At 67.9% G+C, this 55,943-nt stretch carries 58 protein-coding genes, 1 tRNA gene and 1 pseudogene (2 of these 60 running past the window's edge); 7 read left to right on the top strand and 53 right to left on the bottom strand.

Annotated features, from left to right (window positions below; all coding sequences use genetic code 11):
* From rpsI to ACIQCZ_RS02640, 4 genes are all read right to left on the bottom strand, one after another.
* Nucleotides 1-495, bottom strand: the 5' portion of a protein-coding gene (gene rpsI, locus ACIQCZ_RS02655; protein ID WP_351078005.1) for a 30S ribosomal protein S9. 33 nt of this gene lie to the left of the window's left edge; 495 of the gene's 528 nt are visible here — the first part of the coding sequence; its start codon is at nt 493-495; the stop codon falls past the left edge of the window.
* 44 nt (nt 496-539) lie between these two features.
* Nucleotides 540-983, bottom strand: a complete 444-nt coding sequence (gene rplM, locus ACIQCZ_RS02650; RefSeq protein ID WP_351078008.1) for a 50S ribosomal protein L13 — start codon at nt 981-983, stop codon at nt 540-542.
* A gap of 278 nt (nt 984-1,261) precedes the next feature.
* Complete coding sequence (locus tag ACIQCZ_RS02645; RefSeq protein ID WP_402278937.1) at nt 1,262-2,152, bottom strand: hypothetical protein; 891 nt, start codon at nt 2,150-2,152, stop codon at nt 1,262-1,264.
* An 89-nt stretch (nt 2,153-2,241) separates the two neighbouring features.
* Nucleotides 2,242-3,870, bottom strand: a complete 1,629-nt coding sequence (locus ACIQCZ_RS02640) for an ABC-F family ATP-binding cassette domain-containing protein (RefSeq protein WP_402280193.1) — start codon at nt 3,868-3,870, stop codon at nt 2,242-2,244.
* 58 nt (nt 3,871-3,928) lie between these two features.
* Between ACIQCZ_RS02640 and ACIQCZ_RS02635 the strand changes: the two genes are divergently transcribed.
* Both ACIQCZ_RS02635 and ACIQCZ_RS02630 read left to right on the top strand, forming a co-directional pair.
* Complete coding sequence (locus tag ACIQCZ_RS02635; protein WP_402278935.1) at nt 3,929-4,780, top strand: hypothetical protein; 852 nt, start codon at nt 3,929-3,931, stop codon at nt 4,778-4,780.
* A 17-nt stretch (nt 4,781-4,797) separates the two neighbouring features.
* Nucleotides 4,798-6,699 (top strand): hypothetical protein, encoded by a 1,902-nt coding sequence (locus ACIQCZ_RS02630; RefSeq protein WP_402278933.1) that lies wholly within the window; start codon nt 4,798-4,800, stop codon nt 6,697-6,699.
* 24 nt (nt 6,700-6,723) lie between these two features.
* On the opposite strand, the gene truA is transcribed toward ACIQCZ_RS02630, so the two are convergent.
* From truA to rpsJ, 32 genes are all read right to left on the bottom strand, one after another.
* Nucleotides 6,724-7,578, bottom strand: a complete 855-nt coding sequence (gene truA / locus ACIQCZ_RS02625) for a tRNA pseudouridine(38-40) synthase TruA (protein ID WP_376324873.1) — start codon at nt 7,576-7,578, stop codon at nt 6,724-6,726.
* An 86-nt stretch (nt 7,579-7,664) separates the two neighbouring features.
* Nucleotides 7,665-8,168: a 50S ribosomal protein L17 gene (gene rplQ, locus ACIQCZ_RS02620; protein WP_402278931.1), complete on the bottom strand. Its 504-nt coding sequence runs from the start codon at nt 8,166-8,168 to the stop codon at nt 7,665-7,667.
* A 238-nt stretch (nt 8,169-8,406) separates the two neighbouring features.
* Nucleotides 8,407-9,429, bottom strand: a complete 1,023-nt coding sequence (locus ACIQCZ_RS02615) for a DNA-directed RNA polymerase subunit alpha (protein ID WP_024755423.1) — start codon at nt 9,427-9,429, stop codon at nt 8,407-8,409.
* Between the two features lie 107 nt (nt 9,430-9,536).
* Nucleotides 9,537-10,163, bottom strand: coding sequence for a 30S ribosomal protein S4 (gene rpsD / locus ACIQCZ_RS02610; protein WP_093897256.1), 627 nt, complete (start codon nt 10,161-10,163; stop codon nt 9,537-9,539).
* 31 nt (nt 10,164-10,194) lie between these two features.
* Nucleotides 10,195-10,599: a 30S ribosomal protein S11 gene (rpsK, locus tag ACIQCZ_RS02605; protein ID WP_003956432.1), complete on the bottom strand. Its 405-nt coding sequence runs from the start codon at nt 10,597-10,599 to the stop codon at nt 10,195-10,197.
* Nucleotides 10,600-10,704: 105 nt separating this feature from the next.
* Nucleotides 10,705-11,085: a 30S ribosomal protein S13 gene (gene rpsM / locus ACIQCZ_RS02600; RefSeq protein WP_018519286.1), complete on the bottom strand. Its 381-nt coding sequence runs from the start codon at nt 11,083-11,085 to the stop codon at nt 10,705-10,707.
* 194 nt (nt 11,086-11,279) lie between these two features.
* A complete protein-coding gene (rpmJ, locus tag ACIQCZ_RS02595) occupies nt 11,280-11,393 on the bottom strand; it encodes a 50S ribosomal protein L36 (RefSeq protein WP_003956441.1) in 114 nt (37 codons plus the stop codon).
* Between the two features lie 60 nt (nt 11,394-11,453).
* On the bottom strand, nt 11,454-11,675 hold the full coding sequence (infA, locus tag ACIQCZ_RS02590) for a translation initiation factor IF-1 (protein WP_003956442.1): 222 nt from the start codon (nt 11,673-11,675) through the stop codon (nt 11,454-11,456).
* 233 nt (nt 11,676-11,908) lie between these two features.
* Nucleotides 11,909-12,751, bottom strand: a complete 843-nt coding sequence (gene map / locus ACIQCZ_RS02585; RefSeq protein ID WP_376221180.1) for a type I methionyl aminopeptidase — start codon at nt 12,749-12,751, stop codon at nt 11,909-11,911.
* A 135-nt stretch (nt 12,752-12,886) separates the two neighbouring features.
* Nucleotides 12,887-13,543 (bottom strand): adenylate kinase, encoded by a 657-nt coding sequence (locus tag ACIQCZ_RS02580; RefSeq protein ID WP_402278926.1) that lies wholly within the window; start codon nt 13,541-13,543, stop codon nt 12,887-12,889.
* Nucleotides 13,543-14,862 carry a preprotein translocase subunit SecY gene (secY, locus tag ACIQCZ_RS02575; RefSeq protein WP_351078026.1) on the bottom strand — a complete coding sequence of 440 codons (1,320 nt, stop codon included), beginning with the start codon at nt 14,860-14,862 and terminating at the stop codon, nt 13,543-13,545. Before secY ends, ACIQCZ_RS02580 begins: the two co-directional genes overlap by 1 nt.
* A 215-nt stretch (nt 14,863-15,077) precedes the next feature.
* A complete protein-coding gene (gene rplO, locus ACIQCZ_RS02570; protein ID WP_018550610.1) occupies nt 15,078-15,533 on the bottom strand; it encodes a 50S ribosomal protein L15 in 456 nt (151 codons plus the stop codon).
* 1 nt (nt 15,534) lies between these two features.
* Entirely contained in the window at nt 15,535-15,717 is a 183-nt protein-coding gene (gene rpmD, locus ACIQCZ_RS02565) for a 50S ribosomal protein L30 (protein ID WP_030914154.1), read from the bottom strand.
* Nucleotides 15,717-16,322 (bottom strand): 30S ribosomal protein S5, encoded by a 606-nt coding sequence (gene rpsE, locus ACIQCZ_RS02560; protein WP_072485533.1) that lies wholly within the window; start codon nt 16,320-16,322, stop codon nt 15,717-15,719. Before rpsE ends, rpmD begins: the two co-directional genes overlap by 1 nt.
* Before the next feature lie 47 nt (nt 16,323-16,369).
* Nucleotides 16,370-16,753, bottom strand: a complete 384-nt coding sequence (gene rplR, locus ACIQCZ_RS02555) for a 50S ribosomal protein L18 (RefSeq protein ID WP_093540756.1) — start codon at nt 16,751-16,753, stop codon at nt 16,370-16,372.
* Nucleotides 16,754-16,755: 2 nt separating this feature from the next.
* The gene (gene rplF / locus ACIQCZ_RS02550) at nt 16,756-17,295 is read right to left on the bottom strand and encodes a 50S ribosomal protein L6 (RefSeq protein ID WP_266747962.1); all 540 of its coding nucleotides are present in this window, start codon (nt 17,293-17,295) and stop codon (nt 16,756-16,758) included.
* A 21-nt stretch (nt 17,296-17,316) separates the two neighbouring features.
* Nucleotides 17,317-17,715 carry a 30S ribosomal protein S8 gene (rpsH, locus tag ACIQCZ_RS02545; RefSeq protein WP_005313538.1) on the bottom strand — a complete coding sequence of 133 codons (399 nt, stop codon included), beginning with the start codon at nt 17,713-17,715 and terminating at the stop codon, nt 17,317-17,319.
* A 225-nt stretch (nt 17,716-17,940) separates the two neighbouring features.
* Complete coding sequence (locus ACIQCZ_RS02540; protein WP_003948630.1) at nt 17,941-18,126, bottom strand: type Z 30S ribosomal protein S14; 186 nt, start codon at nt 18,124-18,126, stop codon at nt 17,941-17,943.
* 2 nt (nt 18,127-18,128) lie between these two features.
* Complete coding sequence (gene rplE, locus ACIQCZ_RS02535) at nt 18,129-18,686, bottom strand: 50S ribosomal protein L5 (RefSeq protein ID WP_189544134.1); 558 nt, start codon at nt 18,684-18,686, stop codon at nt 18,129-18,131.
* Nucleotides 18,686-19,009 (bottom strand): 50S ribosomal protein L24, encoded by a 324-nt coding sequence (gene rplX / locus ACIQCZ_RS02530; RefSeq protein WP_003966949.1) that lies wholly within the window; start codon nt 19,007-19,009, stop codon nt 18,686-18,688. The genes rplE and rplX overlap by 1 nt, the downstream gene beginning before the upstream one ends.
* 2 nt (nt 19,010-19,011) lie before the next feature.
* Nucleotides 19,012-19,380, bottom strand: coding sequence for a 50S ribosomal protein L14 (gene rplN / locus ACIQCZ_RS02525; protein WP_003966950.1), 369 nt, complete (start codon nt 19,378-19,380; stop codon nt 19,012-19,014).
* A 106-nt stretch (nt 19,381-19,486) separates the two neighbouring features.
* Nucleotides 19,487-19,771: a 30S ribosomal protein S17 gene (gene rpsQ, locus ACIQCZ_RS02520; protein WP_030977953.1), complete on the bottom strand. Its 285-nt coding sequence runs from the start codon at nt 19,769-19,771 to the stop codon at nt 19,487-19,489.
* Nucleotides 19,771-19,995 carry a 50S ribosomal protein L29 gene (gene rpmC / locus ACIQCZ_RS02515; RefSeq protein WP_015035581.1) on the bottom strand — a complete coding sequence of 75 codons (225 nt, stop codon included), beginning with the start codon at nt 19,993-19,995 and terminating at the stop codon, nt 19,771-19,773. Before rpmC ends, rpsQ begins: the two co-directional genes overlap by 1 nt.
* A complete protein-coding gene (rplP, locus tag ACIQCZ_RS02510; RefSeq protein WP_072485538.1) occupies nt 19,995-20,414 on the bottom strand; it encodes a 50S ribosomal protein L16 in 420 nt (139 codons plus the stop codon). The genes rpmC and rplP overlap by 1 nt, the downstream gene beginning before the upstream one ends.
* Nucleotides 20,415-20,419: 5 nt before the next feature.
* On the bottom strand, nt 20,420-21,262 hold the full coding sequence (rpsC, locus tag ACIQCZ_RS02505) for a 30S ribosomal protein S3 (RefSeq protein WP_093540760.1): 843 nt from the start codon (nt 21,260-21,262) through the stop codon (nt 20,420-20,422).
* Nucleotides 21,262-21,609 (bottom strand): 50S ribosomal protein L22, encoded by a 348-nt coding sequence (gene rplV / locus ACIQCZ_RS02500; RefSeq protein WP_004571827.1) that lies wholly within the window; start codon nt 21,607-21,609, stop codon nt 21,262-21,264. The genes rpsC and rplV overlap by 1 nt, the downstream gene beginning before the upstream one ends.
* A gap of 43 nt (nt 21,610-21,652) precedes the next feature.
* On the bottom strand, nt 21,653-21,934 hold the full coding sequence (rpsS, locus tag ACIQCZ_RS02495; protein WP_003966956.1) for a 30S ribosomal protein S19: 282 nt from the start codon (nt 21,932-21,934) through the stop codon (nt 21,653-21,655).
* A 12-nt stretch (nt 21,935-21,946) separates the two neighbouring features.
* The gene (gene rplB, locus ACIQCZ_RS02490) at nt 21,947-22,783 is read right to left on the bottom strand and encodes a 50S ribosomal protein L2 (protein ID WP_093773282.1); all 837 of its coding nucleotides are present in this window, start codon (nt 22,781-22,783) and stop codon (nt 21,947-21,949) included.
* 40 nt (nt 22,784-22,823) lie between these two features.
* Complete coding sequence (gene rplW / locus ACIQCZ_RS02485; protein ID WP_189544130.1) at nt 22,824-23,147, bottom strand: 50S ribosomal protein L23; 324 nt, start codon at nt 23,145-23,147, stop codon at nt 22,824-22,826.
* Nucleotides 23,147-23,797 carry a 50S ribosomal protein L4 gene (gene rplD, locus ACIQCZ_RS02480; protein WP_327369309.1) on the bottom strand — a complete coding sequence of 217 codons (651 nt, stop codon included), beginning with the start codon at nt 23,795-23,797 and terminating at the stop codon, nt 23,147-23,149. Before rplD ends, rplW begins: the two co-directional genes overlap by 1 nt.
* Before the next feature lie 4 nt (nt 23,798-23,801).
* Entirely contained in the window at nt 23,802-24,446 is a 645-nt protein-coding gene (rplC, locus tag ACIQCZ_RS02475; protein ID WP_351078032.1) for a 50S ribosomal protein L3, read from the bottom strand.
* A 13-nt stretch (nt 24,447-24,459) separates the two neighbouring features.
* Nucleotides 24,460-24,768, bottom strand: coding sequence for a 30S ribosomal protein S10 (gene rpsJ / locus ACIQCZ_RS02470; protein WP_003948644.1), 309 nt, complete (start codon nt 24,766-24,768; stop codon nt 24,460-24,462).
* Between the two features lie 509 nt (nt 24,769-25,277).
* Here rpsJ and ACIQCZ_RS02465 point away from each other — a divergent pair.
* Nucleotides 25,278-26,948, top strand: a complete 1,671-nt coding sequence (locus tag ACIQCZ_RS02465) for an RNA ligase family protein (RefSeq protein WP_402278918.1) — start codon at nt 25,278-25,280, stop codon at nt 26,946-26,948.
* Nucleotides 26,949-27,149: 201 nt separating this feature from the next.
* Nucleotides 27,150-29,363 carry a poly(A) polymerase gene (locus ACIQCZ_RS02460; protein WP_402278916.1) on the top strand — a complete coding sequence of 738 codons (2,214 nt, stop codon included), beginning with the start codon at nt 27,150-27,152 and terminating at the stop codon, nt 29,361-29,363.
* A gap of 184 nt (nt 29,364-29,547) precedes the next feature.
* On the opposite strand, the gene ACIQCZ_RS02455 is transcribed toward ACIQCZ_RS02460, so the two are convergent.
* Nucleotides 29,548-31,998, bottom strand: a complete 2,451-nt coding sequence (locus ACIQCZ_RS02455; protein WP_402278914.1) for a hypothetical protein — start codon at nt 31,996-31,998, stop codon at nt 29,548-29,550.
* A gap of 524 nt (nt 31,999-32,522) precedes the next feature.
* On the opposite strand from ACIQCZ_RS02455, the pseudogene ACIQCZ_RS02450 reads away from it, so the two are divergent.
* Both ACIQCZ_RS02450 and ACIQCZ_RS02445 read left to right on the top strand, forming a co-directional pair.
* Nucleotides 32,523-32,718: pseudogene (locus ACIQCZ_RS02450) on the top strand (GNAT family N-acetyltransferase); the annotation flags it as partial.
* A gap of 268 nt (nt 32,719-32,986) precedes the next feature.
* The gene (locus tag ACIQCZ_RS02445; protein WP_402280191.1) at nt 32,987-35,026 is read left to right on the top strand and encodes a PIG-L family deacetylase; all 2,040 of its coding nucleotides are present in this window, start codon (nt 32,987-32,989) and stop codon (nt 35,024-35,026) included.
* A 107-nt stretch (nt 35,027-35,133) separates the two neighbouring features.
* On the opposite strand, the gene tuf is transcribed toward ACIQCZ_RS02445, so the two are convergent.
* From tuf to ACIQCZ_RS02365, 16 genes are all read right to left on the bottom strand, one after another.
* Entirely contained in the window at nt 35,134-36,327 is a 1,194-nt protein-coding gene (tuf, locus tag ACIQCZ_RS02440) for an elongation factor Tu (RefSeq protein ID WP_351078042.1), read from the bottom strand.
* Nucleotides 36,328-36,486: 159 nt separating this feature from the next.
* A complete protein-coding gene (gene fusA / locus ACIQCZ_RS02435; protein ID WP_402278912.1) occupies nt 36,487-38,613 on the bottom strand; it encodes an elongation factor G in 2,127 nt (708 codons plus the stop codon).
* A gap of 38 nt (nt 38,614-38,651) precedes the next feature.
* On the bottom strand, nt 38,652-39,122 hold the full coding sequence (gene rpsG, locus ACIQCZ_RS02430) for a 30S ribosomal protein S7 (RefSeq protein ID WP_402278910.1): 471 nt from the start codon (nt 39,120-39,122) through the stop codon (nt 38,652-38,654).
* A 2-nt stretch (nt 39,123-39,124) separates the two neighbouring features.
* Nucleotides 39,125-39,496 (bottom strand): 30S ribosomal protein S12, encoded by a 372-nt coding sequence (gene rpsL / locus ACIQCZ_RS02425; RefSeq protein WP_003948652.1) that lies wholly within the window; start codon nt 39,494-39,496, stop codon nt 39,125-39,127.
* A 264-nt stretch (nt 39,497-39,760) separates the two neighbouring features.
* Nucleotides 39,761-40,294 (bottom strand): DUF1707 and DUF4190 domain-containing protein, encoded by a 534-nt coding sequence (locus tag ACIQCZ_RS02420; protein WP_402278908.1) that lies wholly within the window; start codon nt 40,292-40,294, stop codon nt 39,761-39,763.
* Between the two features lie 139 nt (nt 40,295-40,433).
* Nucleotides 40,434-44,348 carry a DNA-directed RNA polymerase subunit beta' gene (locus ACIQCZ_RS02415; protein ID WP_402278906.1) on the bottom strand — a complete coding sequence of 1,305 codons (3,915 nt, stop codon included), beginning with the start codon at nt 44,346-44,348 and terminating at the stop codon, nt 40,434-40,436.
* A 129-nt stretch (nt 44,349-44,477) separates the two neighbouring features.
* Nucleotides 44,478-47,963 carry a DNA-directed RNA polymerase subunit beta gene (gene rpoB, locus ACIQCZ_RS02410; protein WP_351078051.1) on the bottom strand — a complete coding sequence of 1,162 codons (3,486 nt, stop codon included), beginning with the start codon at nt 47,961-47,963 and terminating at the stop codon, nt 44,478-44,480.
* A gap of 599 nt (nt 47,964-48,562) precedes the next feature.
* Nucleotides 48,563-48,949 (bottom strand): 50S ribosomal protein L7/L12, encoded by a 387-nt coding sequence (rplL, locus tag ACIQCZ_RS02405; protein WP_351078053.1) that lies wholly within the window; start codon nt 48,947-48,949, stop codon nt 48,563-48,565.
* A 111-nt stretch (nt 48,950-49,060) separates the two neighbouring features.
* Nucleotides 49,061-49,591, bottom strand: coding sequence for a 50S ribosomal protein L10 (rplJ, locus tag ACIQCZ_RS02400; RefSeq protein WP_266415516.1), 531 nt, complete (start codon nt 49,589-49,591; stop codon nt 49,061-49,063).
* Between the two features lie 287 nt (nt 49,592-49,878).
* Nucleotides 49,879-50,763, bottom strand: a complete 885-nt coding sequence (locus tag ACIQCZ_RS02395) for a DUF1396 domain-containing protein (RefSeq protein ID WP_402278903.1) — start codon at nt 50,761-50,763, stop codon at nt 49,879-49,881.
* Between the two features lie 198 nt (nt 50,764-50,961).
* Nucleotides 50,962-51,864 carry a hypothetical protein gene (locus ACIQCZ_RS02390; protein WP_402278901.1) on the bottom strand — a complete coding sequence of 301 codons (903 nt, stop codon included), beginning with the start codon at nt 51,862-51,864 and terminating at the stop codon, nt 50,962-50,964.
* Nucleotides 51,865-52,028: 164 nt separating this feature from the next.
* Nucleotides 52,029-52,751 carry a 50S ribosomal protein L1 gene (gene rplA, locus ACIQCZ_RS02385; RefSeq protein WP_093897228.1) on the bottom strand — a complete coding sequence of 241 codons (723 nt, stop codon included), beginning with the start codon at nt 52,749-52,751 and terminating at the stop codon, nt 52,029-52,031.
* Nucleotides 52,752-52,832: 81 nt separating this feature from the next.
* Complete coding sequence (gene rplK, locus ACIQCZ_RS02380; protein WP_006126872.1) at nt 52,833-53,267, bottom strand: 50S ribosomal protein L11; 435 nt, start codon at nt 53,265-53,267, stop codon at nt 52,833-52,835.
* A 176-nt stretch (nt 53,268-53,443) separates the two neighbouring features.
* Nucleotides 53,444-54,331 carry a transcription termination/antitermination protein NusG gene (gene nusG / locus ACIQCZ_RS02375; RefSeq protein ID WP_402278898.1) on the bottom strand — a complete coding sequence of 296 codons (888 nt, stop codon included), beginning with the start codon at nt 54,329-54,331 and terminating at the stop codon, nt 53,444-53,446.
* Between the two features lie 73 nt (nt 54,332-54,404).
* The gene (gene secE, locus ACIQCZ_RS02370; RefSeq protein ID WP_351078063.1) at nt 54,405-54,692 is read right to left on the bottom strand and encodes a preprotein translocase subunit SecE; all 288 of its coding nucleotides are present in this window, start codon (nt 54,690-54,692) and stop codon (nt 54,405-54,407) included.
* A 106-nt stretch (nt 54,693-54,798) separates the two neighbouring features.
* Nucleotides 54,799-54,871, bottom strand: a tRNA-Trp gene (locus ACIQCZ_RS02365).
* Nucleotides 54,872-55,095: 224 nt separating this feature from the next.
* On the opposite strand from ACIQCZ_RS02365, the gene ACIQCZ_RS02360 reads away from it, so the two are divergent.
* Nucleotides 55,096-55,943: the 5' portion of a pyridoxal phosphate-dependent aminotransferase gene (locus ACIQCZ_RS02360; RefSeq protein ID WP_351078066.1), read on the top strand. 379 nt of this gene lie beyond the right edge of the window; only the first 848 of its 1,227 coding nucleotides appear in the window; its start codon is at nt 55,096-55,098; the stop codon falls past the right edge of the window.

Below are 55,943 nucleotides of genomic sequence, written 5' to 3'. Positions count from 1 at the left end.
CTTCTTGAGACCGGCCTTCTTGCGCTCGACCGCACGGTCGTCGCGGGAGAGGAAGCCGGCCTTCTTCAGCGTCGGGCGGTTGTTGTCGACGTCCGCCTCGTTCAGCGCACGGGCCACGCCGAGGCGCAGGGCACCGGCCTGACCCGAGACGCCGCCGCCCGAGATGCGGGCGATGACGTCGTAGCGGTTGTCGAGCTCGAGCACCTTGAAGGGCTCGTTGACTTCCTGCTGGTGCACCTTGTTGGGGAAGTAGTCCTCAAGGGTGCGACCGTTGATCTTCCACTTGCCGGTGCCCGGAACGATCCGGACGCGGGCGATGGCGTTCTTCCGACGGCCAAGGCCGGCGGCGGGCTGCGGGTCGCCGAAGCGGGACGCCAGCGACTCGCTGGTGTACTCGCCCTCGACGGGAACCTCGGACTCGAAGGTGGTCACCTCGGCGAAAACCTCTTCGCCCTCGACGCCCTCGACGGGGTTCTCAACAGTGGTCTCGGCCACGATTCTCCTCAGATCTTTCTTTTGGTCTTAGGGGGAGGCCGGAACTACTGCGCGACCTGGGTGATCTCGAACGGGACCGGCTGCTGAGCAGCGTGCGGGTGCTGGTCGCCCGCGTAGACCTTGAGCTTCGAGAGCATCTGACGGCCCAGGCTGTTCTTGGGGATCATGCCCTTGATGGCCTTCTCGACAGCCTTCTCGGGGTTCTTGTCGAGCAGCTCGTCGTAGCGGACGGAGCGGAGACCACCCGGGAACCCGGAGTGGCGGTACGCCATCTTCTGGGTCTTCTTGTTGCCGGAGAGGTGAACCTTCTCGGCGTTGATGATGATGACGAAGTCGCCCATGTCCATGTGGGGGGCGTAAATCGCCTTGTGCTTGCCGCGGAGGAGGTTCGCAGCCGTGGTGGCCAGACGGCCCAGGACGATGTCCTGCGCGTCGATGATGTGCCACTGGCGCGTCACATCGCCGGGCTTGGGGCTGTACGTACGCACGGTCGTAGCCTTCGCTTCTTCAGTGAGTGAGTCCTGACAAGGCCACCCGGACGATCACACCAGCCTTGGCGGCGCTGCGGGGACGCAACCCGAGTACCTGCCGCTGGTCATCGGCCCGGTGGACCGGCGTAAGGGCCCCTCGCGTGAGAACGACCAAGCCAATACGCATAACAAACCAGAAGAATACCGTCGCTCCCCCGCGCGGGTCAAAACAGCCCCCGAACCCCGGCCCTGCCGGGGTTTCGGGAGCCGGGAGCCCGGGTTCAGGCGCCCCGGGATCAGGCCTTCGTCGCCACGAACAGGTCCTCGCCGACCTCGGCCGTCAACGACCGGTCCAGCCACTCGCCCAGCACATCCAGATCGGAACACGAGACAACCCGCTCACGCACCTGCTCCGACACCGCGATCCCCCGCTTGGAAAGAATCCGCAGAATGTCCTCGGCACGCCCCTCGGCACGCCCCTCGGCACGCCCCTCGGAACGCAGACGCTGGGACGTCTCCGAGCGGAAGAAAGAGAGGTCGACAGACATCAGATCCCTCCAGATCTGTGAGGCCGGAGCGGAGCCCAGGCCGAGTTCGGTGAGTTCGGCGAAAATCATCGCCGTGTCTTCGTCAACGGTCTGCAGAGCGGCAGCCAGCGCCTTCAGTATGGCACCGGCATTCGGATCCTTACCATGTGTGATGGCCGAGAGCGTGGCGAGGGGAATGTCCCTGGCGGCGGCGTCCACGTCGGTGAAGACGGGGACGTTGTGCGGCCCGAGCACCAACGGGCGCAGCGACAGCGTCGGCCATGCCGTGGGACCGATGACCACCGTCTCCGCCGCCCACTCCGCCGTCGACCTGTCCTGGCACGTCACCAGGAGCAGCGGCGGAAGCCGGTACTTCGCGTAGAGGTGGGCCACGTAGTAGGCCCAGCTGCCGGGTTTGCCCCGGTCCTTCTTGCCCTGCGCCTCCACGGCCAGCAGGTAGCTGTCGCCCCCGGCCGCGTCGATCCGCAGCAAGGTGTCCACCCGTCTTTCGAGCGGCTGGATCTCGGTGAGATCGGTGGGCATGAGGGACACCGCGACAGGTTCCGGAAAGGGGAGCCCCAGCGTGCGGAAGGTCCGTGCGAAGACTCCGGGATCCTCCTGGAAGATCCGGTGCATCGCCTCGTGTGATGAGCTGACCATGCGGCCACGCTAGGGACGCGACGTCGGACGTGCGGGCCCTTCACGGAGCGCTCACCCGGACGGGTGAGCGCCGACTCGGGTGCCCCGCCCTACCGCACCCGCTCCACCCTCCGCTCGTCCCACACCGGCTCCGTCGTCTCGCGCACGACACCGTCCGAGCCGAACACGAGGTACCGGTCGAAGGACTTCGCGAACCACCGGTCGTGCGTGACGGCCATCACCGTCCCCTCGTACGCCTCCAGCCCGTCCTGCAGGGCCTCCGCCGACTCCAGGTCCAGGTTGTCCGTCGGCTCGTCCAGCAGCAGCGCGGTCGTGCCGGCCAGTTCCAGGAGCAGGATCTGGAACCGCGCCTGCTGCCCGCCGGACAGCTTCTCGAACGGCTGGTCGCCCTGCCGCTCCAGCTCGTAGCGCCGCAGCACGGACATCGCACCGCCCCGGTCCTTGGCGTGCTCGGTCCACAGGATCTCGACGAGTGTGTGGCCCAGCAGCTCGGGATGGGCGTGCGTCTGGGCGAAGTGACCCGGTACGACGCGCGCCCCGAGCTTCCACTCCCCCGTGTGCGCCACCGGCTCGCCCGCGAGCAGCCGCAGGAAGTGCGACTTCCCCGAACCGTTCGAGCCGAGGACGGCCACCCGCTCCCCGTAGAAGATCTCCAGGTCGAAGGGTTTCATCAGCCCGGTGAGCTCCAGGCCCTTGCAGGTCACCGCCCGCACACCGGTCCGCCCGCCGCGCAGCCGCATCCTGATGTCCTGCTCGCGCGGCGGCTCCGGCGGGGGCCCGGCGTCCTCGAACTTCTTGAAGCGGGTCTGCATCGCGCGATAGCGGGACGCCATGTCGGGGCTGATCGCCGCCTGCTGCCGCAGCCGGTGGACCAGCGCCTTCAGCCGGGCGTGCTCCTCCTCCCAGCGCCGCAGCAGCTCCTCGAACCGGGCGAACCGGTCCTTGCGGGCCTGGTGGTAGGTGTCGAAGCCGGCGCCGTGCACCCACACGTCGCTGCCCGCCGGGCTCGGCTCGACACTGACGATCTTCTCGGCCGCCCTGGACAGCAGCTCCCGGTCGTGGGAGACGAAGAGGACCGTCTTGCGGGTCTCCTTCAGCCTCTCCTCCAGCCACCGCTTCCCGGGAACGTCGAGGTAGTTGTCCGGCTCGTCGAGCAGCAGCACCTCGTCCGGCCCGCGCAGCAGCGCCTCCAGCACCAGCCGCTTCTGCTCACCGCCGGACAGTGTGCGCACCTCACGCCACTGCGCCTTCTCGTACGGGACACCGAGCGCGGCCATGGTGCACATGTCCCAGACGGTCTCGGCCTCGTACCCGCGGGCCTCCGCCCAGTCGCTCAGGGCCTGCGCGTACTTCATCTGCGCGGCCTCGTCGTCGACGGTGAGGATCAGTTCCTCCGCCTTGTCGACGGCCAGGGCGGCCTCCCGGATACGGGGCTGGGCGACGGAGACCAGCAGGTCCCGGACCGTGCGCTCGTCCCGCACGGAGCCCACGAACTGCTGCATCACCCCGAGCCCGCCGCTCACCGACACGGAGCCGCCGTGCGGCTGGAGCTCCCCGGCGAGCAGTTTCAGCAGCGTCGTCTTCCCGGCACCGTTCGCCCCCACGAGGGCGACCACCGCCCCGTCCGCGACCCGGAACGAAGCATCGCCGAGCAGCACCCGCCCGTCCGGTAGGTAGTACTCCAGATGGCCCGCTTCAAGATGTCCCATGCACAGCATTGTCACGGGCCGCGAAGCCCTGGCCCAACCGGTTTACGTTGCGTCTAGGATTCGCCGCATGAGCTTTGGGCAAGGGGGGCCCTCCTGGGGGCCCGGAGGCACACAGACTCCGGACTGGGCAGCGCTGGCCGACGAGTCCGCCGCGCGCAACCGCCGCAAGAAGTGGCTGCTGATCGGCGGAGGCGTGCTCGCCACCGCCGCGGTCGGCGCGATCGTGGCCACCGCGGTCATCTCGACCAACAAGAACAACTCCACCAACTCCGGCAAGCACGCGAGCGAGCTCCCGGCACCGTCCGACCTGCCGAACGACACCGCCGAGCCCGAGCCGTCCTTCTCCTCGGTGGCACCGCCGCCCCCGCCCGACCCGAAGGACTACATATCCGACGCCAGGAAGGACAAGGCGCCGATCACCGCCGACGCGTTCTTCCCCGGCAAGAAACTGACGATGGGCGACCGTGTCTATGTCAAGGGCGCGACGCAGCAGACGAAGAGCTGCGCCGCGACCACCAAGGGCGCGCTCGGCTCGATCCTCACCGGCAACGGCTGCGACCAGGTCATCCGGGCCACGTACAGCAAGGACGGCGTCGCCGTCACCGTCGGCCTCGCGGTCTTCGGGACGGAGGCACAGGCCAAGAGGGCGGCCCAGCAGTCCAGCGGCAGCATCGCGCCCCTGAGCGGCGCGGGTGTCCCGGCCTTCTGTCCCCCCGGATCGGTGTGCCGCCGTACCGCCAACTCCTACGGCCGCTACGCCTACTTCGCCATCACCGGGTACACCAGCGGCAAGAACGTCACCACGGCGGACAAGAACGTCTACGCCACCGGCGACGACCTGACGAACTTCACGTTCCGTCAGATCCGGTACCGGGGCGAGCTCCAGGCCTCCGCGGCGGCCACCGCACCCGCCGGCTGACACGGCCCGGGGATCCCGTGCGCCTTCCGTTCCTCCTCACCCTCCCCCGCGTGCTGCGCCATGGCGCGGCCATCGGCGCCGACCTGCCCCCGGACGAGGCCGTGGTCCTCGAAGCCCCGGACGCCGCGCTCCGCACCGCCCTGACCTCGGCCGCCGAGGGCGACCACGGCCCCGCGCGCGAGCTGCTCGCCGCGACCCGTGCGCACGCCCAGTGGGAGCTGCGGGACGGTTACGTGTCCCGGCTCGCCGCAGCTGCCCTGCACAACCCCGGCTGGCTGGACGCCTGGCTGGCCGGATCCCCCGAGGACCCGGACGCGGCCCTGATCAAGGCGGACCTCTGTATCGACCGGGCCTGGGAGATGCGTACGGCACAGCGCGCCGGGCATGTCCCGCGCGACCGGTTCCAGGCCTTCTTCGCGCTGCTGGAGGACGCGGCGCCGGTGATCGGCAGGGCCGCCGGACTCAACCCCGCCGACCCCGTGCCGTGGCGCATCGCCCTGACCCACGCCAGGGGCAGCCAGGCCCCGCGCCACGTCTTCGACGACTACTGGGCCCAGGCCCTGGCACGCGACCCGCACCACTACGGATGCCACGCCGAGGCGCTCCGGTACCGGTGCGCGAAGTGGTCGGGCTCGCACGAGGAGATGTTCGGCTTCGCCGAGAGCGCGGCCGACACGGCCCCGCCCGGTTCGAAGCTGCACGCGCTGCCGCTGAGCGCGGCGCTGGAGTACGTGATCGCCGCCCCCGCCGCACCGGCCGGCCCCGACCCGTACGAGCCCCGTGTCACGGCGGCGATCACCCGCGCCCTGGACCTCTCCGCCGCGTACGGACCGGGCAGCCGCGAAGCGGCGGGCTTCCGAAACCACCTGGCCCTGATGCTGCTGCGTACGGAGCGCTGGGACGAGGCACTGGAGGTCTTCCGCAGCATCGGCGTCCACGCCACCGGATTCCCCTGGGCGTACTTCGGCGACGACCCGCGCCAGGAGTTCCTGGACACCCGCTCGGGCGTCCGGATCCATGTGGCGACCAGGACCCCGTTCTTCGGCCGTCCCCCGCGGTCCCGTACCGCCACCGCGGCCGCCCCCGCCTGGACACCGGGCGCCCCGTGCGCGGTCGCGATAGCGGCCGCCCGCCCGGCCGAGGTGGCGCAGACGGCCCTGATGTGCGGCGTCTCGCTCCGCACCGCCCCGGCGACCGCCACGCACACCTACGTCGAGGCCGTCGCGGAAGCCCGGCCCGCCAAACGCTCGGTCCTCTCCACGGAGGACCCGCTGACCAGGGCGGCGGACAACTTCACCACCGGTGAGAAGTGGCCCACGCTGGTCCTGCGCCGCACACCCGAACGCTGCGGGCTCACCCTGTTCCTCAAGGGCAGGCCCCTGGCCACCCACGAGTGGAACGCCGCGTCCCCGGCCCCCGATCACACCGCGGTCACCGCCACGGCCGAAGCCCTCTCCCGCGCCTTCGCCCTCCAGGACCACCGCCCGCTGACGCACATCCTCCGCTCCACCGGCAACCCGGCCCGCCACCAGTCGGACCTTCTGGCGGCCCTGTCCCTGCCCCCGCTGCCCCCGGGCTTCGGCGACCGCCAGGAGGTCCTCGACACCCTCCCCGACGCCAGGGTCCTCGCCCGCCGCGGTCTGCTGTCCGGCATGCGCTCCACGATGACCGCCCAGGACGGCGAACACCCGCCGGCCCCGGGAAGCCACGAACCCCGCCCGCCGCGTTGGTGGCTGCTCCGCGTCCTGGGCCTGCTGCTGTTCACCGCGGCCACGGTCCACGCCTGGTCTGCCCCGGACATCGGCCCGCTCCGCGCGACGCTGCCCACGCTCGCGGCCCTGTTCCTGGCGGGCCGCCTGACGGGGGCCTGGCGGCAGCGGCGCCGGACGCACGGTGGAGCCGCGACAGCCCCGGAGTGAGCGGGGACCACACCCACCGGGGTCTCAGCAGCAGCCGTCCCCGGAGAGCGTGCGCACATTACGCGCCTCCCTGGAGCGGGCGGCCAGCAACTCGTCGGCCGGATAGGCCACTTCCTCCAGCGTCAGCCCGTGGGGTCGCACCACATGCACCCCGGGATCCCGCACCCGTGCCGCCAGCACCTGAGCGGGCCACTCGGCCGGACGGCGCCCGTCGCCCACGAACAGCGCCGCTCCGATCAGTGCTCGCACCATGTTGTGGCAGAACGCGTCGGCCTGCACGGTCGCCGTCATGATCCCGGACGCCTCGTCCCGGACCCAGCTGAGCTTCTGCAGCGTACGGATGGTCGTCGCGCCCTCCCGCTTCTTGCAGTACGCGGCGAAGTCGTGCTCCCCGGTCATCCGGGCCGCCGCCTCGTTCATGGCATCGACGTCCAACGGCCGGTCGTGCCACAGCACATGACCGCGCAACAGCGGATCCACCCCACCGGGACGGTCGGCGACACGGTAGGCGTACCGGCGCCACAGCGCCGAGAACCGGGCGTTGAACCCCGCAGGGGCCCGTTCGATGCGCCAGATCCGTACGTCGGGCGCCATCCGCCCGGCCATCCGCCGCAACAGCTTGTCCGCGTGCTCGGCCCACACCTCGTCCGGCAGATCGACATGGGCGACCTGGCCCCGGGCATGCACCCCGGCATCCGTGCGCCCGGCGACGGTCAGGTCGTACGTCCGCGAGGAACGCGTCACGGTCCGCAGCGCGTCCTCGATCTCCCCCTGGACGGTCCGCCTGGAGGTCTGCTTGGCCCAGCCGGAGAAGTCCTTGCCGTCGTACGCCAGGTCCAGCCGCACCCGCACGAAGCCGGGCTCCACTTCGTCACTCACCCAAGGATCCTTGTCTCCAGTGCATACGGAACGGGCCCGCACCGCCCCGAAGGGTGATGCGGGCCCGCCCAGTGGTCTCAGAACGCTCAGGCGTCCTTGGACTCCGCCTCGGCCTCGGCCGGCTTGGCGTCCTCGACGACCTCGGCCGGAGCCTCGTCCTTCTTGAGGGCGTCTTCCTTGACCGCGCGCTTGGTCGCGGCCTCGGCCTCACCGGTGGCCTGCTGGGCCACGGTCAGCGCCTCGACCAGCTCGATGACCGCCATCGGGGCGTTGTCGCCACGACGGTTGCCGATCTTGGTGATGCGGGTGTAACCACCGGGGCGGTTCTCGTACCGCGGGGCGATCTCGGTGAAGAGCGTGTGGACGACGCCCTTGTCCGTGATCGACTGCAGCACCAGGCGACGGTTGTGGATGTCGCCCTTCTTCGCCTTGGTGATGAAACGCTCGGCGACCGGACGCAGGCGGCGGGCCTTGGCCTCGGTCGTGGTGATGCGGCCGTGCTCGAACAGCGACTTCGCGAGGTTGTTGAGAAGCAGCTTCTCGTGCGCGGCGCTGCCGCCCAGACGGGCACCCTTGGCGGGCTTCGGCATGGTGTTTCTCCTTGTGTGCTGCACCGGCCGTATCAGGTACCGGTGTCAGTTCCCGTGCGGCGGACGCCACACGGAAGATCAGATCCGAACGGGCGGGAACCGATCTCGAACCCGTCCGGCGTTTCGAGGACAAAGCCTCACGCCCGAGCCCGGGACCAAGCCCGTCCGGCGATTGAGGACAGAGCCTCACTCCGGCCGGGGCACCCGACAGAACCCGGGCACCCCGGCCGGAGGTGGATCAGTACTGCTCGGTCTCCACGAAACCGGCGTCCGCGTCGTCGTCGGCGCCGAAGGCGTCGGCCGCGGCCGTCGGGTCGAATCCGGGCGGGCTGTCCTTGAGCGCCAGGCCCATACCGGCCAGCTTCGCCTTGACCTCGTCGATCGACTTCGCACCGAAGTTGCGGATGTCGAGCAGGTCGGCCTCGGAACGAGCCACGAGCTCACCCACGGAGTGGATGCCCTCACGCTTGAGGCAGTTGTACGAACGGACCGTGAGCTCCAGCTCCTCGATCGGCAGCGCCAGGTCGGCGGCGAGCGCGGCGTCCGTCGGGGACGGGCCCATGTCGATGCCCTCGGCGTCGATGTTGAGCTCACGCGCCAGACCGAACAGCTCGACCAGGGTCTTACCGGCCGAAGCCATGGCGTCACGCGGACGCATGGCCTGCTTGGTCTCGACGTCGACGATCAGCTTGTCGAAGTCGGTGCGCTGCTCGACACGGGTCGCCTCGACCTTGTACGTGACCTTGAGCACCGGCGAGTAGATGGAGTCGACCGGGATGCGGCCGATCTCCTGGCCCGCCTGCTTGTTCTGGACGGCGGAGACATAGCCGCGACCGCGCTCGACGGTCAGCTCCATCTCCAGCTTGCCCTTGCCGTTCAGCGTGGCCAGGACCAGGTCCGGGTTGTGGACCTCGACACCGGCCGGCGGGGCGATGTCAGCAGCGGTGACCAGGCCGGGGCCCTGCTTGCGCAGGTACATCACGACCGGCTCGTCGTGCTCCGAGGAGACGACCAGCTGCTTGATGTTGAGGATGAGGTCGGTGACGTCCTCCTTGACGCCCGGCACGGTGGTGAACTCGTGCAGGACACCGTCGATCCGGATGCTGGTGACAGCGGCACCGGGGATCGAGGAGAGGAGCGTACGGCGGAGAGAGTTGCCGAGGGTGTAGCCGAAGCCCGGCTCCAGCGGCTCGATGACGAACCGGGAGCGGAACTCGTCAACGACCTCTTCGGTCAGCGACGGACGCTGAGCGATAAGCATGTTGCGTTCCTTCAGTCGTGGGCGCCCACTATTTGACGCCCCCAGATACTGACAAGGGTACGGGCGGCACGACCCGAAAGAGCCGTACCGCCCGGACCCACGAGCTACTACTTGGAGTAGAGCTCGACGATCAGCTGCTCCTGCACCTGGGTGTCGATCACCTGGCGCTCGGGCAGGGAGTGCACGAGGATCCGCATCGTGGACGGCACGGCTTCGAGCCACGCCGGCACGGTGCGCTCGCCGGCCTCGGCCTGGGCCACCTGGAAGGGGGTCAGGGCCTTGGACTTCTGACGAACCTCGATCACGTCGTTCACGGCGACGCGGGCCGACGGAATGTCGGTCTTCGTGCCGTTCACCGCGATGTGTCCGTGACGCACCAGCTGACGGGCGTGGTCGCGGGACTTGGCGAAGCCTGCCCGGTAGACCACGTTGTCGAGGCGGGTCTCAAGGATGCGCAGAAGGTTCTCACCGGTCTTGCCGGTCTTCTGGTTCGCTTCCTTGTAGTAGTTCACGAACTGCCGCTCAAGAACACCGTAGATCCGCGAGCACTTCTGCTTCTCACGAAGCTGAAGAAGGTACTCGCTGTCCTTGGTGCGCCCGCGTCCGTGCTCACCCGGGGGGTAAGGACGGATCTCGATCGGGCACTTCGCGCTCTCGCACTTGCTGCCCTTGAGGAACAGCTTCTGCTTCTCCCGACGGCATCGCTTGCAGTCGGCCCCGGTGTATCGCGCCATTTTCCAGTTGTCTCCGTTGCTTCAGACGGAATCAGACGCGACGGCGCTTGGGCGGCCGGCATCCGTTGTGCGGGGTGGGGGTGACGTCCTGGATCGAGCCCACCTCGAGGCCGGTGGCCTGGAGCGAACGGATCGCGGTCTCGCGGCCGGAGCCCGGACCCTTGACGAAGACGTCAACCTTGCGCATGCCGTGCTCCTGCGCGCGGCGGGCGGCCGACTCGGCGGCCATCTGCGCGGCGAAGGGGGTGGACTTGCGCGAGCCCTTGAAGCCGACGTGGCCGGCAGAGGCCCAGGAGATCACGTTGCCCGAGGGGTCCGTGATCGAGACGATCGTGTTGTTGAACGTGCTCTTGATGTGCGCGTGGCCGTGAGCGACGTTCTTCTTTTCCTTGCGACGCACCTTCTTGGCTGCGCCCTGACGTCCCTTGGGGGGCATGTCTTGACTCCAGATGGAGAGGGGAGGTGATCGGTCCTACAGCGAAGACCGCTGGTTGCTGCGGTTGACCGGTGATCCGGACACCCGCAGTGCGTCCGCTGAGGACTACTTCTTGCCCGGCTTCTTCTTGCCGGCGATCGCGCGACGCGGGCCCTTGCGGGTACGAGCGTTCGTGCTGGTGCGCTGGCCGTGGACCGGCAGGCCGCGGCGGTGACGCAGGCCCTGGTAGCAGCCGATCTCGACCTTGCGGCGGATGTCGGCCTGGATCTCGCGACGGAGGTCACCCTCGGTGCGGAGGTTGGCGTCCACGTACTCGCGGATCTTGACCAGGTCCTCTTCGGCCAGGTCACGAACGCGGGTGTTCGGGTTCACGCCAGTGGTGGCGAGAATCTCCTTGGACCGGGTGCGCCCGATACCGAAGACGTAGGTGAGGGCAACCTCCACGCGCTTTTCGCGCGGGATGTCAACACCTGAAACGCGTGCCATTCAATGGCTCCAGTTGTTATTTCGGGGGTCTTCCACAGTGCCGCTCCCGATCGCCGACCTCTCACGAGGAGAGGTGGTACGCCCGGGTCCCCGGCCCCCGCCGGAGGTGTCGTCAGCCGAAGCTTGGACGGGCTCTGCGTATGTACGTATTACGTGCGTCGCGCGAAGTACTGCGAGATGCAGGGGGTCGTGCGTCAGCCCTGGCGCTGCTTGTGGCGCAGGTTGTCGCAGATGACCATGACCCGACCGTGACGGCGGATCACCTTGCACTTGTCGCAGATCTTCTTGACGCTCGGCTTGACCTTCATGGGATGTCAGGTTCTCCGGGTCAGTGCCATCACCGCGCCGAGGCGGGGTGCGGGCAAGATCTACTTGTAGCGGTAGACGATCCGGCCACGCGTCAGGTCGTACGGAGAGAGCTCCACGACGACCCGGTCATCCGGAAGGATTCGGATGTAGTGCATCCGCATCTTGCCGCTGATGTGCGCGAGGACCTTGTGACCGTTCTGGAGCTCCACCTTGAACATGGCGTTCGGGAGGGACTCGATCACGGTGCCCTCAATTTCGATGGCACCTTGCTTCTTGGCCACGCTTCGCCCTTCGAATCGGCTACCTTGATCGACTTTCGGTATCACATGTGGACACACGGATGCACAAGAGCCGACGCGTCAGTCTACGTCAGCGGACCCCAAAAGACGAATCCGTCAAGTTTGCCCACCGCGGGAGATCCTTAGACCTCCACAAGGGGGTCAAATCAGCCCATGAGGTCCGCCGGGCTCCGCGCGCCGACCGGGCGATCTGCCGATGAGGTGTCCCCTGGTCCTCAAGACCTCGGGGAAGGGTCCGGCGCCGTCTCGATTCCGTACTGGGCCAGCTTCGCCTTGCCGCAGTCGGGGGCGGTCAGGACCAGCGGGCCCTCCTCGGTGAGGGCGATCGAGTGCTCCCAGTGCGAGGACCAGGTGCCGTCCGTGGTGATCACGGTCCAGTCGTCCTGGAGCACCTCGGTCTGCGGTGTGCCGAGGGAGACCATCGGCTCGATGGCCAGGCAGACACCGGGCACGAGCTTGATGCCCTTGCCCCGCTTCCGGGAGACGTAGTTCAGCAGGTGCGGGTCCATGTGCATCTCGGTGCCGATGCCGTGGCCGCCGTAGTCCTCGATGATCCCGTACTTGCCGGTGGCCGGACGCGGCTGGCGGCGGATGTAGGACTCGATCGCCTTCGAGACGTCGACGAGGCGGTTGTTCACCTTCATCGCGGCGATACCGGCCCACATGGACTCCTCGGTCACCCGGGAGAGCTCGATCAGCTCCGGAGCGTGACCGGTGCCGACGAACGCCGTGTACGCGGCGTCGCCGTGCCATCCGTCGACGATCGCGCCGGCGTCGATGGAGATGATGTCGCCGTCCTTGAGGACGGTCTTGTCGTCCGGGATGCCGTGGACGACGACCTCGTTGACCGAGGTGCAGATGGTGGCGGGGAACCCGCCGTACCCGAGGAAGTTCGACTTCGCACCGTGATCGGCGATCACCTTGCGGGCCACGCGGTCCAGGTCCAGGGTGGTGGCGCCGGGCACCGCCGCCTCGCGGGTGGCCGCGTGAATGGCAGCGACCACCAGCCCCGCCTCACGCATCTTCGCGATCTGCTCGGGGGTCTTGATCTGCACCATTGCGCGGCGCCTCTCTGCATCGAACTGCATCGAACGGTGACGGGGTGCGGCGTACTCAACGATACGGCGCAAACAGTCGGCCGCGGCGCCCATGGACGCCGCGGCCGACTGTACGAGTACTGCGGGGTCTGCCTCTCAGGCCCTCTCGGACCCGAGAGCCTCCATCGCCCGCTCGGTCACCTCGGTGACCTTGCCGAGCGCGGAGATGGTGACCACCAGGTTCTGAGCCCTGTAGTAGTCGATGATCGGCTCGGTCTGCGTGTGGTAGACCTCCAGCCGGGTGCGGACCGTCTCCTCGGAGTCGTCGTCGCGCTGGTACAGCTCGCCGCCGCAGGTGTCGCAGACACCCTCGGCCTTCGGCGGGTTGTACGTCACGTGGAAGACGTGCGCGCTGTCGTTGCGGCAGATCCGGCGACCCGCGATCCGCTTGACGACCTCGTCCTCGGGGACCTCCAGGTCGAGAACCGCGTCCAGCTTCACGCCCTCGTCCTTGAGCATCGCGTCAAGAGCCCCGGCCTGCCCCACATTGCGCGGGAAGCCGTCCAGCAGGAAGCCGTTCACGGCGTCCGGCTGGGACATGCGGTCCTTGGCCATCGCGATGGTGACCTCGTCCGGCACCAGCTGCCCCGCGTCCATGTAGGCGCGGGCCTGCTTGCCAAGGTCGGTGCCCTGGCTGATGTTGGCGCGGAAGAGATCGCCCGTGGAGATGTGCGGAATCGACAGGTTCTTGGCAAGGTACGCAGCCTGCGTTCCCTTGCCGGCACCGGGCGGCCCGACGAGGACGATTCGCATCAGCGGAGGAACCCTTCGTAATTGCGCTGCTGGAGCTGACTCTCGATCTGCTTCACGGTCTCCAGACCCACACCCACGATGATGAGGATGCTCGTCCCGCCGAACGGGAAGTTCTGGTTAGCGCCACCGAAGCCTGCCAACGCCATCGTCGGCACCAGAGCGATCAGACCCAGGTACAGCGAGCCCGGCCAAGTGATCCTGTTGAGCACGTAGCTCAGGTACTCGGCAGTAGGTCGACCAGCCCGGATACCCGGGATGAACCCACCATACTTCTTCATGTTGTCGGCGACTTCCTCGGGGTTGAACGAAATCGCCACATAGAAGAAGGCGAAGAAGACGATCAACAGGAAGTACGCCGTGATGTAGTACGGGTGGTCGCCCTTGACGAAGTTGTCCTTGATCCAGGTCGCCCAGCCCGCGGTGGAGTTGGAGAACTGGACGATCAGGGCGGGGATGTAGAGCAGCGAAGAAGCGAAGATGACGGGAATCACACCCGCCTGATTCACCTTCAGCGGAATGTACGTCGAGGTGCCGCCGTACGACCTGCGGCCGATCATGCGCTTCGCGTACTGCACCGGGATACGGCGCTGGGCCTGCTCGACGAAGACAACGAGGCCCACCATCACGAAGCCGATCAGGATGACGGTGCCGAACTCGATCCAGCCGTCGGCCAGCTTGCCGCTGGTCTTGATGGCCCACAGGGCGCCGGGGAAGCTGGCGGCGATCGAGATGAACATCAGGATCGACATGCCGTTGCCGATGCCGCGGTCGGTGATGAGCTCACCGAGCCACATGACGGCGGCGGTGCCCGCGGTCATGGTGATCACCATGACGATGGTCGTGAAGATGGACTGGTTCGGCACGATCTGGTCGGCGACCGGGCAGCCGCTGAAGAGCGCGCCACTGGTGGCGGTGGCCACCAGGCCGGTGCCCTGGAGGATGGCGAGCGCGACGGTCAGATAACGCGTGTACTGCGTGATCTTGGCCTGGCCGGACTGCCCCTCCTTCTTGAGCGCCTCAAGTCGGGGAATGACCACGGTCAGCAGCTGGAGAATGATGCTGGCCGTGATGTACGGCATGATGCCGAGCGCGAAGATCGTGATCTGCAGCAGTGCACCACCGCTGAACATGTTCACCAGGCCGAAGAGGCTGTTGTTGCCCTTGCTGGCCTGATCAACACAGGTCTGGACGTTCTCGTAGCTCACTCCCGGTACGGGGATGTGTGCCCCGAGCCGGTAGATCACGATGATGCCGAGCGTGAAGAGCAGCTTCTTGCGCAGGTCGGGCGTCTTGAACGCCCGGGCGAACGCGGTGAGCACGGTGCCTCCTGCGACCCCCGCGCAATGCGAAGAGGTGACGGTCTTGAGGATCGACGAATACGTAACAGTCAAAAGTCCCCGGGCGGGTGCCCGAGGGGATACCACACAACAACGCACGCCACCTTACCGGCGACCATGCCCACCTAGGAACGACCAACCGGGGATGCCCCAAATGAGAGGCATCCCCGGTCGGATGTTCAGGCCATCGAGTTGTCTCAGACGAGCTCGGTGACGGTGCCGCCGGCGGCGGCAATCTTCTCCTTGGCGGAGCCGGAGACGGCGTCAACCGAAACCTGCAGCGCCACGGAGATCTCGCCCTGTCCGAGGACCTTGACGAGGTGGTTGTTGCGCACCGCACCCTTGGCGACCAGGTCGGCCACGGTGACCTCTCCACCCTCGGGGTAGAGCGTCGCGAGCTTGTCCAGGTTCACGACCTGGTACTCGGTGCGGAACGGGTTCTTGAAGCCCTTGAGCTTCGGGAGACGCATGTGGAGGGGCATCTGCCCACCCTCGAAGCGCTCCGGAACCTGGTAGCGGGCCTTGGTGCCCTTGGTGCCACGACCGGCGGTCTTACCCTTGGACGCCTCACCACGACCCACACGGGTCTTGGCGGTCTTGGCGCCCGGGGCGGGCCGGAGGTCATGGGCCTTCAGCGGCTTGTTCTCCGCCATGTCAGTCGACCTCCTCAACCGTCACGAGGTGGCGGACGGTGTGAGCCATTCCGCGGAACTCGGGGCGGTCCTCCTTGACAACCACGTCGTTCAGGCGCTTGAGCCCGAGCGAACGCAGGGTGTCGCGGTGGTTCTGCTTGCTGCCGATGTACGACTTCGTCTGCGTGATCTTGAGGCGAGCCATTACGCACCCGCTCCCGCACGCGCACGAAGCAGGGCCGCGGGGGCGACGTCCTCGAGCGGCAGACCACGGCGGGCCGCGATCTCCTCGGGACGCTGCAGGCCCTTGAGGGCCTCCACGGTCGCGTGCACGATGTTGATCGCGTTGTCGGAGCCGAGCGACTTCGACAGGATGTCGTGAACGCCGGCGCACTCCAGAACGGCGCGCACCGGGCCACCGGCGATAACACCGGTACCGGGGGAAGCAGGCTTCAGCAGGACGACGCCCGCAGCCTTCTCGCCCTGGATCGGGTGAGGAATGGTGCCCTGGATACGCGGAACCTTGAAGAAGTTCTTCTTGGCTTCTTCCACGCCCTTGGCGATGGCCGCGGGAACTTCCTTGGCCTTGCCGTAGCCGACACCGACGGTGCCGTCACCATCGCCCACCACGACCAGCGCGGTGAAGCTGAAGCGACGACCACCCTTCACAACCTTGGCGACGCGGTTGATCGCGACAACGCGCTCAACGTACGCGGTCTTCTCGGCGGCAGCTGCGCCGCCGTCACGGCCCTTCCGGTCCCGCCGCTCGCCGCCACCGGCACCGCTTCCGCGGCGCTGGGGTCCAGCCATTGGATTTACCTCTCTCTGTTACGTCCGCTGTGCGTAGGAACCGGGGCTTAGAACTTCAGCCCGGCTTCACGGGCGGCGTCAGCCAGAGCGGCAATCCGCCCGGCGTACTGGTTACCACCGCGGTCAAACACGACGGCCTCGACGCCTGCGGCCTTGGCGCGCTCAGCGACCAGCGCGCCGACCTGCTTGGCCTGGGTGCTCTTGTCGCCCTCGCCACCACGGATGGAGACGTCCAGGGTCGACGCCGACGCGAGCGTGTGGCCCGCGATGTCGTCGATGACCTGAGCCACCATGTGGCGGTTGGACCGCGTCACGACCAAGCGCGGACGCTCCGGCGAACCGGAGATGTGCTTGCGGACGCGGATGTGGCGACGCTTGAGGGCGGCACGCTTGTAGGCGTCGCCCTTGGCGATCTTCACGCCGTATGCCATGGCTACTTACCAGCCTTTCCGACCTTGCGGCGGATGACCTCGCCGGCGTACTTGACGCCCTTGGCCTTGTACGGGTCAGGCTTCCGCAGCTTGCGGATCTTGGCCGCGGTCTCGCCGACCTTCTGCTTGTCGATGCCCTCGACGGAGAACTTCGTGGGGGACTCCACCTTGAAGGTGATGCCCTCCGGGGCCTCGATCAGGATCGGGTGGCTGTAGCCCAGGGCGAACTCCAGGTTGGAGCCCTTCGCCTGGACGCGGTAACCGACACCGCTGATCTCGAGCGCCTTGGTGTATCCCTGGGTCACACCGGTGATCATGTTCGCCACCAGCGTGCGGGACAGGCCGTGAAGGGCCTTGTTCTGACGCTCGTCGTTCGGGCGGGTGACGCTGAGGAAGCCGTCCTCACCCTTGGTGACCTCGATCGGCGACGCGACGGTGTGCGTGAGGGTTCCCTTGGGGCCCTTCACCGCGACCGTGCGGCCATCGATGGTGACGTCCACACCGGCGGGAACCTGGATGGGGAGCTTGCCGATTCGCGACATGAGCTATTCCTCCGTTCCCGACTACCAGACGTAGGCGAGGACTTCCCCACCTACGCCCTTCTTCTGAGCCTGCTGGCCGGTCAGGAGACCGTGGGACGTGGAGATGATCGCCACGCCCAGGCCGCCGAGGACCTTCGGCAGATTGGTGGACTTTGCGTAGACACGCAGACCCGGCTTCGAGATGCGCTTGATGCCGGCGATCGAACGCTCGCGGTTCGGGCCGAACTTCAGCTCCAGGACGAGGTTCTTGCCGACCTCGGCGTCCTCGACCTTCCAGCCGGTGATGAAGCCCTCCTGCTGGAGGATCTCCGCGATGTGCGACTTGATCTTGCTGTGCGGCATCACGACGGAGTCGTGGTATGCCGAGTTCGCGTTACGCAGACGCGTGAGCATGTCTGCGATGGGATCAGTCATGGTCATGAATTGGCCTTCGGCCTCTCTCGCCGGGGTTTCCTGTATGCGCCATCCCTCTCCCCACTCAGAGGCAGGACGGGTGCGGTGCGGGGACCTACGGCGTAGTAAGTCGGTCTTGGGCGGCAGGCGCCCAACCCCGCAAGCCTACGGCATGCGAGGCCGGGCTCCTGCCGACCAGATGCTTACCGAGAGCTTCCGTCAATTCCCGACGCCCCGAAGGGCGAAGGAGAATTACCAGGAGCTCTTGGTCACGCCCGGCAGCTCGCCACGGTGAGCCATCTCACGAAGGCACACGCGGCACAGGCCGAACTTGCGGTAGACGGAGTGGGGCCGGCCGCAGCGCTGGCAGCGGGTGTACCCGCGAACGCCGAACTTCGGCTTACGGGCGGCCTTAGCGATCAGAGCCTTCTTCGCCACGGTCAGTTCTCCTTGAACGGGAAGCCGAGGTGACGAAGGAGGGCACGACCCTCGTCGTCATTGGTCGCCGTGGTGACCACGGTGATGTCCATGCCCCGGACCCGGTCGATCTTGTCCTGGTCGATCTCGTGGAACATGACCTGCTCCGTGAGACCGAAGGTGTAGTTGCCACGGCCGTCGAACTGCTTCGGCGACAGGCCACGGAAGTCACGGATACGCGGCAGCGCGAGCGACAGCGTACGGTCCAGGAACTCCCACATCCGGTCACCGCGCAGGGTGACGTGGCAGCCGATCGGCTGGCCCTCGCGCAGCTTGAACTGCGCGATGGACTTGCGGGCCTTGGTGACGGCCGGCTTCTGGCCGGTGATCGTGGTGAGGTCGCGCACGGCGCCGTCGATCAGCTTGGAGTCGCGGGCGGCGTCGCCCACACCCATGTTGACCACGATCTTGACCAGGCCGGGGATCTGCATGACGTTCTCGTAGGAGAACTCCTCACGCAGCTTGCCGGCGATTTCCTCGCGGTACTTCGTCTTCAGACGCGGAGTGGTGGTGGTAGCCATCAGATGTCCTCACCCGTCCGCTTGGCAACGCGGATCTTGTTGCCTTCGTCGTCGAAGCGGTAACCGACGCGCGTGACGACCTTGTTGCCGTCCTTCTCCACGACGAGCTGAACGTTGCTCACGTGGATGGGGGCCTCGGTCGTGACGATGCCACCGGTCTGCGAACCGCGAGCGGTCTGGCCGGCCTTGGTGTGCTTCTTGACCCGGTTGACACCCTCGACGAGGACGCGGTCCTGAGCGGGGTAGGCCACGATGACCTTGCCCTGCTTGCCCTTGTCCTTACCGGTGATGACCTGAACCAGGTCGCCCTTCTTGATCTTCATGCTTACAGCACCTCCGGCGCGAGCGAGATGATCTTCATGAACTTCTTCTCGCGCAGTTCCCGGCCCACCGGGCCGAAGATGCGGGTGCCGCGGGGGTCACCGTCGTTCTTCAGAATGACGGCGGCGTTCTCGTCGAAGCGGATGTACGAGCCATCCTGACGGCGACGCTCCTTGACGGTGCGAACGATGACGGCCTTGACGACGTCACCCTTCTTCACGTTGCCACCGGGGATCGCGTCCTTGACGGTGGCGACGATGACGTCACCGATGCCCGCGTAGCGGCGACCCGAACCACCGAGAACACGGATGGTGAGGATTTCCTTCGCACCCGTGTTGTCGGCGACGCGAAGTCGCGACTCCTGCTGGATCACGTCTATCTCCTGATCGTCTGCCGGTTCCCGGTGGGGGCCGCTCCGTCACCGGAGCGGACCCCACCGAGCCTGGCGGAACCTGCCTGAGGGGAATGCCCCTCAGGAATTACTTGGCCTTCTCGAGGATCTCGACGACGCGCCACCGCTTCGTGGCGGACAGCGGCCGGGTCTCCATCAGGAGGACGCGGTCGCCGACGCCGGCGGCGTTCTGCTCGTCGTGCGCCTTGAGCTTGTTCGTACGGCGGATGACCTTGCCGTACAGCGCGTGCTTGACACGGTCCTCGACAGCGACGACGACGGTCTTGTCCATCTTGTCGCTGACGACCAGACCCTCACGGGTCTTGCGGAAACCGCGGTCGGTGTTCGTCTCAGTCACAGTCTTCTCGCTCATCAGGCGCTCTCCACCGTCTCGATGCCCAGCTCGCGCTCGCGCATCAGGGTGTAGATCCGGGCGATGTCCTTACGGACGGACTTGAGCCGGCCGTGGTTCTCGAGCTGCCCGGTCGCCGCCTGGAAGCGGAGGTTGAACAGCTCTTCCTTGGCCTCGCGGAGCTTGTTGAGCAGCTCCTCGTTGCCCAGCTCGCGCAGCTCGGACGCCTTGGTTCCGGCCGACATCACGCCTCACCTGCCTCGCGCCGAACGATGCGGCACTTCATCGGAAGCTTGTGAGCAGCGCGGGTGAGCGCCTCACGAGCAATCTTCTCGTTCGGGTAGGACAGCTCGAACATCACCCGACCCGGCTTGACGTTCGCGATCCACCACTCGGGAGAACCCTTACCGGAACCCATGCGGGTCTCGGCCGGCTTCTTCGTCAGGGGACGGTCCGGGTAGATGTTGATCCAGACCTTGCCGCCACGCTTGATGTGACGGGTCATCGCGATACGAGCTGCCTCGATCTGACGGTTCGTCACGTACGCCGGGGTCAGCGCCTGGATGCCGTACTCGCCGAACGCAACCTGCGTGCCACCCTTGGACATACCGCTGCGCTTCGGGTGGTGCTGCTTGCGGTGCTTGACCCTACGGGGGATCAGCATTTCGGTCAGGCCTCCGTTCCGGTGCTCTCGGCAGCCGGAGCGGCAGCGGCGGGAGCCTCGGCCTTGGGGGCCTCGGCAGCCGGAGCCGACTGCTGCTGCGGCTTGCGACCGCGACCGCCACGCTCGCCACCACGGCCACCACGGCCGGCCGGGCGGTCAGCGCCGCCACGGGCCGGGCGGTTGCCGGCGCGGGCAGCGGCGTTCTCGGCGCGGACCTCGGCGATGTTCTTGACGTCGCCCTTGTAGATCCAGACCTTCACGCCGATGCGGCCGAAGGTCGTCTTGGCCTCGAAGAAGCCGTAGTCGACGTTCGCGCGGAGCGTGTGCAGGGGCACACGGCCCTCGCGGTAGAACTCCGAGCGGGACATCTCGGCGCCGCCGAGGCGGCCACCGCACTGGATCTTGATGCCCTTGGCGCCGGCCTTCATCGAGCTCTGCATGCTCTTGCGCATGGCCCGACGGAAGGAGACGCGGGAGGAGAGCTGCTCGGCGACGGCCTGGGCCACCAGCTGAGCGTCGACCTCGGGGTTCTTGACCTCGAGGATGTTCAGCTGGACCTGCTTGCCGGTCAGCTTCTCCAGCTCGCCACGGATGCGGTCGGCCTCGGCGCCGCGGCGACCGATGACGATGCCCGGGCGGGCGGTGTGGATGTCAACGCGGACGCGGTCGCGGGTGCGCTCGATCTCGACCTTCGAGATGCCGGCCCGCTCCATGCCCTTCGTCATCATGCGACGAATGGCGACGTCTTCCTTGACGTAGTCCTTGTACAGCTTGTCGGCGTACCAACGGGACTTGAAGTCCGTGGTAATGCCGAGCCGGAACCCGTGCGGGTTTACCTTCTGGCCCATTACCGGGTTCCTTCCTTGCTGCTGACGACCACGGTGATGTGGCTGGTCCGCTTACGGATCCGGTAGGCACGGCCCTGAGCACGCGGACGGAACCGCTTCAGGGTCGGGCCCTCGTCCACGTACGCCTCGCTGATGACCAGCGAAGAGGCGTCGGTGTGGTCGTAGTTGTGTGCGGCGTTGGCAATGGCGCTGTCCAGCACCTTGCCAACCGGCACGCTCGCGGCCTGCGGGGCGAAACGCAGGACCGCCTGAGCCTCCGTGGCATCCATGCCACGGATGAGGTCCACCACGCGGCGGGCCTTCATGGGCGTGACGCGGATGTACCGCGCCTGGGCCCTGGCTTCCATGGTTGTCCCTTCGGTGTAAGTCATGAGTCGTTCCACTCCGCGATTAGCGGCGCTTCGACTTCCGGTCGTCCTTGACGTGGCCGCGGAAGGTGCGAGTCGGCGAGAACTCGCCGAGCTTGTGGCCGACCATCGACTCGGTGACGAACACCGGGACGTGGATCTTGCCGTTGTGCACCGCGATGGTGTGACCCAGCATGGCCGGGACGATCATCGAGCGACGGGACCAGGTCTTGATGACGTTCTTGGTGCCTGCCTCGTTCTGTACGTCCACCTTCTTGATGAGGTGGCCGTCGACGAAGGGCCCCTTCTTGAGACTGCGCGGCATCTAAACCCGCTCCTAGCGCTTCTTGTTCGTCTTGCGGCGGCGGACGATGTACTTGCTCGATGCCTTCTTCGGCGAGCGAGTACGACCCTCCTTCTGACCCCACGGCGAGACCGGGTGGCGACCACCGGAGGTCTTGCCCTCACCACCACCGTGCGGGTGGTCAACCGGGTTCATCGCGACACCGCGGACGGTCGGGCGGACGCCCTTCCAGCGCATGCGGCCGGCCTTGCCCCAGTTGATGTTCGACTGCTCGGCGTTGCCGACCTCGCCGATCGTGGCGCGGCAGCGGGCGTCGACCAGGCGGATTTCACCCGACGGCATACGAAGGTGGGCCATGGTGCCCTCCTTCGCCAGCAGCTGCACGGAGGCACCCGCGGAACGGGCGAACTTCGCGCCGCCGCCGGGCCGCAGCTCGATGGCGTGGATGGTCGTACCGACCGGGATGTTGCGCAGCGCCAGGTTGTTGCCGGGCTTGATGTCGGCGGCCGGGCCGTTCTCGACACGGTCGCCCTGCGTCAGGCCACGCGGCGCGATGATGTAGCGCTTCTCGCCGTCCGCGTAGTGCAGGAGCGCGATGCGCGCGGTGCGGTTGGGGTCGTACTCGATGTGCGCGACCTTGGCCGGCACGCCGTCCTTGTCGTGACGACGGAAGTCGATCACTCGGTAGGCGCGCTTGTGGCCACCGCCCTGGTGGCGAACGGTCACACGACCGGCGTTGTTACGGCCGCCCTTGCTGTGCAGGGGGCGGACCAGCGACTTCTCCGGCGTGGACCGCGTGATCTCGACAAAGTCGGCGACGCTGGAGCCACGACGGCCCGGGGTCGTCGGCTTGTACTTGCGGATACCCATTTCTCAGTCCTCGTCCGATTCCGGACGATCCAGACCGCCCTCAGGCGGTCGGACCGCCGAAGATGTCGATACGGTCGCCCTCGGCGAGGGTCACGATGGCGCGCTTGGTGTCAGCACGCTTGCCGAAACCGGTGCGGGTGCGCTTGCGCTTGCCCTGCCGGTTGATCGTGTTGACCCCGGTGACCTTGACCGAGAAGACCGCTTCCACGGCCTGCTTGATCTGGGTCTTGTTGGAGCCGGGCGCGACGATGAACGTGTACTTGTTCTCGTCGAGCAGCGCGTAGCTCTTCTCGGAAACGACCGGCTTGACGAGAACGTCGCGCGGGTCCGAGTAGGTCTTGCTGGTAACGGTCGCCTCACTCATCAGGCGTCGCTCCCTTCGGTCTCAGCGGTCTGGGGGCCAGACACGAAGGACTCGAAGGCGGCCTGGGTGAAGACCACGTCGTCAGAGACGATCACGTCGTACGTGTTCAGCTGGCCCGGCTCCAGGATGTGCACCTGGGGCAGGTTGCGGGCGGACAGCCACGCGGCCTCGTCGGCACGGTCGACGACCAGGAGCAGGTTCTTGCGCTCCGAGATCTTGCCGAACAGCGTCTTGGCGGCCTTGGTGGAGACGGCACCCTCGACCACGCCGGTGACGACGTGGATGCGGGAGTGACGGGCCCGGTCCGAGAGGGCACCGCGCAGGGCGGCGGCCTTCATCTTCTTCGGGGTCCGCTGCGAGTAGTCACGCGGCTGCGGGCCGTGGACGACGCCACCGCCGGCGAACTGCGGCGCACGGGTCGAACCCTGGCGCGCGCGGCCGGTGCCCTTCTGGCGGTACGGCTTGCGGCCACCGCCACGGACTTCGCCGCGGGTCTTGGTCTTGTGCGTGCCCTGACGGGCAGCGGCCAGCTGTGCGACAACGACCTGGTGGATCAGCGGAACGCTGGTCTTGGCGTCGAAGATCTCCGCGGGGAGCTCGACGGTACCGGCCTTGTCGCCTGCCGGCGAAAGGATGTCAATGGTGCTCATTACCTCAAGCCCCCTTGGCCGCGGTACGGACCAGGACGAGGCCGCCGTTCGGACCGGGGACTGCGCCCTTGATGAGGAGCAGACCCTTCTCCGCGTCAACCGCGTGGATGGTCAGGTTCTGGGTGGTGACACGCTCGTTGCCCATGCGACCCGCCATGCGCATGCCCTTGAAGACACGGCCGGGGGTGGCACAGCCACCGATGGAGCCGGGCATGCGGTGCACACGGTGGGCACCGTGGGACGCCTTGCCACCCTTGAAGTTGTGACGCTTCATCACACCGGCGAAGCCCTTGCCCTTGCTCTTGCCCGTGACGTCGACCTTGACGCCGGACTCGAACACCTCGGCAGTGACTTCCTGGCCCAGCGTGTACTCGCTGGCGTCCGCGGTGCGGAGCTCCACCAGGTGGCGGCGCGGGGTCACGTCGGCCTTGGCGAAGTGACCCTTGAGGGGCTTGTTCACCTTGCGGGGGTCGATCTCGCCGAAGGCGATCTGGACTGCCTCGTAGCCGTCGTTGTCGTTGGTGCGGACCTGGGTGACGACGCAGGGCCCGGCCTTGACGACGGTCACCGGGACGACCCGGTTGTTCTCGTCCCAGACCTGGGTCATGCCGAGCTTCTCGCCCAGAACGCCCTTAATGTTCTTAGCCATCTCGCGCGTCACCTCAGAGCTTGATCTCGATGTCGACGCCCGCCGGCAGGTCGAGACGCATCAGCGAGTCAACCGTCTTCGGCGTGGGGTCGAGGATGTCGATGAGGCGCTTGTGCGTCCGCATCTCGAAGTGCTCGCGCGAGTCCTTGTACTTGTGCGGCGACTTGATGACGCAGTACACGTTCTTCTCAGTGGGCAGCGGCACCGGGCCCGCGACCGACGCACCAGTGCGGGTCACCGTCTCGACGATCTTCTTCGCCGAGGAGTCGATGACCTCGTGGTCGTAGGCCTTGAGCCGGATGCGGATCTTCTGTCCCGCCATGGCTACTAGTAGTCCTGTCTCTCATAACGCTCTGGAACCCGAGGGCTCTGGTAACTCCGTCTCCGACCCACGCGGTCGGGCGTGTCGCATCCCCTCTACGCAGAACTCCCGAAGGATTTCCCAACCAAGGGGGTGCGGGCCCTAGGACCGCGAGACCGGGGGCGGAACACCCACCGGGTGCCTGGCCTGTGCCCCACTGACGCTTCCCGGAAGATTCCCGTACGTCCGACCCGCAAGGGGTCGACGAGTACTGTGGGACTCGCTTCCGGTCCTCCCGGCGGGAGGCGCGCAGCATTGACACTCAACCGAGCAACCTGGTCAGTGTGCCATACGGGGTGTGAGCCTGGCCAATCGGGCCGAGGATCTTACCGCGCGCGGTCGCTCGGTCAAACGCGGGCGCGCAGCGGGAGCAATGCGGGGCGGCGCTCGCCGTAATTCGGTCGAGTGCGGTACGCCCCCGCCCCTACAGTGACCGGCCGGGCACGCCGTCGTCACCAGGGACACCGATCATGCGTACGCACTATCCACGTACCGCTCATCTGCCCTGGTCCCCGGGGGCCGCCTCGGACGACGTACGGATCGCGGATCTCTCCGGGCTGACCGGCCGCGAGGTCGTCGTCACGGAGAAGCTGGACGGCGAGAACACCACGCTCTACGCCGACGGCCTGCACGCCCGCTCCCTCGATTCCGCCCACCACCCCTCGCGGGGCTGGGTGAAGGCGCTCCAGGGCCGGGTCGGGGCGCGGATCCCCGAGGGGTGGCGGGTGTGCGGGGAGAACATGTTCGCGCGCCACTCGATCCCCTACGAGGAGCTGGAGAGCTTCTTCTACGGCTTCTCCGTCTGGGACGGGGAGCGCTGCCTGGACTGGGACCGGACCGTGGCGTTCCTGCGGGACCTGGGGATACCGGTGCCGCCGGTGCTGTGGCGCGGAGTGTTCGACGCGCGGGCCGAGAAGGCGCTGCGGGCGTTGCGGCCGGACACCGGGCGACAGGAGGGGTACGTCGTACGGCCCGCGGACGGCTTCGACGCACCGGACTTCGGGCGCCGGGTGGCGAAGTGGGTGCGGCCCGGCCACGTACAGACCGGTACGCACTGGATGCACGCCCCCGTCGTGGGGAACGGGCTCGGTCCGGCCGCCGCCCTGTGGGCCGTACGCTCCGGGGCGCCCGTCGACGCGGCGGCACTGGCCGCCGCCGCGGGCACGGCGCCGGGGGATTCCGGGGCGGCCGTCGCGATGGGTGACACCCTCGACACGTCGGGGCGGACGGGCGACGACCGGCTGACCGGCGTACTGGCCGCGCTGCTGCACCGCGGACGGCGGACCGAGCTGGCGCCCGCTCTCGCGCGGACGCTGGGGATGCCGCTCGCCCGCCGCGTCGCGGACCTCGTCGGACTGCACCCCGCGCTGCACCGCCCGTACCCGGACGAGGAGCGCCGGGCCGGACTGGCCCGGATGTCGTTCGCCGCCGATCTGTCGCTGCTGCACGCGCTGGCCGCCACGGTGGCGGACACCGACGGGGCGCGCGAGCAGGTGGAGTGGTCGTCGCTGCACGCGCAGGAGGTACGGGAGCCGGACGGGCTGCGCGAGGCGTTCGCGGACCTGGAGCCGGCCGCCGCCGCCCGCTGCCTGGCACAGGCCCGCGAGGCCTGCGCCGCGGGCCGGGTCGGCACCGCCGAGGAGGCCGTCGCGGCGACCTGGCGGTGGCGGGCAGGGGACTTCCCCCGCCTGGTCCATCTGGTCGGCCCCTCCGGCAGCGGCAAGAGCACCTTCGGCCGCGGGCTGCCCGGCGTCGACACGTATCTCTCGCTCGACGACCTGCGCCTCGCCCGGGGATCACGTGCCGACCAGAAGGCCAACGGAGAAGTACTGCGCGAGGGCCTCGGCCGGCTGGACACCGCGCTCGCCGCGGGTGGCACGGTCGTCTGGGACGCCACCTCGCTCAACGTGCACCAGCGTTCCCTGGTGCACGCCGTCGCCCGGCGCAGGGATGCTCTGCTGACCCACGCCGTGGCCCTGGTCGACGGGGCGGAACTCGTGCGCCGCAACGAACGCCGCACCCACCCGGTGCCCCCGGAGGTGCTGACCTCGCAGCTGCGCCGGTTCGTACCCCCGTATCCCGGCCAGGCGCACCGCACCTGGTACATCGGCGCGAGCGGAACCGTGGAGGACAAGGTGTAGGGCCTTCCGTCCGGGTCGGGCCGGATCGGGGAGCGGGGTCCGGTGCCGTGGATCGCGAGGCGGAGGAGGGAGTCGATGGGGTCTCCCCTGCTCGGGCGGTGTCGGGAGCTCGGGGAGGGAGCCATGGCGAGTGACGACGAACGCCGCGAGGCGCGGCACCGGGGCGCGCGACCCCGGCACGATCCGGACGGAAGGCCCTGAATGCGTACGAGCGAGGAGATCTACCACCGGGTCCGCTGGGACTCCCGGTTCGATCCGGCGCGCTTCGTGCTGGGCGTGGCGCAGCGCGGGACGGTGCCCGAGCGGGTGCCGCTGCCCCGCTTCACACCGGGCGGGGAGATCCCCTGGCACCGGGTGCTGTTCTTCGAGGCGGACGGCGAGGTGGTGTGGGACCGGCCCTCGGGCGTGGACCGCATCGACGCGACGGACGCCGGGAGGGTACGCGCCCCGCGCCGGCTGCCGTCCCCCTGCTTCACCTCCCGCACGCCGCACGTGTTCTCCGCGCCCAAGGGCCTCTGGGTGCCCGTACCCGAGGGGGTTCCGGCATCCGTGCCGCCCGCTCCCCTGACGCTGCTGACCTGGAACACCCTCTGGGACCGCTACGACAGCGACCGCATCGACACCGCACGGCGCCGGCCGCTCCTCCTCGACGCCCTGCAGGCGGCGGACGCGGACGTCATCGCCCTCCAGGAGGCCGAGCCCGCCCTGCTCGGTCCGCTGTTGTCCACGCCCTGGGTTCGCGAGAGCTACACGTTCTGGGCCGATCCGGCCGGCCGGGACATCGCCGACTACGGTCTGCTGCTGCTCAGCAGGCTCCCCGTGCGGGAGGCGGGCCTGCACGTCCTCGGCCCGCACAAGGCGGTCGCCGCCGTGGTCGTGGAGAGCGCGGAGGGACCCGTCACGGTCGCGGTCACCCATCTCAGCAGCGACCACTCGGCGAACGGCGCGGCCCGGCGCGACGCCGAACTGACCGATCTGGCAACGGGGTTGGCAGCCATCGGGGGCGATGTGACGCTGCTCGGCGACTTCAACGACGGCGGGGACGCCCCACAGGAGAGGCTGGGAATGCCCGATGCCTGGAGCCGGGTGCACGGCGCCGACGACCGGACGCCGACCTTCGATCCGTCCGTCAACCCGCTGGCGGCCGTCTCCTCCCTGACGGGACGGGCGTCCCGGCTCGACCGGGTGCTGGTCCGCCCGGGGCGGCTGCGTCCCGTGTCGGCCACGCTGCTGGGCGACGTACCGACACCGGACGGGCTGTACGTGTCGGACCATTTCGGGGTGCGGGTGGAGCTGACCGGGGCGGCCGCGGCGGAGGCGGACGACGGCGGCACCGCGGCGGAGATCGTCCGCCGGGTGGCCGCCGCCCTGCCCGAGGGCCGCGTCCACCTGGTCGGTTCACGACGGATGGGCTGTGCGCTGCCCGGCGCCGACGTGGATCTGGTCGCGGCACTGCCCGGGGACGGGGATCTCCCGGGGACACAGGAGCGGCTGAACGCAGCCCTGCCGGACGCCGTCGACCTGCGCGAGGTGACCGGAGCCCGCGTACCCGGACTGCGCTTCGGCCTCGCCGGGCTCCGGGTGGATCTGGTGACGGTCGCGACGGGCGGCCTCTCCCCCGCCGAGGCGGTCGCCCGCCGCACCGGCCTGGGCGAGGCCGCGGCGACGGCGCTCTGCGCGGTGAGCGACGCGGACGCGGTGCTCGCGGCGGCGGCCCCGCACCGGGACGCGTTCACCCGGCTCGCCCGCGAGGTGAAGGGCTGGGCGCGGGCACGCGGCCTGGACTCCGCACCGTGCGGCGGACTGCCCGGCCTGGCGTGGACCGTGCTGGCGGCCCGTACCGCCCACGAGGCCGGGGATCTGCCGCCTCTGCCCCTCCTGCGGCACTTCTTCGCGACCTGGGCCGCGTGGGACTGGAACCGGCCGGTCGGCTCCGGTTGCACGCGGCCGGACGGGTCCCCCCTGACCGTGCTGACCCCGACGGCCCCCGTCCGCTCCTGCACCTCGCAGGTCTCCCTCGCGGGCCGCGATCTCGTCGTCGAGGAGCTCTTCCGCGCCTGGGAGATCCTGGAGTCCGCCGACGACACCGGGCCCGTACCGCACGCCCTGCTCTGTGCCCCGCCGCCGCTGCGTCTGCGGCACGCCGCCTGGGCGATCGTCTCCGTGTCGCCCGGCCCCGACGAGGGGCGCCTTCGGGGCCGGCTGCTGGCCCTGCTCGCCGCCCTCGCGGAAGCGGGCTCCCCGGACGCCCACGCCTGGCCCCGCCCGGTCACCGCCGACACCTCCCTCGTCCAGTACGCCATCGGCCTGGGCCGCACCCCGCCGGACGGGGCCCGGCTCGCGGAGATCGGCGCCCGGCTGCTGCGCGGCATCCCGGGAGCGGGGCTGCGGCCGACGGGCCGTCAGCCCTTCTGAACGTCAGCGCGCCCCGAGGCCCGGAGCGACCGGGCTCGGGGCGCGCGTGCTGGTCAGCTCCCGGGCTGTCGTCGCGACCGGGATCGCCTTGGCTGGAGGCCGTGCCGGGAACCTCGTCGCGTGTGGCAGCGGGTGTGCGGAAGGCCCCGACCGCCGGTCGGGGCCTTCCAGTGCAGTGCGTGGATCAGCGGACGTCCACGTAGTCGCCCGCGGCTGTGGCCGACGGGGTCGTTGTGTTGCCTGCGAAGGCGTAGCGCCAGTACCCGTCAACCGACGCGGTCACCGTGGCCTTGAGGTTGCCGGTGCTGTCCGTCGTCACCGTCTTCACCGTGGTGTACGCCGTCGTCCCGGATTTGCGGAACTGAAGCTTCACCGGCTGCGCGGTGTATCCGTGGTAGCCGCCGGTCTCCCAGTTGGCCCGCGCGAGCTTGCCCGTGATGGTGAGCATCTTGCCCTTGGTCACGGGTTCGGGGGAGGCGTTGACCGTCTGGGTCGAGTCGCGCTGCATAAGGGCCGATGCGGCGGCGTGCAGATCGGTGTAGCTCCTGCCGTCCGCCGACTCCGCCCAGGCTGCGAGCTTCCAGGTGCCCGCCAGTGCGTTGCGGCCGAGTGTCCAGCGGGGGGCGATGTACGCGAAGTGCGCCTCGCACGTGGCCTTTGTCGCGTCGACCTTCGTGCAGGTCGCGGGCCACGTCCCGTAGAGGACCCCGTCCGGGGCATCGTACGAGCCGTGGTAGAGGTACATGTCACCGCCCGAGATGCCGGCCGGGTCGGTCGCGGTGAACTTCGCCTTGAACTCCTGCAGCGGTTCGTTCGTCAACTCCACACCCTTGCCGCCGTTGACGACGACGTTGGAGATCCGGGCGGAGCCGGCCTTCTCGTCGCCCTGCGGACGCGGTCCGGCGAAGGCGCGCTCGATGGTGCGGCGCACGCTGCCCCCCTGGTCGTCGGTGGCGGTCACGCGCAGCGAGACGAAGGACGCGGTGGCCGGAACCATGAGGGCCGCCATGTTGCCGGTGAGCGGCAGACCGGTCCACGTGGCGCCGTCGTCGACGGAGTACTCGATGCCGGTGACGGTCTCCACGGCGCTGGAGTTGCGGGTGGCGGCGGTAGCTGTGATGCGCACGGGGGCGGCGGTGCCGGCCCGGTTGGAGGCATCGAGCCCGGCGAGTTTCACCTGGGCGTCGATCAACGGCAGTTCGGTCGCCGCCGACGCGCGAGTGGAGGTGAAGGACCACTCACTGCGTACCGTTGTGGACAGTCGCCGGTAGGGCACGCGGTGGCTGATGGTCTGGTCGAGGGTGTACGTCCCGGTATCGGCCGGAACGGTGGCCGACAGCTGCTGGTAAGGCGTCATGCCTGTGGACGCGGCGTAGGTGACGCCGCCACGCGTCAGGCGGTACGAGATCACGGACCGGCCGTCCGTGCCCGCGTGCCCGGCCGCGTCGCTGAAGCCGTGCGGTTCGTACAGCCAGATCTTGTCGCCCTGCCGCTGCGACCCTCCCCACTCGCGACGGGTCGGCTGCAGCGGAGCCTCACCGACGGTCTCGGCGGCCGCGGTTCCGGCAGCCAGGGAACGGTCCGGCAGTGCGAGCCCGTAGTCACCGGTCCCATAGGCAAGGAACCGGCTGTAGGGGATGCCGGGGGTGACGTACTCGGTGACCGAACCGGCCACCGGCACGGCCGAGGCCACGTAGACACCGGTCCACTCCCCGAGATTCGGCACCGTCTGCAACAGCGCGGTCGTCCGCGTGCCCGGGGCGCGCACGTGGGTGACCGTCTTCGCGAGCGCGGCTCGTTTCACCGATGCGATCGGAGAGGCGGGCACGGTGTCCCGGAATGTGTGCGTGAGGTCGTACCGGAAGGGGCTGGGTGCGCTCGCCGTGGCGCCTTGCCGGGTGAGGATGTCGTGGATCCGCAATGCTGCACCCGGCTGAGAAAACGGCGTGACGTACACCTTGTCCGCACCCGACCCCACGAAGCCCGCGAGGCCGCCTCCGGGTACCGAGATCCACACGGCTGAACCGCCGCGGGTGGCCGTCGTGTCGTCGGCCCGGATCCCGGCCTCCTTGGCGGCCCGCTCGTCGAAGGACACGGTCGTGGCAGCCGTACCGACCTTGAAGGTGCGGGTCAGGAGGTAGCCCGGCCGCTGCCAGTCGCTGTGCAGCGCCACGGAGAAGTAGTCGCCCGGCGGCAGCTTCACGGTCGAGGACGGGCCGCCGGCGTCGCTGTTGACGGCGTATCCCGCCCAGGTCTTGCGGTCCCAGACGTAGAAGGACTTGCTCGTGACGGCGGCGTTGGTGATGGTCAGTTTCACGGAGTACGTGGTGGCCGCGGCCGCCCGCGTCAGCGCCTTCGCCCCTGTCCCCGCCGGCAGGGCCACCCTGGTGGCCGGCACCGGCTCCGGCAGCGCAGTCGGCCGTACGTCCAGCGCGGCGTTCGTGGAGCCGATGGCGTACCGCTTGCCGCGGGCCCCGCCCCCATCCGTAATGCGTACGTCACCGTCAACGATCTCGAGGCTCTCGCCGTTTCCGAGACCGGCACCCCGGGACACGCCCTCGGCCGTGCCCTTCACTTCGGAGATCCGGCCCATAGTTCCCGGGCCCGCGTCCGAAGCGCCGGCTGCCGGCGCCATCAGTACCCCCGCCAGAACCGCCGCGCACACGCCTGCCCCTGCGGATCTTCGTGCGTTCCACTTCCACGTACCAGACATCAGTCCGCCCTCCCCGAAGTTCGACTGACGACAACTCCCGGCATCCCCTGCCGATGAGTCGACCAGCGACACCCTAGTGCGGGGGATCGGGCGGGTATCCACGGACGTCGCCGGTTTGCAACAGCGATCGTCTCCGTCCACCCCGGACCCGACAAGGGCCGCTTCCGTGGCCGGTTCCTGGCCCTGCTCGCCGTCCTCGCGGAAGCCGGCTCCCCGGACGGCTCACGCCTGGCCGCTCCCGTGCGGCGCCGAAGCGTCCCACGTCCAGTACGCGATCGGCCTGGGCCGCATCCCGCCCGATGGAGCCCGGTTGCCGCACGGCATCCCGCACGCGGGACTGCGCCGGGCAGGCCGAGCAAAGGCACCGGACTTGCGGTGGAGCGGCTGGAGCGACGCGCCGGATCTGCGGCAGAACGGCGCGCCCCGAGCTCCGTTGACCATCTCGCCCCGCCCCCCAGGGACGCGGCATCGGCACCGGCGTGCTGCGCTCGCTGCTCGCGCGGGCCCGACGAGGAAGGCGTGACCGTGCGCCCGGACGTGCTGCAGGGCAGCGCCGCCCGCGCACTCCACGAGCGGCACGGCTTCACCGAGGAGAGGCAGGACCCGATCGACGTGTTCATGGTGCGCACCCCCGCGTACTGATCAAGGGGCGCCGACGCCGTCCGGTGCCGCGCCGTTTGGCCCACACCCGCAGAAACCCAGGCAACCCGCCCTCCGGATTCCCCGTCTATCCCCCCGCGGCAGCGGCTCGCCCCCCTCCGCCGCCCGCATGGAATCGGTACGCAGCGCAGGGCCGCACAACCGCCCGCTGCGGGGGAAGTGGACGGAGCACGGTGTGACGGATCGACCCGCGTTGCGCGCATCTCGTACGGGACTGTCGCGGCGCACCCTGCTGACGGCGGCCGGTGCGATGGGCCTGACCACCTTCGCCGCCTGCACCGCCCCCGCACCGCCGCGCCGCCGCAGCCCCACCGCCGACCCGCTGCCCGGCCTGCCGATCAGCACCCCGCACCCGGCCCTGATGATGCAGGTCCTCGCCCACCCGGACGACGACCTGTACTTCATGAACCCGGACGCCCAGCAGGCCCTCGACGCCGGGACACCGCTGGTCTGCGTCTATCTGACCGCGGGCGAGGCCACCGGCGTCAACCGTGTCCCCGGCCGGCCGTTGCCCGCCCCCGACAAGGCGGCGTACTCCTCCTCACGTCACCAGGGGCTCCGCCAGGCGTACGCGACGCTGCTCGGCCTCGGCAGGTTCACGAAGTGGCAGAAGTCCGTCATCGATCTCCGTGGCAACCATCGCGCCGAGATCAACCGCCTCGGAAACGGCAGCCACAGGGTCGAGCTGATCTTCATCAACACCACCATGCACACCTCGTACGGACGCCTCGGGCTGCCCAGCCTCTGGCAGGACCGGCGGCTCGTCCTGCCCACCGTCGTGGCCGACAACTCACCGCTCCAGAAGGCGGGTTCGTACACCTACGACGGGCTCGTCGACGTCCTGGACGGGCTGTTCGACCGTTATCGGCCGAGCATCGTGCACACCATGGACCCGGATCCCGACATCCAGCACAGCAGCGAGCTCGTCCGGCGACGGGACAGCGAGCAGAAGGGCTACTCCGACCACCCCGACCACACCGCGACGGCGTTGTTCACCTGGACGGCGCTGATCCGATGGGTGGCCCGGACCACCGCCGTGGGCGGCGGGGTGCCGAGCTTCGCCACCACGGCGTTCCGCGGCTACTACAACCGGCACTGGCCCAAGAACCTGGCGCCCGCCGTGCTGGCCGAGAAGGCTTCGCACCTGGTGCCGTACGGGGGCGCGGCCGACTGGCGGTGCGGCAATCCCGCGGGCTGCGGGGACTACAGCGTGGGCGGCGACCGACCGCTGACCAACCGGAAGGGCTGGGTGCGGGCCACCCACTACCGCTACCCGGGCCCACGCCCCGTCGTCGCCACCGGCACGGACGGCCGGCTCGTCGCGTACGGGGTGCTGGGGCTGCGGGCGGTGCGCTGGCGCGAGAGCGCGCCGGGCAGCGGGATGTGGAACGCACCGGACGACCTCGGCGGCGGCCCGCTCGCACCGATCCTGGGCGGCGCGCTCCTGCCGGACGGGCGGCAGTTGCTCTTCGGGCTGTGGTTCGCCGCGCTCAGCGGGCACGGCGGGAACAACGAACGCGAGATCGTCGTGCTGGAACAGCTCTCCCCCGGCGGCGACTTCCGTGCCTGGCAGGGGCTGGGCAACCCCGAGCGGAACGAGGACGACGGGCGCCGGATCGGCGTCCCGGTCGCGATCACCGCCCCCGACGGGCGGGTCCACCTCTTCGTGCGGAACGCGGAGAAGGGCCTCAGTACGCGGGTACGGAACACGGCCGGCCGGTGGAGCGGATGGCGGGACACGGGTGGCGGCGAGATCCAGGACGGGCTGAGTGCCGTGGTGGACGACGCAGGGTGTGTCCATGTGTTCGCGGCGGGCCGCTTCGCGGTGCACCACTGGACGCAGGACACGCCCGCGGACGAGGTCACCGCACGCACCCAGATCAGCGGGGTGCCGGTACCCGGCGACGGCCCGGCCGCGCTGCCCGGGGCGGACGGGACCGTCGAGCTGTTCTACCGCGCGGCCGCGAAGGCCGCTCTGACGACCGTTCGGACCGGGGAGACGGCGGCGGAGACCGGCATCGACGGCTACGGACGGCTGATCGAGGACCGGGTGGGCTTCAACGGGTACGGACCGGTCACCGCAGGCGGGTCGTCGCCACGCGCGGTACTGCTCGGCCGCACCGAGAAGGGCCTGATCCAGGTCCGCAGCGGCGGAGAGCTCTTCGTACGACAGCGCGGCCCCGTGGCGCTGGACGGCCCCGCGCTGCACATCGGGAAGGGCGGGCGCCCGACGGTGGTGGCACTGGGGGCCGACGCCCACCCCTGGCTCTGGCGCCCCCGGCAGACCTGACGCCGCGGGTGAGCGCATGCCGAAGGGCCCCGGTCCACCGCTTGCGCGGCGGGCCGGGGCCCTTCTTGGTGCTCTGTGCGGAGCAACCAGGTCAGACAGTCAGGTGATTACTTGACGATCTTGGTGACCTGGCCGGCGCCCACGGTCCGGCCACCCTCACGGATGGCGAACTTCAGGCCCTCTTCCATGGCGACCGGCTGGATCAGCGCGACGTTCATGACGGTGTTGTCGCCCGGCATGACCATCTCGGTGCCCTCGGGAAGGGTCACAACGCCCGTCACGTCCGTGGTACGGAAGTAGAACTGCGGGCGGTAGTTGTTGAAGAACGGGGTGTGACGGCCACCCTCGTCCTTCGACAGGATGTAGGCCTGGGCCTCGAACTCGGTGTGCGGCGTGACCGAACCGGGCTTGATGATGACCTGGCCGCGCTCGACGTCCTCGCGCTTGATGCCACGGAGGAGCAGACCGACGTTCTCACCGGCCTGGCCCTCGTCGAGCAGCTTGCGGAACATCTCGATGCCGGTGACCGTGGTGGTGGTCTTCTCGGTCTTGATACCGACGATGTCGACGGTCTCGTTGACCTTCAGGACACCACGCTCGATACGACCGGTGACGACGGTGCCACGACCGGTGATCGTGAAGACGTCCTCGATCGGCATCAGGAACGGCTTGTCGACGTCACGCTCGGGCTGCGGGATCGCCTCGTCGACGGCCTTCATCAGGTCGAGGACGGACTGGCCCCACTCCTTGTCGCCCTCGAGGGCCTTGAGCGCCGAGACCTTGACGACCGGAACGTCGTCGCCCGGGAACTCGTACTCGGAGAGGAGCTCACGGACCTCGAGCTCGACGAGCTCCAGGATCTCCTCGTCGTCCACCATGTCGGCCTTGTTCAGGGCGACGACGATGTACGGAACGCCGACCTGGCGGGCCAGGAGCACGTGCTCCTTGGTCTGCGGCATCGGGCCGTCGGTGGCGGCGACCACGAGGATGGCGCCGTCCATCTGCGCCGCACCCGTGATCATGTTCTTGATGTAGTCCGCGTGACCCGGGCAGTCGACGTGCGCGTAGTGACGCGACTCCGTCTGGTACTCGACGTGCGCGATCGAGATGGTGATACCGCGCTGGCGCTCCTCGGGAGCCTTGTCGATCTGGTCGAAGGCCGAGGCCTCGTTCAGGTCCGGGTACGCGTCGTGCAGCACCTTGGTAATGGCGGCCGTGAGGGTCGTCTTACCGTGGTCGATGTGACCGATGGTGCCGATGTTGACGTGCGGCTTAGTCCGCTCGAACTTCGCCTTCGCCACTGGGTCCTCCTGTGGAGTGGTTCTGTACGCCTTGCTTCATCGGCGCCAGGTGATCTTTGCTGGGATGCCGGGGCCGGGGGCAATCGCCGCATTGCTTGCGCTCCGCGACGAATGCCCCCCAGGCTCCGGTGACAAGCCTAAAGCGTGAGCTCGGGAGAGTTACTCGCCCTTGGCCTTCGCGATGATCTCCTCGGCGACGTTCCGCGGAACCTCGGCGTAGGAGTCGAACTGCATCGAGTAGCTTGCGCGACCCGAGGTCTTGCTGCGGAGGTCTCCGACGTAGCCGAACATCTCCGAAAGGGGCACGAGGCCCTTCACGACGCGAGCGCCGCTGCGCTCCTCCATGGCCTGGATCTGGCCACGGCGGGAGTTGATGTCACCGATGACATCGCCCATGTAGTCCTCGGGCGTGGTCACCTCGATGGCCATCATCGGCTCGAGGAGCACGGGGGACGCCTTGCGGGCACCCTCCTTGAACGCCTGCGAACCGGCGATCTTGAACGCCAGCTCGGAGGAGTCGACCTCGTGGTAGCCACCGTCGAGAAGGATGACGCGGACGCCGACCATCTCGTAGCCGGCCAGGATGCCGAACTGCATGGCTTCCTGAGCACCCGCGTCCACCGAGGGGATGTACTCACGGGGGATGCGGCCACCGGTGACCTTGTTGACGAACTCGTACGAGGTCTCGCCGCTCTCGATGGGCTCGATCGCGATCTGCACCTTGGCGAACTGACCGGTACCACCGGTCTGCTTCTTGTGGGTGTAGTCGATGCGCTCGACGGCCTTGCGGATCGTCTCGCGGTACGCGACCTGGGGCTTGCCGACGTTCGCCTCGACGCGGAATTCGCGCTTCATGCGGTCGACGAGCACCTCGAGGTGGAGCTCACCCATACCACCGATGATGGTCTGGCCGGTCTCCTCGTCCGAGTGGACCTGGAAGGAGGGGTCCTCCTCCGAGAGACGCTGGATGGCGACACCCAGCTTCTCCTGGTCACCCTTGGACTTGGGCTCGATGGCGACCTGGATGACCGGCGCCGGGAAGTCCATGGACTCCAGGATCACCGGGTTCTTGTCGTCGCACAGCGTCTCACCGGTGGTGGTCTGCTTCAGGCCCATGACGGCGATGATGTCGCCGGCGCCCACCGAATCGATCTCCTCACGCTTGTTCGCGTGCATGCGGTAGATCTTGCCGATGCGCTCCTTCTTGCCCTTGACGGAGTTCAGCACCGCGGTGCCGGACTCCAGGCGGCCCGAGTAGACCCGGACGAAGGTGAGCTTGCCGAGGTGCGGGTCGCTCATGATCTTGAACGCGAGGGCCGCGAGCGGCTCGTCGTCGGACGGCTTGCGCTTGACGACCTCCTCCGGGTCCTTGACGCTGTGGCCCTCGATGGCCTCGACGTCCAGGGGGGAGGGGAGGTAGCGCACGACGGCGTCGAGCAGGGGCTGGACGCCCTTGTTCTTGAACGCGGTGCCGCAGAACACGGGGGTGACGGTCGTCTCGCCGCCCTTGCCCGAGTTGATGGTGATGCGACGGATGCCCTCGTAGAGCTGCTCCACGGAAGGCTCTTCGCCCTCCAGGTAGAGCTCCATGAGCGTCTCGTCGTTCTCCGCGGCGGCCTCGAGCAGCTTGGCGCGCCACTCGTCGGCAGCCTCGACCAGGTTGGCCGGGATGTCGACGATGTCGTACGCCTCGCCCTTGGTCGCCTCGGCGGGGTAGACGAACGCCTTCATCGTCACGAGGTCGACGACACCCGTGAAGTCGGCCTCGGCACCGATGGGGAGCTGCATCACGATCGGGGTCGCGCCGAGGCGGTCCGTGATCATGGTGACGCAGCGGAAGAAGTCGGCACCGGTACGGTCGAGCTTGTTGACGAAGCAGATACGCGGCACGCCGTAGCGGTCCGCCTGACGCCAGACGGTCTCGGACTGCGGCTCGACGCCCGCCACACCGTCGAACACGGTGACGGCGCCGTCGAGGACGCGGAGCGAACGCTCCACCTCGACGGTGAAGTCGACGTGACCCGGGGTGTCGATGATGTTGATGGTGTGGTCAACATCATTGAGCGGCCAGTGGCAGGTCGTCGCGGCAGACGTGATCGTGATGCCGCGCTCCTGCTCCTGCTCCATCCAGTCCATCGTGGCAGCGCCGTCGTGGACCTCACCGATCTTGTACGAAACGCCGGTGTAGAACAGGATCCGCTCAGTGGTGGTCGTCTTGCCCGCGTCGATGTGGGCCATGATCCCGATGTTGCGGACCTTGGCCAGGTCAAGCGAAGTGGTGGCCATAAGGCTCAATCTTCTCTCGGTCTCGATGTGGGTAGCGACTACCAGCGGTAGTGCGCGAAGGCCTTGTTGGACTCGGCCATCTTGTGGGTGTCCTCACGCTTCTTGACAGCAGCGCCAAGACCGTTGGAGGCGTCGAGCAGCTCGTTCATGAGGCGCTCGGTCATGGTCTTCTCGCGGCGGGCGCGGGAGTAACCCACGAGCCAGCGCAGCGCGAGGGTGGAGGCACGACCGGGCTTGACCTCGATCGGCACCTGGTAGGTGGCGCCACCGACACGGCGGGACTTGACCTCGAGCGCGGGCTTGACGTTCTCAAGCGCACGCTTCAGCGTGATGACCGGGTCGTTGCCGGTCTTCTCGCGGAGGCCTTCCATGGCGCCGTACACGATCCGCTCGGCGGTGGAGCGCTTGCCGTTGAGCAGGATCTTGTTGATCAGCGAGGTGACAAGAGGAGAACCGTAGACCGGGTCGATGATGACCGGGCGCTTCGGGGCGGGGCCCTTACGAGGCATTCTTACTTCTCCTTCTTGGCGCCGTAGCGGCTGCGGGCCTGCTTGCGGTTCTTGACACCCTGGGTGTCAAGGGAGCCGCGGATGATCTTGTAACGAACACCCGGCAGGTCCTTCACACGGCCACCACGCACGAGCACGATGGAGTGCTCCTGCAGGTTGTGTCCCTCACCCGGGATGTAGGCCGTGACCTCGATACCGGAGGTCAGACGCACACGCGCGACCTTACGGAGTGCCGAGTTCGGCTTCTTCGGGGTGGTCGTGAACACACGCGTGCAGACGCCGCGGCGCTGGGGCGAACCCTCAAGTGCGGGCGTCTTGTTCTTCTCGACCTTGTCCTGCCGGCCCTTCCGGACCAGCTGCTGGATCGTAGGCACTACTTCTCCGGTTTCTGTGTGCCGTTCGTGAAACTAACCTGGAACGTCACCGACCCACGCGGTCGGGTGTGTCGAATGCTGCAGGCTCCTGCCGCAAGGCAGAAGGAGGCGCAGATTGCGGTGGCCGTTGGCGGACTCGCCATGCGGTTGAAGACACGCACACGAGCCCAGGCACACCCCAGGCACAAGGTCTGAGCGTACCTACCTCGTCGACTCCGGTCAAAACAAATCCTGTCCACGGCGACACGCCGTGCGGCAACGGCCTCAGCGCGTGACGAGCACGGCCGTGATGAACCCTGCCAGGAGCAACACCCAGCCGACGATCGACACCCAGCCCAGCACGAGCCCGGCGACCGCCAGGCCGTCGCCCTGCTCGTCGCCGCGGCGTATCTCCTTGCGCGCCATATGCCCGAGAACCACCGCGGGCACGCCCGTCACCACAGTCACCGGAGCCAGTACGCCGAACATCAGCGCACCCTTGGCCTTGCCGTTCGTCCTGGGCTGCGGCGCGGGCAGGAAGGTCGCCGGCACCGCGACGCCGGAATATCCGGTGGGCGCGGGCTGGGCGAACGCGGGACCCTGCGGCAGGTCTCCGACGAGAAGGGTCAACTCCCCCACCGTACGAGCCGCGTGGGCCCGCGCGACCCGCTTCTCCAACTCGTCGCTCTCAAGACGTCCCTCCGCGAAACCGGCCCGCAGCACATCCACAGCGCGCTCGCGCTCCGCGTGCGAGGCCAGCATCGACGGGCTCTGCCCGGACAGCCGGTCGGGCTGCCTCGACGGATATGACACAAACATCTCCCCCGGACGGTCGGAATCCCCCATGCTCCGTCACCCATGCGTGACGGGATCGACTTTACGGCCTGCCCGCACACGCCGGAGGGCGGCCACCCCGTGCGTACGGGATGGCCGCCCTCCGGTCGTTCAGGCGACCCGCTTACTGGTTGTACGGACCGTAGTCGTAGTCCTCCAGCGGAACGGCCTGGCCGGAGCCCGTGCCGAACGGCGAGTAGTCGATGTCGTCGTAGCCGACGGCCGAGTACATCGCGGCCTTGGCCTCCTCGGTCGGCTCGACCCGGATGTTGCGGTAGCGGGACAGGCCCGTACCGGCCGGGATGAGCTTACCGATGATGACGTTCTCCTTGAGACCGATCAGGGAGTCCGACTTGGCGTTGATCGCCGCGTCGGTCAGAACCCTGGTCGTCTCCTGGAAGGACGCCGCCGACAGCCACGACTCGGTGGCGAGCGAGGCCTTGGTGATACCCATCAGCTGCGGACGGCCGGAGGCGGGGTGACCGCCCTCGGTGACCACACGACGGTTCTCGGTCTCGAACTTCGAGCGCTCGACGAGCTCGCCCGGCAGCAGTTCCGCGTCGCCGGACTCGATGATCGTCACACGGCGCAGCATCTGCCGGATGATGATCTCGATGTGCTTGTCGTGGATCGACACACCCTGCGAGTTGTAGACCTTCTGGACCTCGCCGACCAGGTGGACCTGGACGGCGCGCTGGCCGAGGATCCGCAGCACGTCGTGCGGGTTGGTGGCACCCACGGTGAGCTTCTGGCCCACCTCGACGTGGTCGCCCTCGCCCACCAGCAGACGGGCACGCTTCGAGATCGGGAACGCCGTCTCGTCGCTGCCGTCGTCCGGGGTGACGACGATCTTCTTGGTCTTCTCGGTCTCCTCGATACGGACGCGGCCGGCCGCCTCCGAGATCGGGGCGACACCCTTGGGCGTACGGGCTTCGAAGAGCTCGACGACTCGGGGCAGACCCTGGGTGATGTCGTCACCGGCCACACCACCGGTGTGGAAGGTACGCATCGTCAGCTGGGTACCGGGCTCACCGATGGACTGGGCGGCGATGATGCCGACCGCCTCACCGATGTCGACCAGCTTGCCGGTGGCGAGCGAGCGTCCGTAGCAGAAGGCACAGGTGCCGACCGCGGACTCACAGGTCAGGACCGAACGGGTCTTGACCTCCTCGACGCCGGCGCCCACCAGGGCGTCGATCAGGACGTCACCGAGGTCGACGTTGGCAGGCGCGATGACCTTGCCGTCGACGACGACGTCCTCGGCGAGCATGCGGGCGTAGACCGAGGTCTCGACGTCCTCCGTCTTGCGGAGCACGCCGTCCGCACCCTTGACGGCGATCTTCAGCTTCAGGCCGCGGTCGGTGCCGCAGTCCTCCTCGCGAATGATCACGTCCTGCGAGACGTCCACCAGACGACGGGTCAGGTAACCCGAGTCGGCGGTACGCAGGGCGGTGTCCGCCAGACCCTTACGGGCACCGTGCGTGGAGATGAAGTACTCCAGAACGGTGAGGCCCTCACGGAAGGACGCCTTGATGGGACGCGGGATCGTCTCGTTCTTGGCGTTGGACACCAGACCACGCATACCGGCGATCTGACGCATCTGCATCATGTTTCCTCGGGCACCCGAGTCAACCATCATGAAGATGGGGTTCGTCTTGGGGAAGTTCGCGTTCATCGCCTCGGCGACCTCGTTGGTCGCCTTGGTCCAGATCGCGATGAGTTCCTGCGTGCGCTCGTCCTTGGTGATCAGACCGCGCTCGTACTGCTTCTGGACCTTCTCGTCCTGCGCCTCGTAGCCGGCGACGATCGCCTTCTTGGCCTCGGGGACCACGACGTCGGAGATGGCCACGGTGACACCGGAACGGGTCGCCCAGTAGAAGCCCGCCGCCTTCAGGTTGTCGAGCGTCGCCGCCACGATGACCTTGGGGTAGCGCTCGGCGAGGTCGTTGACGATCTCGGAGAGCTGCTTCTTGCCGACGGAGTAGTCGACGAACGGGTAGTCCTCGGGCAGCAGCTCGTTGAAGAGCGCGCGGCCCAGCGACGTACGCAGCCGGAACGTGTCGCCCTGCTGGTACGGCCGCTCCCCGACGGCGTCGTCCCCTTCCTCGGCGACCGGCGGCACCCAGCCGCGCGGCGGGATGGTGCCCACCGGGAAGCGGATGTCGACCTTCGCCTGGAGCGACAGCTCCCGGGCGTCGAAGGCCATGATCGCCTCGGCCGTGGAACCGAAGGAACGGCCCTGTCCGACGACGTTGCGCTCCTCCTCGTCCGTGGTGAGGAAGAACAGGCCCAGCACCATGTCCTGGGTCGGCATGGTGACCGGACGGCCGTCGGCCGGCTTCAGGATGTTGTTCGAGGACAGCATCAGGATGCGGGCCTCGGCCTGCGCCTCCGCGGAGAGCGGCAGGTGCACGGCCATCTGGTCACCGTCGAAGTCCGCGTTGAACGCGGTGCAGACGAGCGGGTGGATCTGGATGGCCTTGCCCTCGACCAGCTGCGGCTCGAAGGCCTGGATGCCGAGGCGGTGCAGGGTCGGCGCACGGTTCAGCAGCACCGGGTGCTCGGCGATGACCTCTTCGAGGACGTCGTACACCACGGTGCGGCCGCGCTCGACCATGCGCTTGGCCGACTTGATGTTCTGCGCGTGGTTCAGGTCGACCAGGCGCTTCATCACGAACGGCTTGAAGAGCTCCAGCGCCATGGCCTTCGGCAGACCGCACTGGTGCAGCTTGAGCTGCGGGCCGACGACGATCACGGAACGCGCGGAGTAGTCCACACGCTTACCGAGAAGGTTCTGACGGAATCGACCCTGCTTGCCCTTCAGCATGTCGCTGAGGGACTTGAGCGGGCGGTTGCCGGGACCGGTGACCGGGCGACCGCGGCGGCCGTTGTCGAACAGCGCGTCGACGGCCTCCTGCAGCATCCGCTTCTCGTTGTTCACGATGATCTCGGGGGCACCGAGGTCGAGAAGACGCTTGAGGCGGTTGTTGCGGTTGATCACACGGCGGTACAGGTCGTTCAGGTCGGAGGTCGCGAAGCGGCCACCGTCCAGCTGCACCATCGGACGCAGGTCCGGCGGGATGACCGGCACGCAGTCGAGCACCATGCCCTTGGGCTTGTTGCTGGTCTGCAGGAACGCGGAGACGACCTTCAGGCGCTTGAGCGCACGGGTCTTCTTCTGGCCCTTGCCGGTACGGATGATCTCGCGGAGGCGCTCGGCCTCCTCGTCGAGGTCGAACGACTCCAGGCGCTTCTGCAGAGCGGCGGCGCCCATGCAGCCGTCGAAGTACGTGCCGAAGCGGTCACGCAGCTCGCGGTAGAGCAGCTCGTCGCCCTCCAGGTCCTGGACCTTGAGGTTCTTGAAGCGGCTCCACACCTCGTCGAGGCGGTCGATCTCGCGCTGCGCGCGGTCGCGCAGCTGCTTCATCTCACGCTCGGCGCCCTCGCGCACCTTGCGGCGCACATCGGCCTTGGCGCCCTCGGCCTCCAGCTCGGCCAGGTCGGTCTCGAGCTTCTTGGCGCGGGCCTCGAGGTCGGCGTCGCGGCGGTTCTCGATCTGCTGACGCTCGACGGAGACGTGCGCCTCCAGCGAGGGCAGGTCGCGCGTGCGGCGCTCCTCGTCCACGAACGTGATCATGTACGCGGCGAAGTAGATGACCTTCTCGAGGTCCTTCGGCGCGAGGTCGAGCAGGTAGCCCAGACGCGACGGGACGCCCTTGAAGTACCAGATGTGGGTGACGGGAGCGGCAAGCTCGATGTGGCCCATGCGCTCACGGCGCACCTTGGCGCGCGTGACCTCGACGCCACAGCGCTCACAGATGATGCCCTTGAAGCGGACACGCTTGTACTTGCCGCAGTAGCACTCCCAGTCCCGGGTCGGACCGAAGATCTTCTCGCAGAAGAGTCCGTCCTTTTCGGGCTTGAGCGTGCGGTAGTTGATGGTCTCCGGCTTCTTCACTTCGCCGTGCGACCAGGTCCGGATGTCGTCCGCGGTGGCAAGGCCGATCCGCAGCTCGTCGAAGAAGTTGACGTCGAGCACTTGTCGTCAATCCCTCTTTCGGGGGTTCGAGCCCCCTCGCGTCACGCGAGAAAATGGGGCACTTCAGCAATGGTCTGAACGGGTCCGGGGAGAGCCGGCCGGATCACAGGGATCCGGCCGGCCAACCCGTCAGACCTCTTCGACGCTGCTCGGCTCGCGCCGGGACAGGTCGATACCGAGCTCCTCCGCCGCGCGGAAGACGTCCTCGTCCGTGTCGCGCATCTCGATGGACATGCCGTCCGAGGACAGCACCTCCACGTTGAGGCAGAGCGACTGCATTTCCTTGATGAGCACCTTGAAGGACTCAGGGATGCCCGGCTCGGGGATGTTCTCGCCCTTGACGATGGCCTCGTAGACCTTGACGCGGCCGGTCACGTCGTCGGACTTGATCGTCAGGAGTTCCTGGAGGGCGTATGCGGCGCCGTATGCCTCAAGGGCCCACACCTCCATCTCACCGAAGCGCTGCCCACCGAACTGAGCCTTACCACCCAGCGGCTGCTGCGTGATCATGGAGTACGGGCCGGTCGAGCGCGCGTGGAGCTTGTCGTCGACCAGGTGGTGCAGCTTGAGGATGTACATGTACCCGACCGAGACCGGGTCCGGGAACGGCTCACCGGAGCGGCCGTCGAACAGCTGGGCCTTGCCGGAGGGCTGCACCAGCCGGTCGCCGTCGCGGTTCGGGATCGTGGCCTCGAAGAGACCGGAGATCTCGTCCTCGCGCGCACCGTCGAAGACGGGGGTGGCGACGTTGGTGCCGGGGGCGACCTGGTCGGCACCGATGGCCTGCAGGCGCTTGGCCCACTCGTCACCGAGGCCGGAGACGTCCCAGCCGCGGCTGGCGAGCCAGCCGAGGTGGATCTCCAGGACCTGTCCCGGGTTCATTCGGGACGGGACACCCAGGGGGTTGAGGATGATGTCGACCGGGGTGCCGTCCTCCAGGAACGGCATGTCCTCGATCGGGAGGATCTTCGAGATGACGCCCTTGTTGCCGTGACGGCCGGCGAGCTTGTCACCATCGGTGATCTTGCGCTTCTGCGCGACGTAGACGCGGACCAGCTGATTCACGCCCGGCGGCAGCTCGTCGCCCTCTTCGCGGTCGAAGACGCGGACGCCGATGACCTTGCCGATCTCACCGTGCGGCACCTTCAGCGAGGTGTCGCGCACCTCGCGCGCCTTCTCGCCGAAGATCGCGCGGAGCAGGCGCTCCTCGGGGGTCAGCTCGGTCTCACCCTTGGGCGTGACCTTGCCGACGAGGATGTCACCGGCGACGACCTCGGCACCGATACGGATGATGCCGCGCTCGTCGAGGTCGGCGAGGACCTCTTCGGAGACGTTCGGGATGTCCCGGGTGATCTCCTCGGGGCCGAGCTTGGTGTCACGGGCGTCGACCTCGTGCTCCTCGATGTGGATCGAGGAGAGGACGTCGTCCTGCACGAGGCGCTGCGACAGGATGATCGCGTCCTCGTAGTTGTGACCCTCCCACGGCATGAACGCCACGAGCAGGTTCTTGCCGAGGGCCATCTCACCGTTCTCGGTGGCCGGACCGTCGGCGAGGACCTGGTCGGCGACGACCCGGTCGCCCTCGGAGACGACAACCTTCTGGTTGACCGAGGTGCCCTGGTTGGAGCGCATGAACTTGGCGATGCGGTACGTGGTGTACGTGCCGTCGTCGTTGGTCACGGTGATGTAGTCCGCGGAGACCTCCTGGACCACACCGTCCTTCTCGGCCTTGAGCACGTCACCGGCGTCGGTGGCGCAGCGGTACTCCATGCCGGTGCCGACCAGCGGTGCCTCGGACTTGATCAGCGGCACCGCCTGGCGCATCATGTTCGCGCCCATGAGGGCACGGTTGGCGTCGTCGTGCTCCAGGAAGGGGATCATCGCGGTGGCGACGGACACCATCTGGCGCGGCGAGACGTCCATGTAGTCGACGTCGGCCGGCGGGACGTAGTCGACCTCGCCGCCACGACGGCGGACCAGCACGCGGGACTCGGCGAACCGGAGCTCGTCGTTCAGCGGCGCGTTGGCCTGCGCGATGACGAAGCGGTCCTCCTCGTCGGCGGTCAGGTAGTCGACCTCGTCGGTGACCTGGCCCTCGACGACCTTGCGGTACGGCGTCTCGATGAAGCCGAACGCGTTGATGCGACCGTACGAGGCCAGCGAACCGATCAGACCGATGTTCGGGCCTTCAGGCGTCTCGATCGGGCACATGCGGCCGTAGTGCGACGGGTGCACGTCACGGACCTCGAAGCCGGCCCGCTCACGGGAGAGACCACCCGGGCCCAGCGCGTTGAGACGACGCTTGTGCGTCAGGCCCGACAGCGGGTTGTTCTGGTCCATGAACTGGGACAGCTGGCTGGTGCCGAAGAACTCCTTGATGGAGGCGACGACCGGCCGGATGTTGATCAGGGTCTGGGGCGTGATCGCCTCGACGTCCTGGGTGGTCATGCGCTCGCGCACGACTCGCTCCATACGGGCGAGACCCGTACGGACCTGGTTCTGGATCAGCTCGCCGACGTTACGGATACGACGGTTGCCGAAGTGGTCGATGTCATCGGTCTCGACCATGATCGAGCGACCGGACTCGCCGACCGTCTCGGTCTCACCGGCGTGCAGCTTCACCAGGTACTTGATGGTGGCGATGACGTCGTCGGTGGTGAGAACCCCGGCGTCCAGCGGCTCGTTGGCGCCGAGCTTCTTGTTCACCTTGTAGCGGCCGACCTTCGCGAGGTCGTAGCGCTTCGGGTTGAAGTAGAGGTTCTCCAGCAGCGTCTGGGCGGCCTCGCGCGTGGGCGGCTCGCCCGGACGCAGCTTGCGGTAGATGTCGAGCAGCGCGTCGTCCTGGCCCTGGGTGTGGTCCTTCTCCAGGGTGGCGCGCATGGACTCGTACTCGCCGAACTCCTCCAGGATCTGCTCGGTCGTCCAACCGAGAGCCTTGAGCAGAACGGTCACGGACTGCTTGCGCTTGCGGTCGATGCGCACACCGACCATGTCGCGCTTGTCGATCTCCATCTCCAGCCAGGCACCCCGGGACGGGATGATCTTGGCGGAGAAGATGTCCTTGTCGGACGTCTTGTCGATGGAGGAGTCGAAGTAGACACCGGGCGAACGGACGAGCTGCGACACCACGACACGCTCGGTGCCGTTGATGACGAAGGTGCCCTTGTTCGTCATGAGCGGGAAGTCGCCCATGAAGACCGTCTGAGACTTGATCTCACCGGTCTCGTTGTTGGTGAACTCGGCCGTGACGAAGAGCGGGGCGGCGAACGTGAAGTCGCGCTCCTTGCACTCGTCGATCGAGTTCTTCGGGGGCTCGAAGCGGTGGTCGCGGAACGTAAGCGACATCGACCCGGAGAAGTCCTCGATCGGTGAAATCTCCTCGAAGATTTCCTCCAGGCCGGACTTGGTGGGGACGTCTTGTCCACTGTCCAGAGCAGCCTCGACGCGAGCCTTCCAGGCGGCATTGCCGAGGAGCCAGTCAAAGCTCTCGGTCTGCAGCGCGAGGAGGTTCGGAACCTCGAGGGGCTCCTTGATCTTTGCAAAGGAGATGCGCAGCGGGGCGGTGCTGGCACCGTTGTTCGTATTCGCGGTCGAGGCGTTGCGCGAGGCGGCCAAGAGGGGGTCCTTCCGAGGGCTCGGACTCACTACGCGCGTACCGGTCCCAAGCTGGACACGGAGACAGAAATCCCAGGTCAGAGACGTTCGGTCATCGATGCTCAAGCGTGGGCATGCCCCTGGTGACGGGCAGGAGGCAGCTAACAGGCAGCGCAAAGGGTCAGTGTAGCCAAACGGCACACTGATGTCCAGTCGGGGTTCTCAGAGACCCACGTAGCTCTCAACAGCTGTTCTCAACACCTATGACTAGCCCTTGCGCGCGGTGCGCTCTTCTTTACTGCCCGCTTCGCCCACGATCCATGCCTCGGATTCGAATCGATGTGACGACGCGTCCTGAGAATTGCGCGCCGCGTGCGGTTCGTCAAGGCCCCCCAGCCGGGACGAACGCCGCGAGGTCCTCACCCGGCCACCTTCCGGCATCCGCCGGCCGGCCCCGAGAGGCAACGGCGATGATCACCATACTCGTCGCCGCCGGAAGAGCAAGGCAGCCGCCGCGGGTACGACGAAGGGCGACCACCCGGATGGGTGATCGCCCTTCGTCGTTTGACGTCCGTGCCGCGCGGCACAGGCGGTCAGGAGGAGTCAGCAGACTCCCTGAGTCACTTGACCTCGACGGAAGCGCCGGCGGCCTTGAGGGACTCGGCAGCCTTCTCGGCGGCCTCCTTGGCGACCTTCTCGAGGACCGGCTTCGGGGTGCCGTCGACGAGGTCCTTGGCCTCCTTCAGACCCAGCGAGGTCAGCTCACGCACGACCTTGATGACCTGGATCTTCTTCTCGCCGGCGCCGGTGAGGATGACGTCGAACTCGTCCTGCTCCTCGGCGGCAGCGGCGTCGCCGCCACCCTGGGCCGGGCCGGCGGCAACGGCGACCGCAGCGGCGGCGGTGACGTCGAACTTCTCCTCGAAGGCCTTCACGAACTCGGAGAGCTCGATGAGGGTCATCTCTTCGAACTGCGCGAGCAGGTCGTCCTGGGACAGCTTCGCCATGATGGCGTCCTTCCACTAATTCGGCAGGTGCCGGAGTTACATGTAGGCGGGCGTACATTCGGCCCGCTGCGACCGTCGCCCTAGAGGGCGGCGATCATTGCGCGAGCCGAATTACTCGGCACCGCCCTGCTCGGCCTGCTTGGCACGAAGCGCCTCCGCGGTGCGGACGAACTTCGACGGGAGCGCCTGGAAGACCTGAGCAGCCTGAGTCTGCTTGCCCTTCATGGCGCCCGCCAGCTTGGCGAGCAGAACCTCGCGGGACTCGAGGTCCGCGAGCTTCTTGATCTCATCCGCGGTCAGTGCCTTACCGTCAAGGACACCGCCCTTGATGATGAGGTTCGGGTTCTCCTTGGCGAAGTCACGAAGACCCTTCGCCGACTCCACCGGGTCACCGGTGATGAAGGCAACCGCCGTCGGACCAGTGAACTGGTCGTCCAGCGAAGTGATCCCGGCCTCGTTGGCCGCAATCTTGGTCAGCGTGTTCTTCACCACGGCGTACTGGGCGTTCTCACCGAGCGAACGACGCAGCGTCTTGAGCTGCGCCACGGTGAGACCCCGGTACTCGGTCAGCACAGCGGCGTTCGAGCTGCGGAACTGGTCCGTCAGCTCGGCTACCGCGGCAGCCTTGTCGGGCCTTGCCATGAGCGTCGGCCTCCTTCCGGGTGATGAGGACCGCTCAGAAGGGGCCGGGAAAGACGAAACGCCCCGGCGCGGGCGCCAGGGCGTAGCTCGACCGAACGAGGTCCGGGAGCTTTCCACAGTCACCTGCGCAGGTCGCCCGTACTCAACGGATCCTTCGGTCGCTGTTCCCTCTTGCGAGAGCACAGCAACGACCAGCGGTCTTTGGCTTCTGTAGGAGGTTACGCGACCGGTGCCGCGTCGAGCAAATCCGTCCCGAAGCGGACGACGCGCCCGGGTCGTACGAGGGCTCAGGCTGCTGCGCCGCCGGCGCCCTTCATCATCTCGGCCAGGTCCATGGTCTCGGAGGCGGGCGGGGCCTTGACCGTCACGGGCTTGTTGAAGTCCACGAACGTGATGGTCAGGTCGAGCCGGCCCTTGTCGGTCGTGGACCGGGTGCGGAACTGCTTGGTGTGGTCGCTGCCGTCGATCCACATGTCCATCGAGAGCTTCTCGATGCCCATGTCCTCGTACTTCTTCAGTGCCTGTGTACGTCGCTCGCGGGTCTCCGCGTCCTCGTCCGCGAGGGACGCACGCACGTCGGCCAGGGTGACCGTGCCGGTGTAGTGCGTCGTCCGGACGCCGTCCACGGTGGCCGGCCCGACCTTCTTGAGGTCCCTGGCGGCGCTCATCGAGGCGGACTCCTCCGCGGGATTGCGGTCGGCCTGACTGGACAGACCACCCAGCGGGTCCTGCCCCGTGGACTTCTTGAGCTCGGCCATGTCCAGCTTGAGCCAGGACTTGCCGTCCATCTCGGCGGCCGCTTCCGCGCCACCGTTGATGTACATGGCATCGCCGGTGAGTCGCAGTTCGACCTCGCCGGTCTCCCCCGCGGAACCGCCCTTCATGTGCATCTGCATGGCCGGCGGCTTCATGGACATCGCCGCGGTCCCCTCCATGGTCTGCCCCTGGACCTCGCCGCTCATCCGGTACGTGAGCGACGTGATCCGGCGGCTGTTGTCGGCGGCCTTCCGCACGGCCGCGGCAGGTGTCACCTCGACCGGCTTCTGCCCCGCCCGCTCGCCGTTCTCGCCGACAGCGGCCGGGCCGCTCTTCTCTCCCGTACACGCCGCCGTTCCGCACAGCAGCACTCCGGCCAGAACAGCGACAGCGGTCCTTCTGTAAGTCGAACGCATGATCCCCCCACGGGACGTCAAAATATTAGTCAAGTCCCATGACCATATCGGCCGGCGCTGACAGCGCCGAGTCAATAAACGTGGCCGACACAACGACCGGGCCCCGCACCTTCCTCTTCCGAGGTGCGGGGCCCGGTCGTCGCGCCTGTCCGCGGCCGGCGGGCGTGCGTCGACGCGTGGAGCGGTCGGAGCGGAGGCTCAGGATGCTCCCGCGCCGCTCTTCTGCTGCTGCTTCACGAGATCGGTGAAGTCGACCGTGTCGCCGGCCGGGGGCTTCTCGACCGAGACCTTCGTGCCGTAGTCGCTGTAGTACACGGTCGAATTGAGCTCGCCGGTCTTCATCTGGCCGCGCTCGGACTTCTTGACCAGCAGATTGTTCTCGTCGACCCAGATGTCGACCGTCTCCGTGGTGATCCCGACGTCGCTCAGCTGCTTCTTCAGCTGAGCGAGCTGGTCGGCGTCCAGCGCGGAGTTCTTCGCGGTCAGTTCTGCGACGTTCACGGTGCCGGAGTAGTGCGTGGCGGAGACCCCGCGCACGTCCTCCTGGCCGACCTTCTTCACGTCACCGGAGGCCAGCAGGGACTGCACGCCCTGGTCGGGGGTGGTGTTCTGCATCTGCTGCTTCATCGCCTCGCCGGAGGCACCCGCGATCTTGGCGAGGTCGGCGTAGCCGTAGTTGATCCAGTGCTTGCCACCGGCCTGCCTGGCGAAGGCGTCGCCCATGTTGACGACGTAGCCGTCCTTGAAATAGCGGGCCTGCATGGTGCCCGTGCCACCGTTCTGCTTCATGGCGTCCGCCATGCTGCCGCCGGTGTACGTGATCTCCATGGCGCCGGTGAGACCGTCGGTCCAGTCGATGGTGCCGGTCTGCTTCATGGACATGGTGGTGCCCATCCGGGTGGTGCCCTCGACCTTCGCCGACTTCTCCCCGCCGGTCTTCTTCTGCACATCACGCAGCGCGGCTATCGGGTCGGCCTTCACGACGCCGCTGCCGCGGCTGTCGCCCTTGCCGCCGTCCGACCCCCCGCAGGCCGCGACCGACGTCAGCGCCGCTGCCGTTGCCACCGACAGACACACGCGTCGCACGGTACTGGTCCTCATGTCAGCTTCCACCCCTCGTTCGGCTCAGTCGGGTCCTCACGCTAACGCACAGCTCCGACACAGCCATCGGTTCCATACGGATACGAGGACGGGCCCCGCACCTCGAAAGGTTGCGGGGCCCGTCCATGTCACACGTGACGCGGCCTGATGCCGAGCGCGGGGGCTCAGACGGCGGCCGGGTCCTCCTCGACGAGGAGGTTGCGGGTGCGGTTGGCGTCCAGCGGGATGCCGGGGCCCATCGTGGTGGCCAGCGCGGCCTTCTTGATGTAGCGGCCCTTGGCGGCGGACGGCTTCAGACGGAGGACTTCCTCCAGCGCCGCGGCGTAGTTCTCGACCAGCTTCGTGTCATCGAAGGAGACCTTGCCGATGATGAAGTGCAGGTTCGAGTGCTTGTCGACGCGGAACTCGATCTTGCCGCCCTTGATGTCGTTGACAGCCTTCGCGACATCGGGGGTGACCGTACCGGTCTTCGGGTTCGGCATCAGACCACGCGGACCGAGCACGCGGCCGAGGCGGCCGACCTTGCCCATGAGGTCCGGGGTCGCGACGACGGCGTCGAAGTCCAGACGGCCCTTCGCCACCTCGTCGATGAGCTCGTCGGCGCCGACGATGTCGGCGCCCGCGGCTTCCGCGGCCGCAGCACGGTCACCGGTCGCGAAGACCAGGACCCGGGCGGTCTTGCCGGTGCCGTGCGGGAGGTTCACGGTGCCACGGACCATCTGGTCGGCCTTGCGCGGGTCGACACCCAGACGGAAGGCGACCTCGACAGTGCCGTCGAACTTGGTGGTCGCGGTCTCCTTGGCGAGACGGACGGCCTCAAGCGGGGCGTAGAGGCGCTCCCGGTCGATCTTGGCGTCCGCAGCCCGGAGGTTCTTGCTGCGCTTCACTTCTACTCCTGTGGTTTCAGGGTGTGGAGTCGTGGTGCGGGCCAGCGCTTGGCCCTACCACTGAGGACGTGAGGGGCTGAATCAGCCTTCGACCGTGATGCCCATGGAACGGGCGGTGCCAGCGATGATCTTCGACGCGGCGTCGAGGTCGTTGGCGTTCAGGTCGGGGAGCTTCGTCGTGGCGATCTCACGGACCTGGGCGGCCGTCAGCTTGGCGACCTTGGTCTTGTGGGGCTCGCCGGAGCCCTTCTCCACGCCCGCGGCCTTGAGGATCAGCTTCGCGGCCGGCGGAGTCTTGGTGACGAAGGTGAAGGAACGGTCCTCGTAGACCGTGATCTCCACCGGCACGACCATGCCACGCTGCGACTCGGTCGCGGCGTTGTAGGCCTTGCAGAACTCCATGATGTTGACGCCGTGCTGGCCGAGCGCGGGGCCGACCGGCGGGGCCGGGTTGGCCGCACCGGCGTTGATCTGGAGCTTGATAAGCCCCGTGACCTTCTTCTTCTTGGGAGGCATTGCTCTCTCCGGGTCCTAGTGAGAGTGTTTCGCCGCCTTCCGGTCATCCGGATGGAGGCATACCGCGCAACGATAACGGGTATAGCTGCGCGACCAAAAACCAAGCAGGTCAGACGGGCTTCTCAGCCGATCTGACCTGCTCGGTAGGCATGTGTCCGAAAACTGGCGGGAAGCCGCTAGTTCTTCTGGATCTGGTCGAAGCTGAGCTCGACCGGGGTCTCGCGGCCGAAGATCTCGACGAGACCCTTGACCTTCTTCGAGTCGGCGTTGATCTCGTTGATCGTCGCCTGCAGCGTCGCGAACGGGCCGTCGGTGACGGTGACCGAGTCGCCCACCTCGAAGTCGAGCACCTGCACCTCGACCTTGCGGGACGGAACCGGCTTGCCCTCGGCCTCGGCGGCTTCGCGGGCGGCCTTCTCCTCGGCCTCCGGGGCGAGCATCTTGACGATCTCGTCCAGCGTCAGCGGGTACGGGTCGTAGGCGTTGCCCACGAAGCCGGTGACACCCGGGGTGTTACGGACGACGCCCCAGGACTCGTTCGTCAGATCCATGCGCACCAGGACGTAACCCGGGAGCTTGTTCTGGCGGACGTTCTTGCGCTCGCCGTTCTTGATCTGGACGATCTCTTCCTCGGGCACTTCGGCCTGGTAGATGAACTCCTCGACGTTGAGCGAGACGGCACGCTGTTCGAGGTTGGCCTTCACGCGCTTCTCGTAACCGGCGTACGTGTGGATGACGTACCACTCGCCGGGAAGGCCGCGAAGCTCCTCGCGCAGGGCGGTGACGGCGTCGACCGGGGCGGCCAGCTCGGCCTCCTCCCCGGCTTCCTCGTCGGCCTCGGCGTGCTCGTCGTCGTCCTCGGAACCGGCATCGGCCTCGGCGGCCTCGTCGTCCTCGGTGTGCATGGCGGCCTGCTCGGCGGGCTCACCTGCGGCGGCGTCGGCAGCTTCGGCCTGGTCCGGCTCCTCGGCGTCCGCCGCCTCGACGATGTCGAGCTCGTCCTCGGCGGACTCGAAGGCGCCCGCCGTCGGCTCGACGGCGTCGTTCAGGTTCGGGTCAGACACGGTGGCTGCTTCTTCCTGGATACAAATGGGTGGAACATGCGAAAGGGGCGCCCATGAGGCGCCCTCCGCGGGATCAGCCGAAGACGTACTTGACGACCCGCTGGAATCCGAAGTCAATCACGGTCACCAGACCAATCATGACGACGACGAAGACAATCACCACCGAGGTGTACGTCGTCAGCTGGCTGCGAGTCGGCCAGACGACCTTGCGCAGCTCGGCGACAATTTGGCGGTAGAACAGCGCGAGGCGGCCCAGAGGACCCTTCTTACCGCGCTTGCCGCCCTTCCGGGTCTTCTTCTTCGACTCCGGTACTTCATCCTCGGCATCAGGCATGTCGATGGAGCCCACGGCGTCCGTCACGCTACTCACCTGATTCCGGGTCATGGCCGTGCCGCGCCCGGTGGAGCCGCACGGCGGTGCATTGAAGTACGTACATGCGCACACATCCTGGCGAAGGAGTGTGTAGCAGGGCCGGAGGGACTTGAACCCCCAACCGCTGGTTTTGGAGACCAGTGCTCTACCAATTGAGCTACGACCCTTTGTGGTTTCCACCAACCTACCGCATCTTCCCGGATGCCCGGGTGCGAGAACGGTGCGGCGGGTGAAGGCCAACGACAGGTGAGTGTACGTGTTCAGCGGCCCGGCGTCGAACAGATAGCTCCCGACCACTCCTGGTCACATGTTGTCCGCATGGTGTCCGAGTCCTGTCCGGTCCCTGAAACCCCTGCGCCGACAGGGATCACGGTCTGGGACCATGGGGGTCATGAGCGCTGCAACTTCTCCGTCCGAGCGCCGGGTCTCCGCCCGCATCGGTGCCATCTCCGAGTCCGCCACCCTCGCCGTCGACGCCAAGGCCAAGGCCCTCAAGGCCGCCGGCCGTCCGGTGATCGGTTTCGGGGCCGGTGAGCCCGACTTCCCGACCCCCGGCTACATCGTCGAGGCCGCGGTCGAGGCCTGCCGCAACCCCAAGTACCACCGCTACACCCCGGCGGGTGGGCTCCCGGAGCTCAAGGCCGCCATCGCGGAGAAGACGCTGCGCGACTCCGGCTACGAGGTCGACGCCTCCCAGATCCTGGTGACGAACGGCGGCAAGCAGGCCATCTACGAGGCGTTCGCCGCGATCCTCGACCCGGGCGACGAGGTCATCGTCCCGGCCCCGTACTGGACCACCTACCCCGAGTCGATCCGGCTGGCCGGCGGTGTCCCGGTGGAGGTCGTGGCCGACGAGACCACCGGTTACCGGGTCTCCGTCGAGCAGCTGGAGGCGGCGCGCACCGAGCGCACGAAGGTCGTCCTGTTCGTCTCCCCGTCGAACCCGACCGGCGCCGTGTACAGCGAGGCCGACGCCGAGGCGATCGGCCGCTGGGCCGTCGAGCACGGCCTGTGGGTGCTGACCGACGAGATCTACGAGCACCTCGTGTACGGCGACGCGAAGTTCACCTCGCTGCCCGCGATCGTGCCCGAGCTGCGCGACAAGTGCATCGTGGTCAACGGCGTCGCCAAGACGTACGCGATGACCGGCTGGCGGGTGGGCTGGATCGTCGGCCCGAAGGACGTCGTCAAGGCCGCGACCAACCTGCAGTCGCACGCCACGTCCAACGTCTCCAACGT

This window comes from Streptomyces sp. NPDC093149 (assembly GCF_044754145.1).
GTDB lineage: Bacteria > Actinomycetota > Actinomycetes > Streptomycetales > Streptomycetaceae > Streptomyces.
The sequence above is the reverse complement of the archived record's forward strand: the minus strand, read 5'-3'. Positions and strand labels throughout refer to the sequence as shown.

Excerpts from the sequence above, each read along its gene's own strand:
- rpsJ (WP_003948644.1), bottom strand. The coding sequence starts at position 24,768 with ATGGCGGGACAGAAGATCCGCATCCGGCTCAAGGCCTACGACCACGAG.
- rplQ (WP_402278931.1), bottom strand. The coding sequence starts at position 8,168 with ATGCCGAAGCCCGCCAAGGGTGCCCGTCTGGGCGGCAGCGCCGCGCAC.
- rpsD (WP_093897256.1), bottom strand. The coding sequence starts at position 10,163 with ATGGCGCGATACACCGGGGCCGACTGCAAGCGATGCCGTCGGGAGAAG.
- rplO (WP_018550610.1), bottom strand. The coding sequence starts at position 15,533 with ATGGCGGAGAACAAGCCGCTGAAGGCCCATGACCTCCGGCCCGCCCCG.
- ACIQCZ_RS02635 (WP_402278935.1), top strand. The coding sequence starts at position 3,929 with ATGAGCTTTGGGCAAGGGGGGCCCTCCTGGGGGCCCGGAGGCACACAG.
- rpmD (WP_030914154.1), bottom strand. The coding sequence starts at position 15,717 with ATGGCTCGCCTCAAGATCACGCAGACGAAGTCGTACATCGGCAGCAAG.
- rpsK (WP_003956432.1), bottom strand. The coding sequence starts at position 10,599 with ATGCCCCCCAAGGGACGTCAGGGCGCAGCCAAGAAGGTGCGTCGCAAG.
- rplD (WP_327369309.1), bottom strand. The coding sequence starts at position 23,797 with ATGAGCACCATTGACATCCTTTCGCCGGCAGGCGACAAGGCCGGTACC.
- rpmC (WP_015035581.1), bottom strand. The coding sequence starts at position 19,995 with ATGTCGGCCGGAACCAAGGCGTCCGAGCTGCGCGAGCTGGGCAACGAG.
- rpsM (WP_018519286.1), bottom strand. The coding sequence starts at position 11,085 with ATGGCACGCGTTTCAGGTGTTGACATCCCGCGCGAAAAGCGCGTGGAG.
- ACIQCZ_RS02445 (WP_402280191.1), top strand. The coding sequence starts at position 32,987 with ATGGGCCTGACCACCTTCGCCGCCTGCACCGCCCCCGCACCGCCGCGC.
- ACIQCZ_RS02640 (WP_402280193.1), bottom strand. The coding sequence starts at position 3,870 with ATGCTGTGCATGGGACATCTTGAAGCGGGCCATCTGGAGTACTACCTA.
- rplJ (WP_266415516.1), bottom strand. The coding sequence starts at position 49,591 with ATGGCAAGGCCCGACAAGGCTGCCGCGGTAGCCGAGCTGACGGACCAG.
- rpsC (WP_093540760.1), bottom strand. The coding sequence starts at position 21,262 with ATGGGCCAGAAGGTAAACCCGCACGGGTTCCGGCTCGGCATTACCACG.
- rpmJ (WP_003956441.1), bottom strand. The coding sequence starts at position 11,393 with ATGAAGGTCAAGCCGAGCGTCAAGAAGATCTGCGACAAGTGCAAGGTG.
- ACIQCZ_RS02420 (WP_402278908.1), bottom strand. The coding sequence starts at position 40,294 with ATGTTTGTGTCATATCCGTCGAGGCAGCCCGACCGGCTGTCCGGGCAG.
- rpsE (WP_072485533.1), bottom strand. The coding sequence starts at position 16,322 with ATGGCTGGACCCCAGCGCCGCGGAAGCGGTGCCGGTGGCGGCGAGCGG.
- rplF (WP_266747962.1), bottom strand. The coding sequence starts at position 17,295 with ATGTCGCGAATCGGCAAGCTCCCCATCCAGGTTCCCGCCGGTGTGGAC.
- ACIQCZ_RS02390 (WP_402278901.1), bottom strand. The coding sequence starts at position 51,864 with ATGAGGACCAGTACCGTGCGACGCGTGTGTCTGTCGGTGGCAACGGCA.
- rplR (WP_093540756.1), bottom strand. The coding sequence starts at position 16,753 with ATGGCATACGGCGTGAAGATCGCCAAGGGCGACGCCTACAAGCGTGCC.
- rplC (WP_351078032.1), bottom strand. The coding sequence starts at position 24,446 with ATGGCTAAGAACATTAAGGGCGTTCTGGGCGAGAAGCTCGGCATGACC.
- ACIQCZ_RS02645 (WP_402278937.1), bottom strand. The coding sequence starts at position 2,152 with ATGGTCAGCTCATCACACGAGGCGATGCACCGGATCTTCCAGGAGGAT.
- rpsG (WP_402278910.1), bottom strand. The coding sequence starts at position 39,122 with ATGCCTCGTAAGGGCCCCGCCCCGAAGCGCCCGGTCATCATCGACCCG.
- rpsS (WP_003966956.1), bottom strand. The coding sequence starts at position 21,934 with ATGCCGCGCAGTCTCAAGAAGGGGCCCTTCGTCGACGGCCACCTCATC.
- ACIQCZ_RS02460 (WP_402278916.1), top strand. The coding sequence starts at position 27,150 with ATGCGTACGAGCGAGGAGATCTACCACCGGGTCCGCTGGGACTCCCGG.
- rpsH (WP_005313538.1), bottom strand. The coding sequence starts at position 17,715 with ATGACCATGACTGATCCCATCGCAGACATGCTCACGCGTCTGCGTAAC.
- ACIQCZ_RS02580 (WP_402278926.1), bottom strand. The coding sequence starts at position 13,543 with ATGCGAATCGTCCTCGTCGGGCCGCCCGGTGCCGGCAAGGGAACGCAG.
- rpsQ (WP_030977953.1), bottom strand. The coding sequence starts at position 19,771 with ATGAGCGAGAAGACTGTGACTGAGACGAACACCGACCGCGGTTTCCGC.
- map (WP_376221180.1), bottom strand. The coding sequence starts at position 12,751 with ATGGTGCAGATCAAGACCCCCGAGCAGATCGCGAAGATGCGTGAGGCG.
- ACIQCZ_RS02465 (WP_402278918.1), top strand. The coding sequence starts at position 25,278 with ATGCGTACGCACTATCCACGTACCGCTCATCTGCCCTGGTCCCCGGGG.
- rplE (WP_189544134.1), bottom strand. The coding sequence starts at position 18,686 with ATGGCTACCACCACCACTCCGCGTCTGAAGACGAAGTACCGCGAGGAA.
- rplK (WP_006126872.1), bottom strand. The coding sequence starts at position 53,267 with ATGCCTCCCAAGAAGAAGAAGGTCACGGGGCTTATCAAGCTCCAGATC.
- rplP (WP_072485538.1), bottom strand. The coding sequence starts at position 20,414 with ATGCTGATCCCCCGTAGGGTCAAGCACCGCAAGCAGCACCACCCGAAG.
- rplW (WP_189544130.1), bottom strand. The coding sequence starts at position 23,147 with ATGAGTGAGGCGACCGTTACCAGCAAGACCTACTCGGACCCGCGCGAC.
- ACIQCZ_RS02615 (WP_024755423.1), bottom strand. The coding sequence starts at position 9,429 with ATGCTTATCGCTCAGCGTCCGTCGCTGACCGAAGAGGTCGTTGACGAG.
- rplV (WP_004571827.1), bottom strand. The coding sequence starts at position 21,609 with ATGGAAGCCAGGGCCCAGGCGCGGTACATCCGCGTCACGCCCATGAAG.
- ACIQCZ_RS02395 (WP_402278903.1), bottom strand. The coding sequence starts at position 50,763 with ATGCGTTCGACTTACAGAAGGACCGCTGTCGCTGTTCTGGCCGGAGTG.
- rplB (WP_093773282.1), bottom strand. The coding sequence starts at position 22,783 with ATGGGTATCCGCAAGTACAAGCCGACGACCCCGGGCCGTCGTGGCTCC.
- ACIQCZ_RS02455 (WP_402278914.1), bottom strand. The coding sequence starts at position 31,998 with ATGGCGCCGGCAGCCGGCGCTTCGGACGCGGGCCCGGGAACTATGGGC.
- rplL (WP_351078053.1), bottom strand. The coding sequence starts at position 48,949 with ATGGCGAAGCTGTCCCAGGACGACCTGCTCGCGCAGTTCGAAGAGATG.
- rplX (WP_003966949.1), bottom strand. The coding sequence starts at position 19,009 with ATGAAGATCAAGAAGGGCGACCTGGTTCAGGTCATCACCGGTAAGGAC.
- fusA (WP_402278912.1), bottom strand. The coding sequence starts at position 38,613 with ATGGCCACCACTTCGCTTGACCTGGCCAAGGTCCGCAACATCGGGATC.